This window comes from Bradyrhizobium sp. CB2312, assembly GCF_029714425.1.
In the GTDB taxonomy this organism is placed as follows: domain Bacteria; phylum Pseudomonadota; class Alphaproteobacteria; order Rhizobiales; family Xanthobacteraceae; genus Bradyrhizobium.
On the sequence record NZ_CP121668.1, the window covers coordinates 9,707,392 to 9,765,062 of the forward strand.

Consider the following 57,671-nt stretch of genomic DNA (forward strand, 5'->3'; position numbering starts at 1 on the left):
CCCTCCCGGAATGACGAGTGGAGAGATTGGCCTGCATCAGGCCTTTAAATCTCCACCCCCTCATGCCGCAGCAGCCACCTCTTCCGCTCCAGCCCGCCGCCATATTTCACCAGCGAGCCATCCGCGCCGATCAGTCGGTGGCATGGCAGCACGACGCTGATCGGGTTGGAGCCGTTGGCGTGGCCGACGGCGCGAATGGCCTTCGGCATCTCGATCCTGGCGGCCATCGCGCCGTAGCTCATCGTCGTGCCGGCGGGAATCTTCGCCAGCGCGGTCCAGACCTTCTGCTGGAACGGCGTGCCGGCGATCCGCCATGCGATGCTTGAGAGCTGGCCGAGATCACCTTCGAAATAATTCGACAGCGCCGTCCGCATCTGGGTGGGCGCAGGCCGATCGGCCAGATCCACCGCGCCGTAGCGCAGGCGCAACAGCTCGCGCATGCGGTGCTCGTAATCCTCCCAATCGAGCGCACGAAGATTGCCCTCGGCATCGGTGACGAGCAGCGCGACCCCTATCGGTGTCGGCAGGCGATCGAGGCGGAAGCTTACAGACGGTCTGGTTGATCGAGCGGGCATTGCGGCACCATGGCGTCGAAACACAGCATCGCGTTTGCCATGGCGGCCGTGCTAACGTCCACCCGAAAGCTGACGCTTTGGGGGAGCTCACCTTGATTCTAATCGCCAATATCCTGGTGGCGCTGGTCGCCGCACTGCACGCCTACTTCCTGGTCCTGGAGATGTTCCTCTGGACCAAGCCGATGGGTTTGAAGGTGTTTCGCAACACGCCTGAGAAGGCCGAGATCACGAAAGTGCTCGCCGCCAACCAGGGACTCTATAACGGCTTCCTCGTCGCCGGCCTGATCTGGGGTCTGGTCCACGGCAATCCGGCGTTCGCGTTCCAGATCAAGGTTTTCTTCCTGCTCTGCGTGATCGTGGCCGGGGCTTACGGTGCAGCGACCGTCAGCACGCGCATCCTGATCGTGCAGGCGCTGCCAGCGGCGGTCGCCTTGGCTGCATTGTTCCTGGCCCAATAGTCCTGACCTGAGACGCTACAACGCCCGCCGCGATCCTTGCGCGGCACCTCGCGTTCCTCCACACTCTCCGGCAGCGATGGCGACCGTTGCAATCAACGGGAAAAGACCGTCGGCCGGAAAATCCCGTCAGGAGGAACATCCCAACATGAAGACTCGCAGAGCCTATCTAGCTGCCACGGCGGCGCTCGCCTTTGCGTTCTCCGCCAACCAAGCCCTCGCACAGAAGAAGTACGATACCGGTGCGAGCGACACCGAGATCAAGATCGGCCAGACCGTGCCGTTCTCCGGCGCCTACTCCGTCTACGCCAATATCGGCAAGACCCAGGCCGCCTACTTCAAGATGATCAATGATCAAGGCGGCATCAACGGCCGCAAGATCAACCTGATCCAGTATGACGACGCTTATTCGCCGCCGAAGACGGTCGAGCAGGTGCGCAAGCTCGTCGAAGGCGACGAGGTGCTGTTCACCTTCCAGATCATCGGCACCGCCGCCAACGCCGCGGTGCAGAAATATCTCAACGGCAAGAAGATCCCGCAGCTGCTCGCCTCGACCGGCGCTGCGCGCTTCAACGATCCGCAAAACTATCCCTGGACCATCGCCTACAATCCCAACTACGTGTCCGAGGGACGGATCTACGCGAAGTACATTCTCAAGGAGCATCCCAACGCCAAGATCGGCGTGCTCTACCAGAACGACGACATGGGCCGCGACTATCTCGCGGGCCTCAAGAGCGGCCTCGGCGACAAGGCCGCCAGCATGATCGTCGGCGAGGTCTCCTACGAGGTCACCGATCCCACGGTGGATTCGCAGGTGGTGAAGCTGAAGTCGATGGGCGTCGATCTGTTCTATGATGCCTCGACGCCCAAATTCGCGGCGCAGGCGATCAAGAAGCTCGCCGACCTCGGCTGGACGCCGGTGCATATCCTCGACATCAATGCGAGCCCGATCTCGGCGACTTTGAAGCCGGCCGGCCTCGACATCTCCAAGGGCATCATCTCGACCCAATACGGCAAGGAGCCGGGCGATCCGCAGTGGAAGGACGATCCCGGCGTGAAGGCGTTCTTCGCCTTCATGGACAAGTATTTCCCTGAAGGAGACAAGCTCAACACCGTCAACACCTATGCCTATTCGGTGGCGGAGCTGCTGGTGCAGGTGCTGAAGCAGTGCGGCGACGACCTGTCGCGCGAGAACGTGATGAAGCAGGTCGCCAACATCAAGGACTTCACCCCGAGCTTCGCGCTGCCCGGCATCAAGATCAACACCGGGCCGAACGACTACCGCGTCAACAAGCAGATGCAGATGATGAAGTTCAACGGCGAACGCTGGGAGCTGTTCGGACCGATCATCGAGGACACGGGTCCGTCGGGTTAGTTCGTCTCTTAGGCGGCAGCGGACGCTCTCTCGCTCCCTCCCCCCTTGCGGGAGGGTTGGGGAGAGGGGCGCCACACGGCAAGGCCTGTCGATCATGCCGTGACCGCGCTCTCCTCGCATTCGACTGCTGCGTCTGCGCTTCAAAGCACTGCTCTCGCCCGCGGCGACCCGTCTCCCTAGCCCTCCCCCGCAAGGGGGGAGGGAACGCAGCGGAGTGCGGGGCTGAAGTAATGCCTCTACGAACGGCTCGCCACGCCCACCTTGCGTCGCAGCAATCGTTCCTCCACACTCCTCCTCAGCGATGGCATCGGGCGCGCAGTGCGCCCGGCAGACCGTCGGAAAAACAAGCTGAGGAAATTGCGAATGAGGAATGGAATTCTGCATCTGGCCACGGCGACGGCGCTGACCCTCGCGCTGTCGATCTCTGCGGCCAATGCCCAGAAAAAATATGATCCGGGCGCGAGCGACACCGAGATCAAGGTCGGACAGACCGTGCCGTTCTCGGGACCGGCGTCGGCCTATGCGTCGATCGGCAAGACCCAGGCCGCCTATTTCAAGATGATCAACGACCAGGGCGGCATCAACGGCCGTAAGATCAATTTGATCCAGTATGACGATGCCTATTCGCCGCCGAAGGCCGTGGAGCAGGTGCGCAAGCTCGTCGAGAGCGACGAGGTGCTGCTGACCTTCCAGATCATCGGCACGCCCTCGAACGCGGCCGTGCAGAAATATCTCAATGCCAAGAAGGTACCGCAACTGTTCGCGGCGACCGGCGCCTCGAAGTTCACGGATCCCAAGAATTTCCCGTGGACCATGGGCTACAACCCGAACTACTTCGTCGAAGGCCGCATCTACGGCCAGTACATCATAAAGGAGCATCCGAACGCCAAGATCGGCGTGCTCTATCAGAATGACGACCTCGGCAAGGACTATCTGAACGGCCTCAAGGCCGGCCTCGGCGACAAGGCCGCCAAGATGATCGTGACCGAAGCATCCTACGAGGTCTCCGATCCGACCGTGGATTCGCAGATCCTCAAGATCAAGGACGCCGGCGCCGATCTGTTCTTCAGCGCCACCACGCCGAAGCAGGCGGCACAGGCGATCAAGAAGATCGCCGAGCTCGGCTGGCATCCGGTGCAGATCGTCGACATCAACGCCACCTCGGTCGGCGCGGTGATGAAGCCGGCGGGGCTCGAGGCCGCCAAGGGCGTCATCAGCGTCAATTACGGCAAGGATCCGCTCGATCCGACCTGGAAGGACGACGCCGGCATGAAGCGCTATCTCGACTTCATGGCGAAGTATTATCCCGACGGCGACAAGGATTCGAACTTCAACACCTACGGCTACGGCACCGCCCAGCTGCTTGCCCACGTGCTCCAGCAGTGCGGCGACAACCTGACGCGCGAGAACGTCATGAAGCAGGCGGCCTCGCTGAAGGACGTCACCGGCGACATCGCTCTACCCGGCATCAAGGCCAACACCTCGGCCACCGACTACCGGGTCAACAAGCAGCTTCAGATGATGAAGTTCAACGGCGAGCGCTGGGAGCTGTTCGGCCCGATCCTGGAGGATGCGGGGCCGGCGGGTTAGTTCTCGGAAACAACTTCCTCGACGACGTCATGCCCGGGCTTGTCCCGGGCATCCACCTTCTTGGGGCGACAACGGAAGGCGTGGATGGCCGGGTCAAGCCCGGCCATGACGATGGAGAGAGATTCGCCCAATGGCATTCACTCCGGTATCTCCCCAAAATTCTTGCCCACCGGCAGCACGGCGTGGCGGATCAGGCGCGAGTCCTCCACCGCCGCCTGCCGGTGCTTCACCGCCTCGCGATAGACGGGATCGCGGATCATCTCGACGAAGGCGGCGACGCTCGGGTATTCCGCGATGAAGCAATGGTCCCAGCGCTCCTCCTGCGGGCCGATCAGCATCAGCTCGAATTTGCCCTGCCAGACGATGCGACCGCCGAGGCGTTCGAACACCGGACCGCTCTCCCGGCCATAGGCCGCATAGGCTTCCGCGCCGCTGGCCTTGCGGCCATCGGGATAGGCGGCTTCCTTCCGCAACCGGACCAGGTTGAGCATGTGGATCGGACCCGGGCGGTCGTTGTCCCGGAACTGTGCGAAAATCTCCTTGGTCGGATCGATGTGGCCCATGCGATCTCCCTCTTCTTTACGCATTCGATCCTAACTCCAACGCCCGCGAAGCGGAACTGCGGCGGGCGAAGGCCGCATCTCCTAATCGCGCGTTAACGCCGGGGTAACCGGGCCTTAAACAGCGACCGCTAGCGTGCGGCGGGGCGGTCTGACCGGGCGTTTTGCGTATGGCGTGGGGAAAGAAAAAAGGTGGGCGGAAGGAGCCGTTGTTCGGCTTGCCTGCTGCGCTCGCCGATCTGCGCCTGACCGCCGCGGACCGCATCCCCGGCGGCGACGACACGCCGAAGAAATCCGCCAAATCATCCGCCAAGCGCAAAGCCGACGAGCCCGACGAGGAGCCGCCGCGCGAGCGGAAGGCTCAGGCGAGCCGCAGCGGCGCCAAGCGCCGCTCGAAATCGCGCGGAGGGTTCCGCCTCGGCCGGCTGGTCTATTGGGGCGCGGTGCTGAGCCTGTGGGGCGTGATCGCCGTGATCGGCGTCGTGATCTATGTCGGCGCCCATCTGCCGCCGATCCAGTCGCTGGAGATTCCCAAGCGCCCGCCGACGATCCAGATCGTCGGCATCGACGGCAGCATGCTGGCGCAGCGCGGCGAGATGGCCGGCGCCAATGTCGCGCTGAAGGATCTGCCGCCCTATCTGCCGAAGGCGTTCATCGCGATCGAGGACCGCCGCTTCTATTCGCATTTCGGCATCGATCCGATCGGCATCCTGCGCGCCCTCGTCACCAACGTGCTCCATCGCGGCGTGTCGCAGGGCGGCTCCACTCTGACGCAGCAGCTCGCCAAGAACCTGTTCCTGACCCAGGAGCGGACCATGCAGCGCAAGCTGCAGGAGGCGGAGCTGGCGATCTGGCTGGAGCGCAAGCATTCCAAGAACGATATCCTGGAGCTCTATCTCAACCGCGTCTATTTCGGCTCCGGCGCCTACGGCGTCGAAGCAGCCGCGCAGAAATATTTCGGCAAGTCGGCCAAGAACGTCACGGTCGCGGAAGCCGCGATGCTGGCCGGTCTCGTCAAATCGCCCTCGCGCCTTGCGCCCAACCGCAACCCCGAAGGCGCCGAAGCGCGCGCCCAGGTCGTGCTCGCGGCGATGGCGGACGCGAAGTTCATCACCGACGCGCAGGCCCAAGCCTCGATCGGTCATCCCTCCTACAATGTGAAGCCGGCCGGCGCCGGCACGGTCAACTATGTCGCCGACTGGATCGGCGAGGTGCTGGACGATCTGGTCGGCCAGATCGACGAGAGCATCAAGGTCGAGACCACGATCGATCCGAAGCTGCAGAGCGTCGCCGAAGCCGCCATCATCGACGAGCTCGCGGCCAAGAGCGTGAAGTTCAATGTCAGCCAGGGTGCGCTGGTGGCGATGACGCCCGACGGCGCAGTGCGCGCCATGGTCGGCGGGCGGAACTATTCCGACAGCCAGTACAACCGCGCGGTCACGGCCAAGCGGCAGCCGGGCTCGTCGTTCAAGCCGTTCGTGTACCTCACCGCGCTCGAACAGGGCCTGACGCCGGATACCGTGCGCCAGGACGCGCCGATCGAGGTCAAGGGCTGGAAGCCCGAGAACTACACCCATGAATATTTCGGCGCGGTGACGCTGACCCAGGCGCTGGCGATGTCGCTCAACACGGTCGCGATCCGCCTCGGTCTCGAGGTCGGGCCGAAGAACGTGGTGCGCACCGCGCACCGGCTCGGCATCTCCTCGAAACTCGAGCCCAACGCCTCGATCGCGCTCGGCACCTCCGAGGTCTCGGTGGTCGAGCTGGTCGGCGCCTATGCGCCCTTCGCCAATGGCGGCTTGGCCGTCACCCCGCATGTGGTGACGCGGATCAGGACGCTCAGCGGCAAGCTGCTCTACATGCGCCAGCCCGACGAGCGCAATCAGGTGATCGATCCCCGCTATGTCGGCATGATGAACGCGATGATGCGGGAGACGCTGATATCGGGCACCGCGAAGAAGGCGGAGATCCCGGGCTGGCCGGCGGCCGGCAAGACCGGCACCAGCCAGGATTATCGCGACGCCTGGTTCATCGGTTACACCGCCAGCCTCGTCACCGGCGTCTGGCTCGGCAATGACGATAACTCGCCGACCAAGAAGGCGACCGGCGGCGGCCTGCCGGTCGAAGTCTGGTCGCGCTTCATGAGGACGGCACACGAAGGCGTGCCGGTGGCGAACCTACCCAACTCGCAAGCCAGCTGGGGCCTGTCGAACCTCGCGCAGGCGGCCTCGCAGGTCTCGCCGCCGACACCGGCCGCGCCTGGACCCGCACCGGCGCCGGTGAGCAATGGCGGCTATCGCCCGCCACCGCCGACGCGCGCCAATGTGCGGCCGGAAGCCGCCGCGGGCCTGGATGGCTGGCTGATGGACCGGCTGTTTGGCGGGAATCGATAGCTTTGGCTTGAGGTCATCAAGGCCTCCAAACTCAAACTGCGAAAACAACCCCATGCACAGTAGGCGGTGATATCAGGCGCTGTGCGCGGCGGATGGTACGAAGCGCTTGACGCGGCGGGGTAAATCACGCGTCTCGCGCAATCATCGCGAAGTGTGGCGAGAATCGAGCAAGACGCGCGGACGTCCCCTCCTTCACCGTTGTCATTCCCCGCCACCGGGTCTCGCCTTCGGCGAGCCCGATGACAGGCTCCGGCGGGGAATCCAGTACGCCGCGACCTCTCGACTCAATCACTGGCGCTGGTGGAATACTGGATCGCCCGCCTTCGCGGGCGATGACGGTGCTTGCTAGGCTGGTAGCTCGCGCATCTGCCGCCTCCGGTTCGGCAAGTCCTGCCTAGCGCGGCAAGATTCTCCGCGGGCCGCAGCTCCCCGAAAGCAAAAACATCAATCTCTTCAAACCCCCCGTCAACGGCCCGGGATTTGCTCTCACAGGTTGTGCGAGCACAGGAGAGCGTTCCATGATTTCAGGTGTATCCAACGGCGCGTTGCCTCAGCTGCGGCCCGCGTCAACGTCAGCTTCAAATGCGGCATCGGGTCTCCAGCCGGTGGCACCGGATGCGACTGACACGGCGACCAGCGGCTTCCGGATCGACGTCTCCCAAGTCAAGCCGCTGACTGCCAAGCCGATATCGGCGGTAGATGATCCCGTCCTGCACGACCTCATGGCAACGCACTGGCTGATCTCCCATGAGACGAATGCCCCCCAAGATGTCGTCGCCGACAATGCACCTCAGAACGTTTATGCTCAGGTCAAAGTCGACGGCAAAGTGGTGGCCACTTTGTACAATGCCGGGTCCTCGGCGATGACCAATCAAGCGGCCGCCAAGATCGGCAAGCTCGAGGATCCTCCAGGTCTGAGCGGACCGGATCTGGCGCAGTGGCGGGCCGACCAATACGCCGAGCGGCTTGGCGGCACCGTCGAAAAGGCGCCGACCGCCATCACGCAATCGCAGTGGACACCGCGTGAAAGCAGATCCACGGACTATAGCCGCGAGCAGCTCGATGCTGCGTTCCAGGCGATGCTGGCGGAGGGGCAGAGGGCGACAGCACAGCAGCAAGCGTCGTATCTGGCATCACGCGCGCAGGCGGGTACGAGCGCGGATTTCAGTGCGTGAGTGTTGGCTTGATGCCGCCCCGCTCTCCACTGTCATTCCCCGCCACCGGGTCTCGCCTTCGGCGAGCCCGATGACAGGCTCCGGCGGGGAATCCAGTACTCCGCGGCTTATCGGCTTAACAAGAACTGCCTCTGGAATACTGGATCGCCCGCTCCAGTGCGCAAGTGCGCACAAGGCGGGCGATGACAGCGTCAGATGAGGCAACAGCGAGGCTTAACTCTCAGCCGAGCCCTAATCCTCGGCCCCGTACCGGTGCAGATCGTTACCGTACGTGTCGAGCCACTTCTTGGCGCGCTCCATCGACGGGCAGATCTTGCCGCAGACGCGCCAGAACCGCGCCGAGTGATTCATCTCGACGAGATGGGCGACCTCGTGGGCGGCGAGATAGTCGAGCACGAAGGGCGGCGCGAGGATCAGGCGCCAGGAGAACGACAGCGAGCCCGCCGAGGTGCAGGAACCCCAGCGGCTGGATTGATCGCGGATCGAGAGCCGCTTGACCCTGACGCCGAGCTCGGCGGCATGGACCTCGGCCGAGCGCTGCAGATCGCGGCGCGCCTCGCGCTTGAGGAAGTCGCCGACGCGGCGATCGACATGATCGAGCCCGCCGGCGACGCAGAGAATGCGTTCGCCGCTGTCACGCATCTCGGTCCACACCGTGCCGCGCTGGCCAGCGCGATGAACGATGCGATGTGGCGTGCCGCGAAGCGGTATCACTGTGCCAGGCTGAAACGGCGCAGCCTTCGGCAAACGGCCGAGACGAGCCGCGATCCACGCGCCGTGACGCTGCGCGAAGTCTTTTGCTTCGACGAGCGTGCCGCGCGGCGGCATGGTGAGGATGGCTTCGCGGTCGCTCGGATGAATTCTGAGCGTGTAACGGCGCGCTCGGCGATGTCTGCGCAGCCGAATCGCAAAAAATTGCGATCCGTGGGTGATGACGAGGGTCTTTGGTTCGTGGGGCCGCCGATAGAGGAGCGCGCGTGTGGCCATGTCTGTGAGTCCGGGGAGCAGGAGTTCGCCCGGATTCTGCCATAACCGCCGCCAGGGAAAGCGCTCGGCGCAAAAACAAATCATTTGCCCAATATACAGGGGTCTGACGTCCGGGAGACCCTACAGACTGGGGTTGGAACCCGCTTTTTTCGCCCCCGCTGGACGCATGCGGCACCCCCAAGGGGTGAGGATGGACTCACTCCTAGAGCGCTACCTAAATACCTCGAATCTGGCGGGAACCAGGCCCTCCTGGAACCTCCGGGAGGGGCTGAAATTTCGACGGGAAAGCCGAAATCGGCGATTAGAGCCGTCCCGATGTAATCGGAACGGCTCTAGATTCTTCTTTTGACGCGTTTTCTTTACGCGAACCGGTCGCCACTTCGCTCGAAAACGCTGTTACTCGGCCGCGAGAGCCTGCAATGAGGTCGGATTCGCCGCCGAGACCATGAAGTCATGGATGCGCGGCACGATTTCCGACTTGAAGCGCGATCCGTTGAACACGCCGTAATGTCCAACGCCCTTCTGGACGTAATGAACGCGGCGATGATCGGGAATCGAACTGCACAAAGTGTGCGTCGCTTCGGTCTGACCTAGCCCTGAGATGTCGTCGTTCTCGCCTTCGACCGTCATCAATGCGACGCGAGTGACCTTGGACGGATCGACGCGCGTTCCGCGATGGGTCATCTCGCCCTTCGGCAGCGCGTGCTTCACGAACACGGTGTCGACGGTCTGGAGGTAATACTCGGCCGAGAGGTCCATCACCGCGAGATATTCGTCGTAGAAGTCGCGGTGCTTGTCGACGAGGTCGCCGTCGCCCTTCACGAGGTTGGCGAACAGGCGCTTGTGGGCGTCCATATGCCGATCGAGGTTCATGCTGATGAACCCGTTGAGCTGGAGGAAGCCCGGATAGACGTCGCGCATCATGCCCGGATGCGGGAACGGCACCTTGGTGATGACGGTGTTGCGGAACCAGTCGATGCCGCGCTCCTGCGCGAGCTTGTTCACCCCGGTCGGATTGCGGCGGGTGTCGATCGGGCCGCCCATCAGCGTCATCGAGGTCGGCACGAACGGATCGCGCCGCGCCTCCATGATCGAGACAGCCGCGACGACCGGCACGGAGGGCTGGCACACCGCCATCACGTGGGTGTTGCCGCCGAGGACGTGCAGCATCTCGATGACATAGTCGATGTAATCGTCGAGATCGAAGCGGCCTTCGCTGAGCGGCACCATGCGTGCATCGGCCCAATCGGTGATGTAGACTTCATGCGCCGGGAGGAAGGCCTCGACCGTGCCGCGCAGCAGGGTCGCATAGTGGCCGGACATCGGCGCCACGATCAGCACGCGCGGCTGCGGGCTGCGCAGCGGACGGGCGAACTTGCGATCAAAGTAGAGCAGCTTGCAGAACGGCTTTTCCCAGACCGAGCGGACCTCGACGGGGACGCGGATGCCGTTGACCTCGGTGTCGTCGAGGCCCCATTCCGGCTTGCCGTAACGGCGCGTGGTGCGCTCGAACAATTCGCAGGCGGCGGCGACGGACTTGCCGACCTCGGTGCGCGCCCATGGATTGAGGGGATTCTGAAACAGCAGCTTGGTCGCATCGGTGACCGCACGCGCCGGATTGAGAGAGGCCTGTGCCATCTCGTACATCCAGTACATCGGCGTCGTCAGGACCGGACTGCCTTCTGCAGCCAGGGGCGGCGCGCCGCCGAACTCACCAATAGGCATCGTCATATCCCTCTTCGCATCGCAGCATACTGCCGAATGCGTAATATTGCGTCAATGCATGGTCCCGTACATCTACGGAGCGAACAGGGTTAAATCAGCCTGAATCCACGGGAAAGTGACGTTATTCGCCAGCCGAGAGCAGTGAGCCGTGCTTTTTGGCGCTGCGCAAAAGGGCAAGGAATGCCCCAAAAGAGGCGACCAGAAGCACCGCGTTGATGACCAACGCATCCAGCATCAGATCGCTCCTAAAGGTGTTCTCGATCAGCAGCGCGCGCATCCCTTCGAACACGTAGGTCGGCGGCAGCGCCCAGGCGACATATTGCAGCCAGACCGGCAGCACGCTGACCGGATAATAGATGCAGGCGAGCGGCATGACCGCGAACATCAGGGTCCAGACGATGCTCTCCGCGCCGAGGCCGTTTCGTACGACCAGGCCGGAGACGAAGATCCCGACCGACCAGCTGGTGAAGATCAGATTGCAGAAGAACGCGATCAGCGGCAGGCCGAGGGCATAGACGTTGAAGTGAAACAGGAACAGCGCCAGCAACGTCATCGGGATGACGCCGATGGCGAGCCGGATCAGGCTCATGATCATCAGCGACAGCAGAAACTCGATCGGCTTGAGCGGGCTCATCATGAGATTGCCGAGGTTGCGCGCCCACATCTCTTCCAGGAAGGAGATGGAGAAGCCGAGCTGGCCACGGAACAGGATGTCCCAGAGGATGACGGCGCCGATCAGCGTGCCGCCGGCGCGCGCGAAGAAGTTGGCGTTCTGCGCGATATAGAGCTGGAGGAAGCCCCAGGTGATGACCTGCAGCGCCGGCCAGTACAGCAATTCGAGCAGCCGCGGCCAGGACGACAGCAGCAGGTACCAGTAGCGCAGGATCATCGCGCCGATGCGGTGGGCGGAGATGCCGCGGTGGAGGGTGATGTCGGTCATCGCAGCAACCCCCGGCCCGGATTAACTCCTGTCATTCCGGGGCGCGCGGAGCGCGAGCCCGGAATCCATAACCACAAGCGGCGGCTGCGGGTCGAGACTGGTAACCCCGAGTCTTCGCCAAATTCGATCCTGTGGCTATGGATCCCGGGCTCGCGACTTTGTCGCGCCCCGGGATGACAGCCTCCATCCGGGCTACGTAAAAGCCCCCTCATCTCGCCGCCTCCTTCGCGCCGTTGACGCGGCCGCGCGCGACGTCCAGGAACACCTCCTCCAGCGTGGTGCGGTTGTAGCGGGCCATGATGGCCTCCGGCGTGTCGTCGTCCTCGATGCGGCCGCGCTTCATGATGATGACGCGGTCGCAGAGCCGCTCGACCTCGAGCATGTTGTGCGAGGCCAGGAGGATGGTGGCGTTGTTTTCCTTGCGATAGCTCTCGAGATGGGCCCGCACCCAATCGGCGGTGTCCGGATCGAGCGAGGCGGTCGGCTCGTCCAGCAGCAGCAATTCGGGCTGGTTGATCAGCGCTTTCGCCAGCGCGACGCGGGTCTTCTGCCCGGCGGAGAGTTTTCCGTTGGCGCGATCGATGAAATCCGTGAGGTCGAGATCGTCGGCGAGCTTTGCGATGCGATCCGAGAGATGCTTGACTGCGTACAGCTTGCCGAAAACTGTCAGGTTCTGGCGCACCGTGAGCCGCATCGGCATGTCGACATAGGGGCTCTCGAAATTCATCCGCCCCAGCACGGCAGCGCTCTCCTCGGGCATCTCATGACCGAGCACCTGCACGCGGCCGGAGGTCGGCAGCACCAGGCCCATGATCATGGCGATGGTCGTGGTCTTGCCGGCGCCGTTGCCGCCAAGCAGCCCGGTGATGCTGCCGCGCGGCAGCGAAAACGAGATGCCGTCGACGGCGCGGGTCTGCTTGTAGACCTTGACCAGATGATCGACAGCAATCGCCGGGGAGCTGTGCTCCGCGACAGTCGGCCGACTTGAAGCCTTGCCATTCTCGGTCATGCTGGCCGTTCTTCTGCTATTGCAGCGGATAGCGCAAGGCTTGTAATCCGGTGGTTCCGCCAGCCCTGCGCTTGTGATCGAGAAGGCACCGCCACATTGGCCGATATGACCGAAATCGCCGCTTCCGGCTTCCGCCCCGCGCAGCGGCATATCCGGCTCGACACGATCCTGCGGCTGCGCTGGCTCGCGGTGCTCGGCCAGCTTGCCGCGATCTTCATCGTGGCGCAGGGGCTGGAGTTCAACGTCGAGATCGTCCCCTGCGTCAGCATCATCGCCCTGTCGGCGGCGCTCAATCTGGGACTCCAGACCGCGGCCAATCCGATGCAGCGGCTGGAGCCGATGCAGGCGGCCGGGCTGCTCGCGCTGAACATCGTGGAGCTGGCTGGGCTGTTGTTCTTCACCGGCGGACTGCAGAACCCGTTCTCGTTCCTTTTCCTCGCGCCGGTGCTGATCTCGGCGACCGCGCTGCCGGCCCGCTTCACCTTCGGCCTCGGCCTGCTGGCCGTTGCCTGCGCATCGATCCTGTTCTTCTTCCATTTTCCGCTGCCGTGGGATTCCGACGATCCCCTGGTGCTGCCGCCGATCTATCTTGTCGGCGTCTGGCTCTCGATCGTGCTCGCGATCGGCGTCACCAGTCTCTATTCCTTCCAGGTGACCGAGGAGGCGCGCAAGCTTGCGGACGCGCTGGCCGCGACCGAGCTGGTGCTGACGCGCGAGCAGCATCTGACCCAGCTCGACGGCCTCGCCGCCGCCGCCGCGCACGAGCTCGGCACGCCGCTCGCGACCATCTTCCTGATCTCGCGCGAACTGGAAAAGACCGTGAAGGATCCGGTCTTTGCCGGCGATTTGAAGACGCTGCGCGAGCAGACCCAGCGCTGCCGCGACATATTGAGCAAGATTACCCAGCTCTCCTCCACCGGCGCGCCGTTCGACCGCATGAAGCTGTCCGAGCTGATCGAGGAAGTGGTGGCCCCGCACCGCGATTTCGGCGTCGAGATCAAGGTGCGGATCGCGGTGACGGCCGCCGCCGAGCCGGTCGGCTCGCGCAATCCGGCGGTCCTTTACGGCGTCGGCAACATCGTCGAGAACGCGGTCGATTTCGCCCACACCACCGTCGAGGTGAATGCCTGGTGGAACAAGGACGCGATCGAGCTCGTGATCTCCGACGACGGCCCCGGCATTCCGCCCGATATCCTTAACAGGATCGGTGAGCCCTATCTGTCGCGGCGGCGCACCGTCGATGACGGCGGTGGCGATCAGCGCGGCCTCGGACTTGGCGTATTTATCGCGCGCACGCTGCTTGAGCGTACCGGTGCCAAGGTCTCGTTTACCAACCGGACCTTTCCGGAACACGGTGCAGTGGTCCAGGTCACGTGGCCGCGGGAGCGTTTTGAGGCTATCGAGACGCTCGAAGAAACAATAGGATAGACCGCGACCTTGCGTCGCACAGCAGGGCCGATCGACTATCGGCGGCCTTGGCACCGCCCGATTGCGACGCCATATGTAGATGCGCTGGAGAGAGGACAACACCTTGAACGCCATCGCCGAACTGAACGAACAGGCCGACCGCTCGCTGCTCATCGTGGAAGACGACAAGCCGTTCCTGGAGCGGTTGTCGCGCGCGATGGAGACACGCGGTTTTGCGGTGACCTCGTGCGATACCGTTTCGGACGGTCTTGCCCAGATCGGCAAGGCGGCGCCGGCATTCGCCGTCGTCGACTTGCGGCTTGGTGACGGCAACGGTCTCGACGTGGTCTCGGCGCTGAAGAAGAAGCGTCCCGACGCGCGCGCGATCGTGCTGACCGGCTATGGCAACATCGCCACCGCCGTGACCGCGGTGAAGATGGGCGCGATCGATTATCTCTCCAAGCCCGCGGATGCCGACGACGTCGTCGCCGCGCTGCTCTCGACCAACGCGGAGAAATCCGAGCTGCCGGCCAACCCGATGTCGGCCGACCGCGTCCGCTGGGAGCACATCCAGCGCATCTACGAGATGTGCAACCGCAACGTCTCGGAAACCGCGCGCCGGCTCAACATGCACCGCCGCACGCTGCAGCGGATTCTCGCCAAGCGCGCGCCGCGATAACGGTGTCGTAGGGTGGGCAAAGGCGCACAGCGCCGTGCCCACCATCTCTAATTGGTGGGCACGCTTTCGCTTTGCCCACCCTACGGCACCTGTGTAGCCCGGATGGAGCGCAGCGTAATCCGGGAATCTTGCGCCAGGATACAGCCGTCCCGGATTGCGCTGCGCTCCATCCGGGCTACGAAATCATTCCCAAAAATCCGCGTGGCCTTGCGGATCGACCAGGCGGTTGATCCGTAACGCCGCCGCCATGGCAAAGCGCACCGTCATCTGCTTGCGCGTCGGCGCGGGCAGCTTGTGCTCGGGGGCCTCGCACTGCATGTGCGCGCCGTAGGCGTCGGCGATGATCAGGCCGGTATCTTCAGGAAAGATCTCGCAGGGCAGATCTTGCGTGAAGGCAAAGAACAGCCGGTCGCAATGGGCGCGGTATTCGTGCCATTTCTGATCGGCGCGCAGATCCTCGACCGACGATTTGATCTCGACGATCCAGATCTCGCCGCGCTCGTTCAGCGCCACGAGATCGGCACGCCGGCCCGAGGGCAGCGGCAATTCGCTGATGCAGGAAAAGCCGAGCGAGCGCAGGAGCCGCGCGGTGCCGCGCGCGATGGCGAGCGCGGTTTCGGATTGGCGCCGGTCCGGCGGCGGAACAAGGGCAATGTTGCGGGCGGTGTTGTCCATGGCGGGAGATTAGCCGATTCCGTTGTGCCCGTCATTCCGGGGCGCGACGTAGTCGCGAGCTATGATGCGCAATTGCGCATCTGAGAATCCATAGCCACAGGGTGGAGTTGTGGAGCGAAGTGGTCACTCCTGATCTTCGCAAAACTACTCCCTGTGGTTATGGGTCCCGGGCTCGCGCGTTGCGCGCCCCGGGACGACACCGAGTGTGAGGTGACGCGCGGAACCTCCCCTCCTCCACGCACTTATCACGCAGCCGCCACACCTCGGCGGGACCATCGAGGCTGCCCGCGCATGATCGACGATCTCTGGTACAAGAACGGCGTGATCTATTGCCTGTCCGTCGGCACCTATATGGATGCGAACGGCGACGGCGTCGGCGATTTCAAGGGCCTGCTCCGCCGGCTCGACTATCTGCACGGGCTCGGCATCACCACGATCTGGCTGATGCCGTTCCAGACTTCGCCAGGCCGCGACGACGGCTACGACATCGCCGATTATTACAGCGTCGATTCCCGCTACGGCACGCTCGGCGATTTCGTCGAGTTCACCCATGGCTGCCAGCAACGCGGCATCCGCATCATCATCGACCTCGTCGTCAACCACACCTCCGACCAGCATCACTGGTTCAAGGAGGCGCGGCGCGACAAGAATTCTCCCTATCGCGACTGGTATGTGTGGTCCGACAAGAAGCCGGCCAATGCCAACAAGGGCATGGTGTTCCCCGGCGTGCAGAAATCGACCTGGACGCGCGACAAGGACTCCGGCGCCTACTACTTCCATCGCTTCTACGATTTCCAGCCCGACCTCAACACCTCGAACCCGCATGTGCAGGCCGAGATCCTGAAGATCATGGGCTTCTGGATCCAGCTCGGCGTCTCCGGCTTCCGCATGGATGCCGTGCCCTTCGTAATCTCCACCAAGGGCGCCAAGGTGAAGAAGGCGGTCGAGCAATACGACATGCTGCGCGCGTTCCGCGAATTCCTGCAATGGCGCCAGGGCGACGCCATCATCCTCGCCGAGGCCAATGTGCTGCCCGAGACCGATCTCGAATATTTCGGGCGCGACGCCGACCGCATGCACATGATGTTCAACTTCCACGTCAACCAGCATCTGTTCTACGCGCTGGCCTCCGCCGATTCCCGCCCGCTGGCCAAGGCGCTGAAAGCCACAAAACCGCGGCCGGCCACGGCGCAATGGGGCCTGTTCCTGCGCAATCACGACGAGCTCGATCTCGGTCGGCTGACGAAGGCGCAGCGCGACACGGTGTTCAAAAGCTTCGGCCCTGACAAGGACATGCAGCTCTACGATCGCGGCATCCGCCGCCGCCTTGCGCCGATGCTGGGTGGCGACCGCCGGCGGCTCGAGCTCGCCTACAGCCTGATGTGCACGCTGCCGGGAACGCCCGTGATTCGCTACGGCGACGAGATCGCGATGGGCGACGATCTCTCGCTGCCCGAGCGCAATTGCGCGCGCACGCCGATGCAATGGTCGACCGAGCCGCATGGTGGCTTCACCAAGAGCGACAAGCCGGCCTGCCCCGTGATCGACAAGGGCCCTTACGGCTATCCGCACGTCAATGTCGCCAAGCAGCGGCGCGATCCCAACTCGATGCTGAACTGGACCGAGCGCATCGTGCGCATGCGGAAAGAAGTGCCGGAGATCGGCTGGGGCGATTTCACGGTGATTCCGACGCGTGATCCCGCCATCTTCATCATGCGCTACGACTGGCGCAACAATTCCGTGCTGTTCGTGCACAATCTCGACGAGAAGCCGCGCGAGATCGCGTTCTCGGCGGGGCTGCCTGATGATGCCGGCGCGCACCTGATCAACCTGCTCGCGGAAGACCACAGCCACGCCGACAAGCGCGGCCAGCACCGCGTCGTGCTGGAGCCGTATGGCTATCGCTGGTACCGCGTCGGCGGGCTGGATTATCTCTTGAAGCGGGATGATATCGACGAGCATACGGTGCGGGGGAAGAAGCATCCGGGGTGATGTCGGATTGCCGTCGCTTGCTCCACCGTCTCAACGATCGTCATTGCGAGCGCAGCGAAGCAATCCAGACTGCCACCGCGGAAAGATTCAGGATTGCTTCGCTGCGCTCGCAATGACGAGGAGATAGTGCCGGCCACCTCTCGCTCCGTTTGTCCGGGACGACAGCTAGGGCGTCGCGACGATCACCCCCTCATTGCCGCGCAAATCGAGCACGCCTTCGAGCCTCTCGCCCTCGCGATCCAGGAACGTCGACAGCAATATCTCGCTGCCAAACCGGATCGCGCTCGTCGTCACCGCGATCGGCTCGCGGCCGAGATTGAGCGCCACGATGATCGCCTTGCCCTCGGCCGCGCGGCGATAGATCAGAAGGTCGCCTTGCGCAGCGATCGGGTGATAGTCGCCCGACACCAGCGGCGGACATGTCCTCCGGAAGACGATCAGACGTCGGTACAGGCTGAGGATCGAGCGCGGATCGGCATCGAGATTGACGACGTTCTCGCGGATGTGATCCTCGGGCAGCGGCAGCCAGGGCCTTGCTTCCGAGAAGCCGCCGTAATCAGACGAGTCCCACTGCATCGGCGTGCGGCAGCCGTCGCGCCCGACGCCAAGGCCGGGCACGTTCTTCTCGAAGGGATCCTGCACGTCCTCCGGCGCAATCGCGAGCTGATGCATGCCGATCTCGTCGCCGTAATAGAGCGTCGGCGTGCCGCGCAGGGTCAGCAGCAGCATGGCGGCGACGCGGGCCTGCTCTGCACCGACGCGGCTCGCCACGCGCGGACGGTCGTGATTGCCGAGCACCCAGTTCGGCCAGGCGCCCTTCGGCAGCGCCTTCTCGTAATCCTCGACGATGGTCTCGATCGAGCGCGCGCTCCAGAAGGTCGAGAGCAGCGCGAAGTTGAACGGCATCTGTGCGCCGGTGAGGTCGTTGCCGTAATAGGCCATCAGGCGGTGCAGCGGCAGATAGATCTCGCCGATCAGCACGCGCGCCGCATATGCATCGGTGACGCGCCGCATCTGCGCGATCACCTCATGCACCTCGTCCTGGTCGGTGGAATATTGGGTGAGAATCTTCTCGTTCGGCGGCCGGCCCTCGACGTAATGCGGGTTCGGCGGATTGTCGCGGAATTCGGCGTCCTTGATCAGGTGCCAGATCACGTCGACGCGAAAGCCGTCGACGCCCTTCTCCAGCCAGAACCGCATCACGTCGTAGATCGCGGCGCGGACATCGGGATTGCGCCAGTTGAGGTCCGGCTGCTGGGCGAGGAAGGCGTGGTAGTAGTACTGACCTGTGGTCTCGTCGAAAGCCCACGCGCTGCCGCCGAACTCGGACAGCCAGTTGTTCGGCACGCTGCCATCCGGCTTCGGGTCGCGCCAGATGTACCAGTCACGCTTGGGATTGTCGCGCGAGGACCGGCTCTCGATGAACCAGGGATGCTGATCCGAGGTATGGTTCGGCACGAGATCGAGGATCAGCTTCAAGCCATTGTCGTGCGCGGCCGCGAGCAGCGCATCGAAATCCGCCATAGTGCCGAACAGCGGCTCGATGCCGGTGTAGTCGGAGATGTCGTAACCGAAATCAGCCATCGGCGAGGGAAAGATCGGCGACAGCCAGATGGCGTCGACACCAAGCGATTTGACATAGGGCAGCCGGCGCAAAATGCCGGCCAGATCGCCGACGCCGTCTCCGTTGCTATCCTGAAACGAGCGCGGATAGATCTGATAGAAGATGCCGTCGCGCCACCAAGTCTCGCCGCGCTGTGCCATGCCGGAGGTACCACCCGATATTTCTGCCCTGCGCGACAGAACGCGGCAGGAACGCCCCGGTTCAGATTGGCGAGCCAATTGGGACGGCCGTGTGACGTTTGGTGCGACTGTTCCCCAGCCGCTCGCACGAATCTTTTGCTTGGCGGCATGGCAAAAATCGGCATTGTGGCGCCATGACCGAGCAAAATGACACCCAAGAATCCTCGCAAGAATCCTCGCAAGCCAAGGCGGGCGCGATCATCGTTCCCGTGACGCTGTTCGAGCAGAACTGCACCATCATCTGGGACGAGCCCGGCAAGAAGGCCGTGGTGATCGATCCCGGCGGCGACGTGCCGAAGATTTTGGACGCGATCAAGCAGACCGGGGTCACCGTGGAGAAGATCTGGCTGACCCACGGCCATATCGACCATGTCGGCGGCGCCGCGGAGCTGCGCGATGCGCTGAAGGTGCCGATCGAGGGCCCGCATCAGGCCGACAAGTTCCTGCTCGACAACGTCGTCGAGAGCGGCGCGCGCTTCGGCATGACCGGTGTCCGCAACTTCGCGCCGGACCGCTGGCTCGACGAGGGCGATACCGTCTCGATCGGCGGCCTTTCGTTCGAGATCTTCCACTGCCCCGGCCACTCGCCCGGCAGCGTGGTGTTCTTCAACAAGGAGCTGCGGTTTGCCCATGTCGGCGACGTCTTGTTCGCGGGCTCGGTCGGACGCACCGATCTGCCCGGCGGCAGTCACGCGACGCTGATCAATTCGATCAAGACAAAGCTGCTGCCGCTCGGCGACGATGTCGGCTTCATCTGCGGCCACGGCGCCGGCTCCAGCATCGGCCAGGAGCGGATGACCAATCCGTTCATTACCGGCGAGGTGTGAAGTTTTTTTGTTTGCGCATGATCTGATCGGAAAACCGCTCACACTTTTCCGGATCATGCGCGAAGTGACGGTGACGCCGATCGAGATGATCGACGCGACGAAGTAGCTGTCATTCCGGGGCGCGACGAAGTCGCGAGCTATGATGCGCAATTGCGCATCTGAGAATCCATAACCACAGGAAGATCTGATTACGGGGATTCGGAGTTATCCTCTCGCACTAAACTGCAGCCTGTGGTTATGGGTCCCGGGCTCGCGCTTCGCGCGCCCCGGGACGACGGCGGAGATTGTGGCGCTTTCCGAGCGGGCTACTTCATCAGCCCCGCGGCGGTGAGCGCGCGGGTGATGATCTGGCCGAGATCGAAGCTGCGGGATTTCTCGCGCTTGGGCTCGGGTTGTTCGGCGACGGCGGCGCGGATCGAGCGGGCGAGATGCGGCGCGGGGGGGAGCGCCGGTTTGGGCGTTGTGGGCTTTGCCTCCGCTTTCTTCGCGGCGTCCGGAATCCAGCCGGTCAGGCCGAAGAATTTTGCGATGTGATAGGACGAGGAGATGCCGGCCTCGATCAGGAACGCGCCTTCGATGCCGTAGCGCTGGTCGCTGTCGGCGCGCCCAAGCGGCGTGCCGTGCGCCATGTCGGTGATGGCGTAGGATTCGACCAGCGTCTCGCCGTCCTTGTTCCACCAGGCCTGGCGCGGATAGCCGTCGACATTGGTCTCGGCCATCGGCACCGCGGGCAGGTCATGCAGATCGAGCCACTGCTTGACGATCTCGTTGGCATTGCCGGGATTGACGGTGCGGTCGGCACTGCCGTGCCACACCGAGACCTTCGGCCACGGCCCGCGATGATCCGAGGCATTGCGGACGAGATCGCCGAGCGCGCGCGCGGGGCGCACCGGCGAATGAAACATGCCGTCCAACGCCTCGCGCAAATTCGAGGCGATGCCGTAGGGAAGTCCTGCGATCACAGCGCCGGCCGCAAACACCTCGGGATAGGTCGCGAGCATCACCGACGTCATGCCGCCGCCGGCGGACAGGCCCGTGATGAAGATGCGCCTCGCATCGATGCGATGCGCCTCGACCATATGCGCTATCATCTCGCGGATCGAGCGCGCCTCGCCGCTGTCCCGCGCGGTGTCTTCCGGATTGAACCAGTTGAAGCAGGTGTTGCCGTTGTTGACGCGCTGCTGCTCGGGCATCAGCAGCGCGAAGCCATAGTGCTTCGCAAGCGTCGACCAACCCGCGCCGAGATCGTAGCCGGCTGCGGTCTGGCCGCAGCCATGCAGCACGACGACCAGCGCGCGCGGCTTCTGAAGCTGCGCCGGCACGAATGCGAACATGCGCAAGTTTCCGGGATTGCCGCCGAAGTTCGTGACTTCTTCCAGCGGGCTGGACACATCCGCGCTGCGGCCGAACTCGGCAAGGCGCAGACCATCCACCTTCGGCAGATGTCTCAGCAGATCGAGATTACGGGCAAGCGACACGGCAACTCCTGGCAGGCGACGTTCAACGTTCACCCAAACCAAATAGTTGCTGCGGTGCAAAATAAAAAGGCCGTGTGCTGTCAATCACCCGAAATCACGCAAATACCCGCAGGAATCAGCACGTATTAACCGCACTGCCTCAACTTCGTGCAGATGCGCGGCGCATCCACGACAAGAATGCGACGCAGATCATGATTAACGTCACCAACAACACAAGCGAGACGAGAAATCCTGCGCGCGCTGATTGCAACGCTTCGATTGCGAAGAACACCGCGCCGATTGCGGCCACTCCGGCCGCATTTCCGATCTGCGCGGTCGTGCCGTACGCACCGGAGGCGGAGCCTGCCGCGACGGGCTTCACGCTCGCCAGCACCGCGCCTGACAGCGGCGCCATCACAAGTCCCTGACCGTAGCCGAAGACGATCATGGTGAGTGCGAGCGTGATTGCTGTCGGCGATTCGATCGAGCTCGCAACAAGCGCGAGTGCGGCGAGGCCCGCGATCTGAAGCACGCAGCCCTCGATCAACACCTTGGTGCCGCGATGCCGCGCCCGCACGCCGCTGTGACGCGAGGCAACAACGAAGGCGAGCGCGAGCGGAATGAAGGTTAGGCCGGCTTCGAGCGGCGGGATCCTGAGCCCGCGCTGCATGAACAGCGTCATGACCAGATAGAAGGAAAGATTGGCGACGAAGAAAAAGAACGCGGCGCCGAGCCCGCGCAGGAAGGCGGCATCCGCGAGCAGCGTGAGGTCAATCAGCGGCATGCCGCCGCTGCGTGCGACGGCGTGTTCGAGCTTCACGAAGGCAAGGAGGATCAGGCCGCCGCATCCCATCACCGCCCACAGCCACGGCGCCCAGCCGGCATCATGGCCGAACAGCAGCGGTCCGATCAGGCAGAGCAGCCCCGCGAACAGGACGGCGCTGCCCGTGATGTCGAGCTTCGTGCCTGATCGCCGCGGCACCGTCGGCACGATGCGCCAGGCCGCAGCCGCGATGATGAGGCCGCAGGGCACGTTGACGAAGAACACCGAGCGCCAGCCGGTGTGCGCAAGGTCGATCGTGACGAGGAGACCACCGAGCAGAAAACCCGCCGCGCCGGCAAGCCCGAGCACGATGCCGTAGATGGCGAAGGCGCGGCTGCGCGTCTCGTCGGTGAAGAGCAGATGCAGCGTCGCCAGCACTTGCGGCACCATCAGCGCCGCGGTCGCGCCCTGCGCCAGCCGCGCGATGATCAGCTCCGCGCCTGACTGTGCCAGCCCACACCACAGCGAGGTCGCCGTGAAGCCGAGCACACCGGCGAGAAACACGTTCTTGGTGCCATGGATGTCGCCGAGCCGGCCGCCGGTGACGACCAGCGTCGCATAGGCGATCAGATAGATCGCGATCACGGATTCGATCTGCGCCGGCGTCGCGTGCAGATCGACCGCGATGGTCGGGATCGCGACGTTCACGATGAAGGCGTCGACGCCAAACATGAACTGGGCGGCGACGACGATTGCCAGCACCCACCAGCGGCGGGTCGAATCGACGGGCTTTGTGACGGTTTGATGCATCGGCGCGCCAGCTCTCGGAAATTTATTTGCGCGCGATGCTCGCAGATCGGCGTCATCCGCGCGATTACCTCGGAGGTAGGACTTGTTTTCCCCTTGCCGCACTGGCCCGATTGCTGCATGTCGGTTCCCGCTGATTTTGCAGGGGTTCGGAAGTCTCCCGATGTACGACTACGACATGGTGGTGATTGGCTCGGGCCCGTCCGGGCGCCGGGCCGCTGTGCAATGTGCCAAGCTCGGCAAGGCCGTGCTGGTGGTGGAGAAGGGCCGGCGGGTCGGCGGCGTCTCGGTTCACACCGGCACGATCCCCTCCAAGACGCTGCGCGAGACCGTGCTCAATCTCTCCGGCTGGCGCGAGCGCGGCTTCTATGGCCGCTCCTACCGGGTCAAGCAGGACATCGCCGCCAGCGACCTGATGACCCGGTTGCAGAAGACGCTCGACCACGAGGTCGAGGTGCTCGAGCATCAGTTCAGCCGCAATCTCGTCCGCACCGCCAATGGCGAGGCACGCTTCGTCTCGCCGCACGAGGTCGAGATCACGAGCGCAATCGGCGAGACCAAGACGGTGTCGGCCGCCTTCATCCTGATCGCCTGCGGCACGCGCCCGTTCCGGCCCGACTATGTGCCGTTCGACGGCACGAGCGTGCTCGACAGCGATGAGATCATCGAGCTGCCAAAACTGCCGCGCAGCCTGGCCGTGATCGGCGCCGGCGTGATCGGCGTCGAATATGCCACCATCTTCAGTGCGCTCGACGTGCCCGTCACCCTGATCGAGCCGCGCCCGACCTTCCTCGACTTCATCGACAAGGAATTGATCGACGAGTTCATGCACGAGCTGCGCGACCGCAACGTCGCGCTGCGGCTCGGCTCCAAGGTGACGTCGATCGAGAAGACGGCACAGGGCGGCATCGTCACGAACCTCTCAGATGGACGGCACGTCACCACGGAAATGCTGCTGTTTGCGGCCGGCCGCGTCGGCGCGACCGACCGCCTCAATCTCGAAGCCGCCGGCATCGCCGTCGACCATCGCGGCCGCATCACGGTCGATCCGGTGAGCCTCCAGACCAGCGTGCCGCATATCTACGCCGCCGGCGATGTGATCGGCTTTCCCAGCCTTGCCTCCACCTCGATGGAGCAGGGCCGGGTCGCCGCCTGCCACGCGCTCGGCATGGAGCCCTTGGCGCCCCCGGAATTCTTCCCCTACGGCATCTATTCGGTGCCGGAGATCTCGACCGCCGGCCTCACGGAAGAAGAGGTGCGCACGCGCGGCATTCCCTACGAGGTCGGCATCGCGCGATTCCGCGAGACCTCGCGCGGCCACATCATGGGGCTGAACAGCGGCATGATGAAGATGATCTTCTCGACCAAAACCCGCCGCCTGCTTGGCGTGCACATCCTCGGCGAAGGCGCCACCGAGCTGATCCATATCGGCCAGGCCGTGCTCAACCTCAAAGGCACAATCGACTATTTCATCCAGAACACGTTCAACTATCCGACGCTGGCCGAGGCCTACAAGATCGCCGGGCTGGATGCGTGGAACAGGATGACGCGGTGATTTCTCTACCTCTCCCCGCTTGCGGGGAGAGGTCGGATCGCTCTTGCGATCCGGGTGAGGGGGAGTATCCGCGAGTCGGATCTCCGCTGGAACGACGTCCTCTCAACGCGTCATTGCGAGCGTAGCGAAGCAATCCAGAGTCTTTCCGCGGAGGGATTCTGGATTGCTTCGCTGCGCTCGCAATGACGGCGTGGGGCCACCTGGAAAATCCAACGACTTCCGTCCCCGCGGAGACTGCCCCTCACCCTGACCCTCTCCCCGCAGGCGGGGAGAGGGGAAGGAGACGCCGTCGCCTCTCAGCACATAGCTGCATTCCGCCGCGCGGGACATCACGCGATTGCGTTCGCTTCCGCCACCACATAGCCTCATCACTTCAACAAACAGAAAATTCAGCCGGAGAGAACGCCATGGCGCGCCTGAAGTTCGGAGCCTTTCTTGCCCCGCATCACCCGATCGGGGAGCATCCGATGCTCCAGTTCCGGCGCGATCTCGACCTCGTCGAGCAGCTCGACGCGCTCGGTTATGACGAGTTCTGGTGCGGCGAGCACCATTCCTCCGGCTGGGAGATGATCGCCTCGCCCGAGATGTTCCTGGCCGCAGCCGGCGAGCGCACCAAGCGGATCAAGCTCGGCACCGGCGTGGTGTCGCTGCCCTATCACCATCCCTTCAATGTCGCCCAGCGCATGGTGCAGCTCGACCACATGACCGGCGGCCGCGCCATCTTCGGCTCCGGCCCCGGCGCGCTCGCCTCCGACGCGCACACGCTCGGCATCGACCCGATGACGCAGCGCGACCGCCAGGACGAGGCGATCGGCATCATCCGCCGCCTGTTCAACGGCGAACGCGTCACCGCCAAGAGCGACTGGTTCACCATGAACGATGCCGCGCTCCAGCTCCTGCCCTTGCAGGAGGAGATGCCGTTCGTCGTGGCCTCGCAGATCTCGCCGTCAGGCATGACGCTCGCCGGCAAATACGGCATCGGCATCATCTCGCTGGGCTCGATGACGACGCAGGGATTGATGTCACTGCAGCAGCAATGGCAGTTCGCCGAGGATGCCGCCAAGAAGCACGGCACCAAGGTCAACCGCGCCGACTGGCGCGTGCTGCTCACCTTCCACATCGCCGAGAGCCGCGAGCAGGCGCGCCGGGAGGCCGGCGCCGGGCTGATGCGCTGGCACAATGAATATACTGTCGGCACGCTGCAGCGGCCGGGCCTGACCGCATTCTCCTCGCCCGACGAGGCCGTGGACAAGACCGCCTTCGTCGAGGGCGCGGCCTCCACCATCGGTACGCCCGACGATCTCGTCAAAACCATCAAGAACGTGATGCAGGTGTCCGGCGGTGTCGGCGCCATCATCGGCTTCGTGCACGACTGGGCCAATCCGGAAGCCACCCGCCGGAGCTGGGACATGGTGGCGCGCTATGTCGTGCCGGAGATCAACGGCTATATCGACGGCCTGCGCAAGTCGCAAAAATTCGTGATCGAGAACCGCGCGATCTTCGAACGCGCCGGACAAGCCGTGATGGCCAAGATCATGGAGAACGAGAAGGCCGCCGAGGCGCTGAAGGTGACCGGGCCGGGCCGCGTCGCGATTCCAGCCGTCAATGCGCCGGATCTGCAGAAGGAAGCGGCCAAGCGCTAGGCCTCGTTGGAGTTACGCTCGTAACCACGTTCACGCGCAAGACATATCGGCCTGTGCTATGCTTTCGGAAAACCGCTGCGCAGTTTTCCGGATCACGCCTTCGCGCAGGCCGCAATAATGCCGTGGTCGCCCGATGTCTGTTCGGTCCGCCAACCGGAGCAATCGTGATGTCGATGCAGAATGTGGCTACGCCTGTGCTTCAGTACACCGCGCCCAAGCGCAATGAGCTGACGCACATCCCGGGCGATGAAGGCTGGCCGATCATCGGCGTGACCTTCAAGGTGCTCGCCGACCCCAAGGGACATATCGAGCGGAACGGCGCCAAGTACGGGCCCGTCTATCGCACCCACATTTTCGGCGAGACCAACGTCGTGCTGCTCGGCCCCGAGGCCAACGAGCTGGTGCTGTTCGACCAGAGCAAGCTGTTCTCCTCGACGCACGGCTGGAACAAGGTGCTTGGCCTGTTGTTTCCGCGCGGCTTGATGATGCTCGATTTCGACGAGCACCGGCTGCATCGCAAGGCGCTGTCGGTCGCGTTCAAGTCCGGGCCGATGAAATCCTATCTGGCCGATCTCGACCGCGGCATCGAAGGCCGCGTCGCGCAGTGGAAGGCCAGACCCGGCGAGATGCAGCTCTATCCGGCGATGAAGCAGCTCACGCTCGATCTTGCCGCGGCGTCGTTCCTCGGCGCCGATATCGGGCCGGAGGTCGACGACATCAACCGCGCCTTCGTCGACATGGTCGCGGCCGCCGTGACCCCGATCCGCAAGCCGCTGCCGGGCACGCAGATGGCGCGGGGGGTGAAGGGGCGCAAGCGCATCGTCGCCTATTTCCGCAAGCAGATTCCGCTGCGACGCGGCAATCACGGCGGCGACGATCTGTTCTCGCAGCTCTGCCGCGCCACCCATGAGGACGGCGCGCTGCTGTCCGAGCAGGACATCATCGACCACATGAGCTTCCTGATGATGGCGGCGCACGACACGCTGACCTCGTCGCTGACGTCCTTTGTCGGCGAGCTCGCGGCAAACCCGGATTGGCAGGAGAAGCTGCGCGCCGAGGTTCTCGCACTCGGGCTCGCGCCGGACGTACCGAGCAGCTTCGACGATCTCGACAAGATGAAGCTGACGGAGATGGCCTTCAAGGAAGCGCTGCGGATCAGGCCGCCGGTGCCCTCGCTGCCGCGCCGGGCGATGCGCGATTTCAGCTTCAAGGGATATTGGATTCCCGCCGGCACCGCGGTCGGCGTCAATCCGCTCTATACTCACCACATGAAGGAGATCTGGCCGGAGCCCGACCGCTTCGATCCGATGCGCTTCACCGAAGAGGCCCAGCGCAACCGCCACCGCTTCGCCTTCGTGCCGTTCGGCGGCGGCGCGCATATGTGTCTCGGCCTGCACTTCGCCTACATGCAGGCAAAGTGCTTCGCGCGGCACTTCCTGCAGAACATCGAGGTGTCGCTGGAGGAGGGCTACAAGCCGGACTGGCAGATGTGGCCGATCCCGAAGCCGAAGGATGGGTTGAGGGTGCGGGTGAGAGCGGTGTGAATCAGCTCACCGTCATTGCGAGCGCAGCGAAGCAATCCAGAATCTTTCCGCGGAGGGATTCTGGATTGCTTCGTCGCTTCGCTCCTCGCAATGACGGAAATCCGGTCTCGTAGGGTGGGCAAAGGCGCGTAGCGCCGTGCCCACGATCTTTCACATAGGGACATTCGGTGGGCACGGCGCGCGAAGGGCGCGCCTTTGCTCACCCTACGGCACCGTCGCCGGAGCCGCTACGCCCCGTCATCAAACGCCTTGCGCAACGCGCTCAAGCCCTGCTGCTGCTGGCTCCAGTTGCGGCCGCCGGTCATGGCGCCGTCGATGACGAGATCGTGGCCGTTGATGAAGCTGGATTCGTCACTGGCAAGGAACACCGCGGCGTGGGCGATATCGTCGGGCAGGCCCGCACGCGGGATCGGCTGCGCGGTCTTGTAGACCTCGCGCATCACCGCCGGCGTCTTCTCGGCGGCGTCGGTCGATAACCCCAGCGCCTTGCCGAAAATGCCGGTCGCGATCGCACCGGGCGAGATCGAGTTGACGCGGACGTTGGACTCGCCGAGCTCCATCGCCACGCATTTGGTGAGATGGATCACCGCCGCCTTGGCCGCGCCATAGACGAGCGACGAGGAGAAGCCGGCGAGGCGGCCGGCGATGCTGCCATTGTTGATGATGCTGCCGGAACCCTGCTTCTTCATGTAGGGCGCGGCGTGCTTCATGCCGAGCATGACGCTGCGCACCAGGGTCGCCATCGCCGCGTCGAAGCGCTCGACCTCGAGGCCCTCAATGCCCCCGGTCTGCGCCGGGCCGCCGGCATTGTTGAAGAGACAGTCGATCCGGCCGAATTTTTCCACCGCGAGCGCGATCAGCGCCTGCACCTGCGCTTCGACCGTCACATCCGTTTGGCGGAAGATGCAGTTAGCCCCGAGCTGCTGCGCCAGCGCCTCGCCTTCCGGTATGCGCCGCCCCGCGATCACAATTTTGGCACCTTCGGCAACGAAGACTTCCGCAGTCCGCAATCCGATGCCGCTCGTCGCGCCCGTGATCACCGCCACCTTGCCATCCAGCCTGCCCATGGAATGTCCCTGTTTTCGAACGTTTTGATGCCAAATGGCGGACACCGAGCATGACGGCTCCGCGATGGTCACTATTCCTGCCGACTTTCGACAAGGCAAGCTTTGCTTGCGCTGACGACATGCGTAACATTCATGGCGAATGCACATCGCGACCGGGCCGCGCATGGAGAAGCTGATCGACGAATTCCGCAAGGGCTGGCAGGGCGCGGCACCGCCATCGCTCGGCCTGAGCCTCGCCTTTGCGGTCGCCTGCGTGCTGGTCGCGACGTTGGCGCGCTGGGGGCTCGCGCAAGTGCGGCCCGACGTCTATTTCACCCCCTACTTTCCTGCCGTATTCTTTGCCACCGCCTTCGGCGGCTTCCGGATCGGCATCTTGACGGCGATCGTCGGCGGGGTGCTCGGCGTCGTCGTGAATTTCGGTGATGCCTTTGCCGATCGCGCGCGATTTGCCCTGCTGGCGCTCTATTGGGCGGTCTGCGCGCTCACTATCTGGGGCGTCGAGCACTATCGCTCGCTTCTGGTCGAACAGCGCCGGATTTCCAGGCGCCTGATCGAGGAAGAGGACTATCGCAAGCTGCTGGTCGAGGAGCTCCAGCACCGGCTGAAGAACAAGCTGTCGACGGTGCACGCCGTGATGCACCAGGTGCTGCACGACCAGCCGCAGATCTGGGCCCGGATCGACCCGCGGCTGCGGTCGCTGGCCACGACCGACGATCTGATCTCGCGGGTCGACAAGGGTGGCTGCGACATCCGCGATCTGCTGATCGCGGAACTCGGGCCTTACGGCCATGTCCGCTTTACGCTCAACGGCGACCGGCTGTTCCTGCCGCCGAAGCTCGCGGTCACGCTGTCATTGATGTTTCACGAGCTCGCCACCAATGCGGGCAAATATGGCGCGTTCTCCTCGCCGCGCGGCTTGTTGCAGGTGTCGTGGACCGTCAACGGCGATCGCCTCACCATCACCTGGGATGAAACCGAAGGTCCGAGCGTCGGCGAGATATCGGCGCCGGGCTTCGGCACCAAATTGCTGAAGTCCGCCCTGTTCGCCTTCGAGGGCAAGACCGAGATCTCGTATCTTCAGACCGGCCTGCATTGCATCATGCAATGTCGCATCCCGAAGAACGGCTAGAACAGACGCAAGCGAAAGCAAACCGCGCACGCCGCTCGCGCTTTTGCAAGTGGCATTGACCCTCTGTTAATGACGATCGCCAGCGCGCGTCGCATCGTCGCAAGTTTCCTCGAAAACACCCCCGTATTTCTGCGGACCCCTTAACCAAACTTAAGAGGGAACCACGCAAGATCGCGCCCATTGCAAAGGCGCGCTGAAACAACAAGATTCATGACTTCTATGAACGACAACCGATATTCCGGCGCGAGTGAAGCCGAACTCGGATTTCTCAAGGAAATCGTTAGAATGCTGCCTGCCGGCCTGACCGTGCAGGACGCCGAAGGCAAGCTTCTGCTGGTTAACGATGCCGCGGCCGCCCAGCTCGGCATGGACGGCAGCCGTCCCTCGCCCGATCTTTCGCCGCGCCGCGAAGCCTGCCGCCAGGCGCTGAGCGCCGGCCAATCCGTGGTCACCGAGGAAGCGCTGCACGAGGGCGCCGCGCGCCAGGTGCTGCTCACGACCCATCGTCCCGTGCGCCTCGCCGGACGCGAGCTCCTGATCTCGGCCTCCTCCGACATCACCGAGCAGAAGAATTTCGAGGACCAGCTGTTTCGCTCGGCCTATTTCGACGAGCTGACCGGCCTGCCCTCGCGGCGCGTGATCGAGCATCGCGCCAACAGCCTCCTGGCGCGCGAGCGCGGCGGCGATCGCTTTGCGCTCGCCTTTCTCGACGTCGACAATTTCAAGCACATCAACGACTACTACGGCCACGCCGTGGGCGATGCGCTGCTGGTCGAGCTGTCGAAGCGGCTCGGACGCGATTTGCGCGATTCCGACATGCTGTCGCGCATCTCCGGCGACGAATTCCTGCTGCTGCTCGCCCCGATCCAGAGCCAGGAGGAAGTCGCCGAATTCATGCAATCGACGCTGGAGCGGCTGACCGCGCCGTTCTTCATCGACAATTCGGAAGTCTTCGCCTCGACCTCGGTCGGCATCAGCCTCTATCCCGATCACGGACGCAACTTCGAGACGCTGCGCCAGAACGCCGACATCGCGATGTACCGCATCAAGAACGACGGCAAGGGATCGGCGGCCTTCTTCGATTCCAGCATGGAGCGCGAGGCGCTGGCGCGGATGAAGATCGAGCAGTCGCTGCGGCTCGCCATCCTCGAAAAGCGGTTCTGCTGCGCCTTCCAGTCCAAGGTCGACATCCGCACCCAGGCGGTGAAGGGGATCGAGGCGCTGGTGCGCCTGCGCGACGACGAGGGCGTGATCCAGGCGCCGGGCTCGTTCATCAACCTCGCCAGCGAGCTCGGACTGATCGACGAGCTGACCCATCTGGTGCTGGCCGAGATCGTCAAGTCGATCGACCTGATCAACGACACCTTTGGCCCGGAAGCGACCATCAGCATCAACGTCGCGGCCAAGCAGGCCGGCAATCCCGAATTCATGCGCAGCTTCGCGCAGGCGCTCGACGACACCGGCTTTCCCAAGCGCTTCATGATCGAGGTGACGGAAGACGCCTTCGTCGCCAAGAATCATTTCCAGGCCGAGATCCTGCCGATGTTCCGCAAGCTCGGCGTCGGCGTCTCGATCGACGATTTCGGCACCGGCTATTCCTCGCTCTCGGCGCTGGCCGACATCACCGCCGACGAGATCAAGATCGACCGCTCCTTCATCACCGACATCCATAAGCGGCCGCGCAGCCAGGGCATCCTGCGCGCGATCGAATCCCTGAGCGAGGCGCTCGGCATGACCGTGATCGCCGAAGGCCTCGAATCCTACGAGGAGCTCGCCTATCTCCAGGCCGCGACCAAGATCCGCTACGCCCAGGGCTATTACTTCTCGCGGCCCATCTTCCTGGAGGAGCTGAAGCTCGCAACGCCCGCCTCGAGCGAGTCCCGCGCCAGCGTGTCGGCCCGGCCGATGCAGCAGAACCGCCAAGGCTATTCGCGGGCGAGCAGGTATCGGCGGTAAGCCGACAGCGAGGCAGCACATACCGCTGTCGTCCCGGGGCGCACGAAGTGCGAACCCGGGACCCATAACCACAGGGAGGAGTTGCTCGCGAGCTTCCCACTCCGAGTCTTCGCCAAACATCTCCCTGGGGGTATGGGTCCCGGATCTGCGCTGCGCTTGTCCGGGACGACGACCGAAAATGGGGGACGCCCTCTGCCACCATTTCCCCCTTTGAAATTGCTGCCCTTTTGCTAATACACAGGCGGACCTCCCCTGGGGTATGTCATGTCCGCCTCGTCCTCCATCAGCGATCCCGCCTATCTTCGCGCGCGCGCGATGGAGACGCTGTTCGAGCGGCTGGAGAAGCTCTGCGAGGGCGCGATCGCGATCGATCGCGGCGGGCGGGTGGTCTACGTCAACGAGAAATATCTTGCGGCGCTCGGCCTCAAGCAGACCTCCGAGGCGATGGGACGGCCGATCGAGGAGGTCATTCCGAACAGCCTGATGCGCAAGGTGGCCGAGACCGGCGAGCCGATCCTGCTCGACATCATGGAGCTCGGCGGCGAGCAGCTGGTCGTCACCCGCATGCCGATCGAGGACGAGAACGGCAAGGTGATCGGCGCGATCGGCTTCGTGCTCTACGACCATCTCGAAAGCCTCAAACCCCTGCTGGCCCGCGTCGCCCAGCTCGAGAGCGATCTGCGGCTGGCGCGGCGGCAATTGTCCAACGCCCGCGCGGCGCGCTTCACCTTCGCCGATTTCGTCGGCACCACGCCGGCCATCGCGCAGGCCAAGCAGCTCGCAAGCCGCGCCGCGCGGCAGAGCGTGACCGTGCTGCTCACCGGCGAGACCGGAACCGGCAAGGAGATGCTGGCGCAGGCCATTCACAATGCCTCCTTGCGCGCCGAGAAGCCGTTCGTCAGCGTCAATGTCGCGGCCGTTCCCGACACGCTGATCGAGTCGGAGTTCTTCGGCACCGCGCCGGGCGCCTACACCGGCGCCGACCGCCGTGGGCGCGAGGGAAAATTCCGCATCGCCGACGGCGGCACGCTGTTCCTCGACGAGATCGGCGAGATGCCGCTGCAATTGCAGGCCAAGCTCTTGCGCGTGCTGCAGGAGCGCGAGATCGAGCCGCTCGGCTCGGACAAGATCTCCAAAGTCGATGTGCGTGTCGTCGCCGCCACCAATGTGGATCTGCGCAAGCGCGTCAGCGACGGCGCGTTCCGGCCCGATCTCTATTACCGCCTCAACGTGCTCTCGATCGATTTGCCGCCGCTGCGGCAGTGCCTGGACGATCTCCCCGACATCTGCGCCCGGCTGCTCGAGGACATCAGCGCGTCCGGCGACTACGTCAACGCCAGGATCACGCCGAGCGCGCTCGCGGCGCTGGCGCGCTACGACTGGCCGGGCAATGTCCGCGAGCTCCGCAATATCCTGGAGCGCGCGCTGATCCTCAGCGATTCCGGGCGGCTGACCGGCGACGACGTCGCGCGCATCCTTCCCGTCGGCACCGAGGTCAGGCTTGCGGCGCCTTCACGCCCGGCCGTAGCAGTGGTGCCCTATGCCGAAGCCGAGGCCGAGTTCGAGAAGCACACGCTCGAACAGGCGCTCGCCGCCAGCAACGGCCAGATCGCCGAGGCCGCGCGGATGCTGCGGATCTCGCGCGCGACCTTCTACAAGAAGCTCGCCAAGTTCGGTCTCGCCTCGGGCCCCGCCTCCGTCTGAGTTTCGAGACTCGGAGTGTCCGGAGTCTCGGATTCCGGACAGGGCGATTTGCATCTCCATTCCGGCATGTACGCTGAAACTGCTGGATTTTCCGGCATTTTGCCCAGGCCTGCGGCATCTGGCGCGGCGCTTGCTCTTTGCTTTGCACAATGACGCATGCCGCACATGCGCATTCGCAAAACCAGGGAGGACGCCAGATGAGTGGAGCGATCACCGTCAATGAACTCGGGTCAAAGCAGCCCTCGCATGTCACGGTCGCCACTGCGAGCCTGATCGGCACGGCCATCGAGTGGTACGACTTCTTCCTCTATGGCACCGCCGCGGCGCTGATCTTCAACAAGCTGTTCTTTCCGACCTTCGACCCTATGATGGGAACGCTGCTGGCGTTCGCGACCTACGCGCTCGGCTTCATCGCGCGCCCGCTCGGCGGCGTCGTGTTCGGGCATTACGGCGACAAGATCGGCCGCAAGACCATGCTCTACCTGACGCTGCTGATCATGGGCGCGGCGACCGCGGCGATCGGCTTCCTGCCGACCTATGAGACCGCCGGCATCTGGGCCGCGATCCTGCTGGTGACGTGCCGGCTGATCCAGGGCTTTGGTCTTGGCGGCGAATGGGGCGGCGCGGTGCTGATGGCGGTCGAGCATGCGCCCGCGGACAAGAAAGGTTTCTATGGCAGCTGGCCGCAGCTCGGGGCGCCGCTCGGCCTCGTGCTCGGCACGCTGGTGTTCTCGGTAGTCTCGGCGATGCTGACCGACGCGCAGCTCTATGCCTGGGGCTGGCGCATCCCGTTCCTGTTCTCGATCGCGCTGGTGCTGGTCGGGCTGTGGATCCGCTTCACCATCGCGGAATCGCCGGAGTTCCAGAAGGTCAAGGACACCAAGCAGGAGGTGAAGATGCCGATCCTGGAAGCGATCCGGATGTACCCGAAGAACATCCTGCTCGCGATGGGCGCGCGCTTTGCCGAAAACGGCTTCTTCTACATCTACGCCACCTTCGTGCTCGCTTATGCGACGCAATCGCTCGGCATGAACAAGCAGGACATGCTCAATGGCGTGCTGATCGGCGCCGCGATCGAGACCTTCACTATCCCCGCCTTCGGCGCGCTCTCCGACCGGCTCGGGCGGCGGCCGATCTACATCTTCGGCGCGGTGTTCTCGGCGCTGATGTCGTTCCCGCTGTTCATGCTGCTGGCGACCAAGAACCCGCATTATGCCTGGATCGCGATCGTGCTAGGCCTCGCCGTCGGCCATGCCGCGATGTATGGCCCGCAGGCGAGCTTCCTGTCCGAGCTGTTCGGCACCAAGGTGCGCTATAGCGGCGTCTCGCTCGGCTACAACCTCGCCTCGATCTTCGCCGGCGCGCTGTCGCCGCTGATCGCGACGGGATTGATGACGGCCTACGCGCCGGCGACCTGGCCGATCTCGCTCTACATGATCGCACTCGCAATCATCACCGTCGTGTCGGTCTATTTCGCCACCGAAACACGCAAGATAGTGCGGTCCTGAAGGTCCCTGACGATGTCTTCGATCGCGAGGAGCAGCCTGTTCCAGGCCTGCTCCTCGCGATAGGATGAGCGCACAAGAACAACGGCATGCGGTCGAACAGATCGGGAGGAACGCCGTGAGCCAGCACCCAGCTCTGCCCTATTTGCGCAATTCCGAGAAAGGCAAGGTCGTCACGGCGACCGAGGCGGTCATGCTGATCCGCGACGGCGACACCGTGGCGACCGGCGGCTTCGTCGGCATCGGCTTTGCCGAGGAGATCGCGATCGCGCTGGAGGAGCTCTATCTCTCCAACGAGGGCGATGCGCCCTATACCCAAGGCAAGCCGCGCAATCTGACGCTGGTCTACGCGGCGGGCCAGGGCGACGGCAAGCATCGCGGCCTCAACCATTTCGCGCATGAGGGCCTGGTTCGCCGCGTGATCGGCGGCCATTGGGGCCTAGCGCCGAAACTGCAGCAGCTCGCGATCGCAAATCAGATCGAGGCCTACAACCTGCCGCAGGGCGTGATCACGCATCTGTTCCGCGACATCGCGGCCAACCGGCCCGCCCACATCACCCGCGTCGGCATGGGCACCTTCGTCGATCCCCGGCACGGCGGCGGCAAGCTCAATGCACGCACCACCGAAGAGCTGGTCGAGCTGATCCGGATCGGCGGCGAGGACTGCCTGCTCTACAAGACGTTTCCAATTCATGTCGGCATCATCCGCGCCACGACCGGCGATGCCGACGGCAATCTCACCATGGAGAAGGAGGCGCTCACGCTGGAAGCGCTCGCCATCGCCATGGCGGCGCATAATTCTGGCGGCATCGTCATCGCCCAGGTCGAACGCGTGGCGGAAGACGGCAGCCTCAATCCGCGGCAGGTCAAGATTCCCGGCATTTTGGTCGACTGCGTTGTCGTCGCAAAACCGGAGAACCATTGGCAGACCTTCGGCACGCCCTACAATCCGGCCTATTCGAGCGAGATCCGCGTCCGCGCCGCCTCGCTGCCCGTGATGCCGGTGAGCGAGCGCAAGATCATCGCGCGGCGCGCCGCCCTCGAGCTCAAGGCCAACAGCGTCGTCAATCTCGGCATCGGCATGCCGGAGGGGATCGCCTCGGTCGCCAATGAAGAGCGGATCATCGACCTGATCACGCTGACGGCGGAACCCGGCGTGATCGGCGGCATCCCGGCGAGCGGCATCGATTTCGGCGCGGCGATCAACACCCAGGCGGTGATCGACCAGCCCTATCAGTTCGATTTCTACGACGGCGGCGGTCTCGATGCAGCCTTTCTCGGCCTTGCCCAGGTCGATCGCGCCGGCAACCTCAATGTCAGCAAGTTCGGCCCGAAGCTCGCGGGCGCCGGCGGCTTCATCAACATCAGCCAGAACGCCAAGGAGGTCGTCTTCGTCGGCACCTTCGGTGCGGGCCGGCAGCGCATCGGGGTGAACGACGGCAGGCTGTCGATCCTCGAGGAAGCGAAGTCGCGCAAATTCGTCGACCATGTCGAGCACGTGACCTTCAGCGGCGCCGTCTCGGTGGCACGCAAGCAGCGCGTGCTCTATGTCACCGAGCGCTGCGTCTTCGTGCTGCGCCCCGACGGGCTCGAGCTCACGGAGGTCGCGCCGGGCATTGACATCGAGCGCGACATCTTGCGCCTGATGGATTTCAAGCCGCTGATCCCGCGCGATCCCATGCTGATGGACGAGCGCATCTTCCGCGATGGCTTCATGGAGCTGCGCGAGCGCCTGCTCACCATCCCGCTCGACCAGCGCTTCTCGCTGGACGAGCAGCAGAACCTGTTCTTCATCAATCTGGAACGTTATCCGTTGCGCAGCCGGGCCGAGATCGACACCATCGCTGATATCGTCGAGGCGAGGCTCACCCCGCTCGGCCGCCGGGTCTACGCCATCGTCAATTATGACAACTTTTCCATCCTGCCGGAGCTGATGGACGATTATTCGGCCATGGTCCGCAGCCTGGTCGATCGCTTTTATTCGGGCGTGTCGCGCTATACCACGTCGGGGTTCCTGCGCATCAAGCTCGGCGAAGCGCTGGAGCGGCGCGGCGTTGCGCCGCATATTTTCGAGAGCGCGGACGAGGCGCAGTCGGATTGGCGTCAAGTCGAGGGAGCTGCCGCCGCCGGCGCATCCCACGCCCCGCGGCAGGCTCAAAAATGATGCAGGCTCGCAGGCCGGCGCGCTTCGCCGGAAGGTGCAATTGCAATGTTCGCAAGCTTGTGCAAATCGCTGTTACCGAGAAATTTTGAATCAGGAGGGACCATCGTGCGTCGATCGCTCGTCATAACAACAACCATCCTCGCCCTCGCTGCGGGCACCTCCGCACGAGCCGACGATCTCAAGGTCGCGCTGATCTACGGCAAGACTGGTCCGCTCGAGGCCTATGCCAAGCAGACCGAGACCGGCCTGCAAATGGGTTTCGAATACGCCACCAAGGGCACCATGACGATCGACGGCCGCAAGATCGTCGTCATCACCAAGGACGACCAGGGCAAGCCGGACCTCTCCAAGGCCGCGCTCGCCGAAGCCTATCAGGACGACAAGGCCGACATCGCGATCGGCACGACCTCGTCGGCCGCCGCGCTCGCGATTCTCCCGGTCGCCGAGGAGAACAAGAAGATCCTGATCGTCGAGCCCGCTGTCGCGGACCAGATTACCGGCGAGAAGTGGAATCGCTACATTTTCCGCACGGCGCGCAACTCCTCGCAGGACGCGATCTCAAACGCGGTCGCGATCGGCAAGCAGGGCGTCACCGTCGCGACGCTGGCGCAGGACTATGCCTTCGGCCGCGACGGCGTCGCCGCCTTCAAGGAGGCGCTGGCCAAGACCGGCGCGACGCTCGCCGCGGAAGAATATGCCCCGACCTCGACCACCGACTTCACCGCGGTCGGCCAGCGCCTGTTCGACGCGCTGAAGGACAAGCCGGGCCGCAAGATCATCTGGGTGATCTGGGCCGGTGCCGGCAATCCGCTGGCCAAGCTCCAGGACATGGACCCGAAGCGCTACGGCATCGAGCTGTCCACCGGCGGCAACATCCTGCCGGCGCTCGCGGCGTATAAGGGCCTGCCCGGCATGGAAGGCGCGACCTATTATTACTACGACATCCCGAAGAACCCGGTGAACGACTGGCTGGTCGCCGAGCACCAGAAGCGCTTCAACGCGCCGCCGGACTTCTTCACCGCGGGCGGCTTCGCGGCGGCGATGTCCGTCGTCGCCGCCGTCACCAAGGCGAAATCGACCGACACCGAGAAGCTGATCACGGCGATGGAGGGCATGGAGTTCGACACGCCCAAAGGCAAGATGGTGTTCCGGAAAGAGGACCATCAGGCACTGCAGAGCATGTATCACTTCAAGGTCAAGGTCGATCCGAACGTCGCCTGGGCCGTGCTCGAGCCGGTGCGCGAGCTGAAGATCGAGGACATGGACGTTCCGGTGAAGAACAAGCGCTGAGCTTTCTTGCTTCACCTCTCCCGCTTGCGGGAGAGGCCGGATCGCATCCTTAGATGCGATCCGGGTGAGGGCCTTCTCCTCTCGGGGGTTCTCGCCTGCGGAAACACCCTCTCCCCACCCCTCCCCCGCAAGCGGGGGAGGGAGCCCACTGTGATCGCGGATAGACCTTCATCCAAATCCGATCGAAATTCCCGATGTCTCTCACCCTCGAAACCCGCGACCTCACCATCCGCTTCGGCGGCCATGTCGCGGTCAACAATGTCAGCTGCACGTTCCGCCCGGGCGAGCTCACCGCCATCGTCGGGCCGAACGGCGCCGGCAAGACCACCTATTTCAATTTGATCTCGGGCCAGCTGCGCGCCTCCAGCGGCAGCATCCTGTTCGACGGCACCGACATCACCCAGCATTCTGCGCCCTTGCGCACCCGCGCGGGTCTCGGCCGTGCCTTCCAGCTCACCAATCTTTTCCCGAACCTGTCCGTGGAAGAAAACGTCCGCCTCGCGGTGCAAGCTGCAAACGGCACCCACTACGACATGCTGCGGCCCTGGATGGTCCGCCGCGATTTGATCGCGCGCGCCGACGCCATCCTCGACCAGGTCGCGCTCGGCAATCGTCGCGGCGTCGCCGCGACCGCGCTGTCGCATGGCGACCAGCGCAAGCTCGAGGTCGCGCTGATGATCGCGCTGGAACCGAAGGTGTTCATGTTCGACGAGCCGACCGCCGGCATGAGCATCGACGAGGTGCCTGTCGTCCTCAACCTGATCGCACAACTGAAGCAGGACAAGAGCAAGATCATCCTGCTGGTCGAGCACAAGATGGACGTGGTGCGCTCGCTCGCCGACCGCATCATCGTGCTGCATAACGGCCAGCTTGTCGCCGACGGCCCGCCGGCCGAGGTGATCGCTTCGCCCATCGTGCAGGAAGCCTATCTCGGCGTCGCCCCCAAGAGCACTGCAGAGAGTGCCGCATGACCGACCTCTTAAAACTTTCCGGCGTGCACACCCATATCGGGCGCTACCACATCCTCCAGGGCATCGACCTCGCCGTCCCGCAAGGACAGGTGACGATGCTGCTCGGCCGCAACGGCGCCGGCAAGACCACGACGCTGCGCACGGTCATGGGCCTGTGGCAGGCCTCGTCCGGCGAGATCAGCCTCGCGGGCGAGCGCATCGAGAGCCGCGCGACGCCTGACATCGCCCGGCTCGGCGTCGGTTACGTGCCCGAGAGCATGGCGGTGTTCTCCGACCTCACGGTGAAGGAAAATCTCGTTCTCGCAGCCCGCGACGCGGCGATGGACGACAGGCAGCTGGAATGGATCTTTGGCTTCTTTCCGGCGCTGCGCCGGTTCTGGCTGTCGCGGGCGGGAAGCCTGTCGGGCGGACAAAAGCAAATGTTGTCCATCGCACGCGCCATCATCGAGCCGCGCAAGCTGCTGCTGATCGACGAGCCGACCAAGGGCCTCGCGCCCGCCATCGTGATGGCGCTGATCGAGTGCCTGAAGGAGATCAAGCGCAAGGGCGCGACGATCCTCCTCGTCGAGCAGAATTTCTTCGCCGCCCGCGAGCTCGGCGACAACGTGCTGGTGATGGATAACGGCACCATCGTCCACCGTGGCGAGATGGCGGCGCTCGCCGCCGACGTGCCGCTGCAGGAGCGGCTGCTCGGCCTGAGCCTGGAGGCGCATCAGTGACTGACCTTGCCGCAACCGACCCGTTGCCGAAGCCGAAGCGCGACCTCGCGCCGATCATGCTGCCGATCGCGCTCGCGCTCCTGATGATCCCGCTGATCGGATCGACCTCGTCCTGGCTGACCTTGACCGCGGCGAGCCTTGCCATGGGCATGATGATCTTCATCATGGCCTCGGGCCTCACCTTGGTGTTCGGCCTGATGGACGTGCTCAATTTCGGCCACGGCGCCTTCATCGCCGTCGGCGCTTATGTCGCAACGCTGGTGCTGGCGCCGTTCGCGGCCTCCATCCAGGCGGATTCGCTCTGGGTGAACCTGGCGGTGCTCGCCCCGGCCGCGCTGCTCTCGATGGCGGTCTCCGGCGCGCTCGGACTGATCGTCGAGCGCGTGCTGATCCTACCGGTCTACGGCCAGCACCTGAAGCAGATCCTGATGACCACGGGCGGCCTCATTGTTGCAGAACAGACGCTCTACGCGTTGTGGGGACCGCAGATCATCCCGATGCCGCTGCCAGCCTCGCTGCGTGGCTCCTTCATCCTCGGCGACGTCGCGATCGCCAAATACCGCGTGCTGGCGATGCTGATCGGCCTTGCCGTCTTCATCGCGATCCAGCTCGTGCTCAACCGCACCAAGCTTGGCCTGCTGATCCGCGCCGGCGTCGAGAATCGCGAGATGGTCGAGGCGCTCGGCTATCGCATCCGCCGCCTGTTCCTCGGCGTGTTCATGACGGGATCGGCGCTCGCCGGCCTCGGCGGCGTGATGTGGGCGCTCTACCGCGAGCAGGTGCACGCCTCCATGAGCGACGATCTCACCGTCCTCATCTTCATCGTCGTCATCATCGGCGGCTTGGGCGCGATCGGCGGCTGCTTCATCGGCGCGATTTTGGTGGCGATGGTCGCCAATTACGGCGGCTTCCTGGTGCCGAAACTCGCACTCGTCTCCAACATCCTGCTGATGGTCGCCATTCTGATGTGGCGGCCGCGCGGCCTCTATGCGGTGACCAGCCGATGATGCTTCTTTCCGGTGATCCGCCGCGCAGCCGCGCGCTCACGCTCATTCTCGTTGTCGTCATCCTGGCGCTGGCGGCGACGCCGTTCCTGTTTCCGGGCGCCAAGGCGCTGAACGTTGCGGCAAAAATCTGCGTCTTCGCCGCGCTGGTGGCGTCCTACGATCTGCTGCTCGGCTATACCGGCTCGGTGTCGTTCGCCCACACCATGTTCTACGGCATCGGCAGCTACGCCATTGCGATCGCGCTATACGGCATGGGCCCGAACTGGGCTGCGGTCGCCACCGGCATCGTCACCGGCCTGCCGCTGGCGGCGCTACTCGCGCTTGCGATCGGCCTGTTCTCGCTGCGGGTTGCCGCGATCTTCTTTGCCATGATCACGCTCGCGGTCGCCTCCGCCTTCCAGGTGCTGGCCTCGCAGCTGTCCTGGCTGACCGGCGGCGAGGACGGCCGCAGCTTCCAGCTGCCGGAGCTGCTGCGTCCCGGCACGGTGCTGATCTCGAAAAACCTGTTCGGCTTCGAGGTTAACGGCCGCATCCTGACTTTCTATCTGGTGTTCGCGATCTCGGCGCTGATGATCCTGGCGCTGCTACGCGTGGTGAACTCGCCGTTCGGCCGCGTGCTGCAGGCGATCCGCGAGAACCGTTTTCGCGCCGAGGCGCTCGGCTTCCGCACCGTCTTCCACCTCACTTATGCCAACTGCCTCGCCGCGCTCGTCGCCGCCGGCGCCGGCATTCTGAACGCGCTGTGGCTGCGCTATGCCGGCCCCGACACCTCGCTCAGCTTCTCGATCATGCTGGACATCCTGCTGATGGTCGTGATCGGCGGCATGGGCACGATCTACGGCGCGATCATCGGCGCCACGATCTTCATCCTTGCGCAGAACTATCTGCAATCGCTGATGGGCGTTGCCTCCAAGGCAGCGAGCGAAGCCGGCCTGCCGCTGCTGCCGGGGCTGCTGCATCCGGACCGCTGGCTGCTGTGGCTCGGGCTGCTGTTCATCGCCAGCGTCTATTTCTTCCCGACCGGCGTGGTCGGACGTCTCCGCAGTGGCGGCAGCGACAAGAGCACGGGCGCCTCGCATTAAGCTGTGATTAATAATGCAGCGCAGCGGTTGTTGCGCGCGTTGCACAACCGCGGCGCGATTCCCGTCCCGCTGCATGGGACCGCGTCTACGCAACCGGATTAATGGTTAGGTAACTGGCTTTCCTAAGGTTTGCGCCATTTGTGCGGTGTAATTCTGTCCCTCCAGGGAGGGGGAATGCGCCAGGTCTTTACAGGGATGGCAACCGGAATGACCCTAGCCGCTCGAAGCGGCTGGGAGGCAGCGGTTCGGCGCGGACCGGTGCTGTGGCTGACCCTGTGCGGCGTATTGCTGGTCGCGGGGATCTTCGCCGTGACGGCCATGGCCGTCGACGAATTCCGCGAGCGGACCCTCGTCAACCGCGAACGCGAGCTGGAAAACACCGTGAAGCTGATCGCGCGTCACTTCGATCAGCAGTTTGAAGATTCCGACGTCGTCGCCGCCGATCTGATCGGGCAGATGAACCTGCCGGAGATCAACTCGGCCGCCATGTTCCGCGAGCGCATGTCGGGACCGGCCGCAAACCAGATGCTGCGCAGCAAGATCAGCTCGGTCTCCTATCTCGGCGACATCGCGATCTACGACGCCGACGGCGAGCTGATCAACTGGTCGCGGAGCCAGCCGCTGCCCAAGATCAACGTCTCCTCGCGCGCCTATTTCCAGACCTTCAAGTCGGATCCGATGTCCGAGCCGGTCATCCTGGAATCGGTCCGCAGCTTCATCATCGGCAAATGGACCACGATCGTCGCCCGCCGGCTGCACGGCACCGACGGCACCTTCTTCGGCGCGATGGTCCGCCGCATCGATCCGGACACCTACCAGAGCTATTTCGCATCCGTCGCACTTGCCGAGGGCACGGCGATCTCGCTGTTCGACCGCGAAGGCAAGATGCTGGCGCGCTATCCGCATGTCGAGGAACTGATCGGCAGGAGCTTCAAGACGGCACCGCTGATGCAGAAGGTGCTGACCAGGGGCGGCCAGCAAACGCTTCGCGTCAGGAGTCCTTTCGACGGCGAGGAGCGGCTCGGCTCGGCCGCCTCGTTGAACCATTTTCCGCTGGTCATCGTCGCAACCAACACCATGAGCGCTGCGCTGGCCGACTGGCGGCAGCAGACCGGCTTCATGGTCACGACCGCGACGCTCTCGGCCGCAGTGATCGCGATGATCCTCTATCTGATCATCCGCCAGATCAACCGGCAGAATCGCGACGCACAGGCGCGGATCGAGGCGGAGCGGCAGCGGCTCGACACCGCCCTGAACAACATGTCGCAAGGACTGATCCTGTACGACGCGAACGGCTACATCGTCATCTGCAACCGCCGCTATGCCGACATGTTCGGCCTCTCTCACGACGTCATCAAGCCCGGCTGCCACATCCTCGAGGCGATGCGTCACCGCAAGGAGCGCGGCGCGTTCGATGGCGACGTCGAGGCGTTCTGCGCCGACGTGATGCGGGTCGTGGCCGAAGGCACGGTCTCCACGCGAACCCATCATTTGCCGAACGGCCGCGCCTTCCAGGTCATCAACACCCCGCTCGCGCAGGGTGGATGGGTCGCCACCATCGAGGAAATCACCGAGCGGCGCAATCTGGAGCAGGAGCGCGACCGCAACTACACGTTCCTGCGCGAGATCATCGACCATATCCCCTCGCAGATCACGGTGAAGGACGCCCGGACGCGGCAATATCTGCTGGTCAACCGAACCGCCGAGGAGCAGTTCGGCCGATCGCGCGAAGCCATCGTCGGCAGGACTCCCTTCGACGTCTACCCGGAGGAGACGGCGAGGCTCGTCACCGAGGACGACAGCGAGGCGCTGCAAGGCGCCGACACCGGATTGTTCAAGGACGAGCATCCCTGGCCGAGCCAGACCAAGGGGATGCGCCATATCACATCGACGCGGATCAGCATCCGCGACGAGTCCGGCGAGCCGCGTTACCTCATCAGCGTGGTCGAGGACGTCACCGAGCGGCGGCGCGCCCACGACAAGATCGCGCATATGGCGCATTACGATGCGCTGACCGACCTGCCGAACCGCACGCTGTTCCGCGAGCAGATCGAACGCGAGCTGGCCAAGGTCGCGGATGGCTGCCAGTTCGCGCTGCTCTATATCGACGTCGACGAATTCAAGGGCATCAACGATTCGCTCGGCCATCATGTCGGCGACGAGCTGCTCAAGGCGATCGCGACCCGCCTGCGCGGCTGTCTCAAGAAGGGCGACCTGATCGCGCGGCTCGGCGGCGACGAATTCGCGGTGATCCAGACCGGAATCCAGTCCTCTGCCGACGTGCTGTCCTTCGTGACGCGGATCTACGAGGCGATCCGGCAGCCGTATCACTGCCTCGGCCATCAGCTCTCCACCGATGCCAGCATCGGAATCGCGCTGGCGCCGCAGGACGGGGCCGATCTCGACCAGCTCATCAAGAACGCCGACCTTGCGATGTACGGCGCCAAGGCCGAGGGTCGCCGCACCCACCGCTTCTTCGAGCCGGAGATGGACGCGAGCGCCAAGGCGCGCCTCGCCATGGAGCAGGATCTGCGCTGGGCGCTGGTCAATGGCGGCTTCGAGATCCACTACCAGCCGCTGGTCGATCTGCGCTCGGGCGAGGTCTCGGGCTGCGAGGCGCTGCTGCGCTGGCGTCATCCCGAGCGCGGCATGGTCTCGCCGGCGGAGTTCATTCCGGTGGCCGAGGACACCGGCCTCATCAACGAGCTCGGCGACTGGGTGCTGCGCACCGCCTGCAACGAGGCCGCGACCTGGCCGGCGCATGTGCGCGTCGCGGTCAACGTCTCGCCGGTGCAGCTCAAATGCGACACGCTGGCGCTGCGGATCGCCGGCGCGCTCGCCGCTTCGGGGCTGGACCCAGGCCGGCTCGAGCTCGAGATCACCGAGGCCGTGCTGATCCGCGACGACGAGGCCGCGCTCTCGATCCTGCACCAGCTGCGCGCGATCGGCGTGCGCATCGCGCTCGACGATTTCGGCACCGGCTATTCCTCGCTGAGCTATCTGAAGCGCTTTCCGTTCGACAAGATCAAGATCGACCGCTGCTTCGTCGCCGACATCGCGGAGACCAGCGGCGCGCCCGTCATCGTGCAAGCGGTGGTGAACATCGCCGCCGCCAGCAGCATGACCACGGTCGCCGAGGGCGTCGAGACCGAGGCGCAGCGCGAGATGCTGCGTAACCTCGGCTGCACGGAGATGCAGGGCTATCTGTTCAGCGCGCCGAAGCCGGCCGCTGACGTGCGCAAGCTGTTCGGCCCGGGCGATGCCGCGCCCGTGGCGGCGGTGGCCTGATGGCAAGATCGCGCAAGATCGTCGATGTCGCCGACTCCTATGCCGTGCGGCTGATGCAGCACCTGGTGGTGCCGACCTTCGTGATCGACCCGAAGCGCCGCGTCGTGATCTGGAATCGCGCCTGCGAGCGCCTGACCGGCGTCGCCGCCGCCGAGGTGATCGGCACAACAAAGCACTGGCAGGCGTTCTACGAGACCAGGCGGCCCTGCCTTGCCGACCTCATCGCGCTCGACCGTCCCGAGCAGCTGCCGCAGTATTATTCGGAATATGCCGCGCGCGGCCATAACGGGCTCGGCTTCTCCGCGGAGAACTGGTGCGTGATGCCCAAGCTCGGCAGCCAGCTCTATCTCGCCATCGACGCCGGCCCGATCCATGACGAGGCCGGCCATCTGATCGCGGTGGTGGAGACGCTGCGCGACCTCACCGACCAGAAGCGCGCCGAGACGGCGCTGAAGGAGCTCGCCACCAAGGACGGGCTGACCGGCCTGTCGAACCGCCGCGCCTTCGACCAGATGCTGATGACGGAATGGGCCCGCGCCCAGCAAACGCAGAAGCCGATGGCGCTGCTGTTCGTCGACGTCGATCATTTCAAGCTGTTCAACGACCGCCACGGCCACCAGACCGGCGACGAATGCCTGCGCGCGATCGCCGCGGTCGTCAGCCGGCATGCCGTGCGCCCGCTCGATCTCGCCAGCCGTTATGGCGGGGAGGAGTTCGCGCTGATCCTGCCGGACATGGATGGCGAGGCCGCCTGCACTGTTGCGGAGGACATCCGCACCGCCGTGATGGCCTTGGCGATCGCCCATGGCGCCGATGGCGCCGGCGACCACGTCACCCTCAGCGTCGGCGTCGCCAGCCACATTCCGGGCGAAGCCGACGGCGGCCCGGACCGGCTGCTGGGTGCCGCCGACGAGGCGCTCTATGCGGCCAAACGGCTCGGCCGCAACCGCGTCATCGGCGCCGACCGCCTGCTCGCCGAATTCGCCGGGCTCCGCCGCGCGGGCGTGCCAGTTCCGGCCCCGATCCGGCGCAAAACGGCCTGACATGATGTCGGCGAGAAGCGGTTGCCCGCCCCCCGCCAATCAGCTAAATGAGGCTCGACTAGCACCCGTAGCTCAGCTGGATAGAGCGTTGCCCTCCGAAGGCAAAGGTCACACGTTCGAATCGTGTCGGGTGCGCCAGTAAAATCAAGTACTTCCGACACTTTCCCATCTTGGAGTGGCGCCGGGTAAGCAGCCGCCCCGCTCATGGCGTTCGAGCCGCATGGAACGAGCCAAAGCCGCGGACTTTGGGAGAATACTCTCTGCCATCGCCACGACACGCACCTAGTCGCAGCCTGTGATGCGCTTCACCGCCTTCGTGTACTTCAAGTGAAGTGAGCCGTCAGGCTGGTCCGACGGAGCATTGCGACCTAGGCGGCGATCTGAGTCCAGGCATGTTTGAAGGTCGAGTTGTATGTGCGAGCAGGATCCCAAGGCGTTGTTCTCGGCCTCCTCCTTCGACGCTCCGAATCCGACAAACGTCTGTACACGCCCGGCCTCGGTGTCGACCGCCGATACGAGAGTGATTTCGGAAATGTAATAGGACGAGCACGGCGCAGCGAGCACCTCGGCAGAAGCAAGCATTCCGATCCAGAGTACGCCCAGCGAAGCTGCTTTCATGCTCCATCCTTTCAAGCGATGAACATCAGCAACCATCCAGATGCTACGGCGAAGCCCACAACGACAAATGATCGGATCATTGTGCTTCTCGCTGTGGTTCAGTATTCAACAACCGGCTTCGGGACGGGTCTTGAGCGAAATCAAGGTCCACTCCGCGAACGCCGACACGCCGTGCGCCTGCTCGAAGACAAGTGATCTCCGCGGCAGCAAGCGCCGGCGCCAATTACCTCTTCGTAGCCCAGTTGCTTACGCGCTTTGATGTAGACGTTCGTTCGACGGAATGATGACGCGAGAACGGACATGTCGCCGCACTTGCCGGCGCGCCACGATTCTTTCCTCAGGTCCCTTGATTTGAATCAATACGACATCGCACTGCCGACCATTGTTGGCGTGGTGCTGGAGGCCGCTTACCCAGGAGGTCGCCGATGATGAAGATAGTAGTGATCGGAACAGCCGCGCTCCTTATTGCCGTACCGTCGATTGCCCGAGCGCAAACTCCCTCACCTGCGACGCCAGAGAAGCTCAACGCAGTGGACCGGAGTACATTGATGGACATGCGGATCGATTTGACCAAGGCCGCATTGCAACTGACACCCGAGCAGGAAAAGCTCTGGCCGCCTGTCGAGAGCGCCATTCGTGCCAGGGCGGAAGATCGGAAGGCCCGTGTTGCAAAAATCTCGGAAACAGTGGGTAGACGGGCCGACCAAAATGCCGTCGAAACCATGCGCAATCGCGATCCTATCGCCTTCTTGCAACGACGCTCGGAGGCCTTGGCTCAACGATCAGCCGATCTGGATAAACTCGCCGAGGCGTGGCAGCCACTCTACAAGACCCTCAATCCTGAACAGAGGCAGCGCATGGGGGCCCTCGCGGTCCTTGTGCTTCACGACATGAGCGATGTCGTGGAGCGACGTCGTGCGCAAGCCGAGGATGATGATTGAAGCGGGATGTTGACTGATAACCCGCCGTGACGGCCTGAACCTGCACGGCTAACCAACTCTAAGCCTGGGCGATGTCCCCTTTGGAAGGGCCGACATCCCCAGGCAGCATGCCACGACTGTCGAGGCGTCGCGTTCGGCTGAGCTACCCCTCGGACTGATCAGCAACGTCACCCAGTTTGTGGACTTCGACGCGCACGGACATGCCGAGGTAGTCCTCGGAGCTTCCCAACCATGCCCCCGCAAGAGGCACGGCCTGAGCGGGGTGCCGCGCGAGCGCGACAGGAATGAGATCGAATCCGGCGTTGATGTGATTGGTCGGATCGTAGTTCATCCAACCGGCGCCGGGCAGGAACACCTGCACCCACGCATGGGTGGCGCCCGAACCGGCCATCCCGATCTCGCCCCCATCGAGCGCCGCATCATAGATGTAACCGCTGACAAAGCGGGCCGCGAAGCCGAGCCGGCGCAAGGCCTCGATCATGAGCCACGCATAGTCCCTGCACGTTCCCGACCTCGCGTGCAAGGTTTGCGCGGGCGCAAGGGTCCCCTCCGCCTCCCGTGCCTGGTAGTTGAATCCGTCGCGGAAAGCGTCGAGCATCTGCTCCAGAGCACCGATCGTCTTGCCGTTGACGACAAAGCTCCTGGCCCACTCTGCGAGGGCAAGGTCAGGATCCTCGGTGTGCGGGCGCATGAAGCCGACGAGGTCGTTCCATTCGTCCGGCGTGTACTGCACGGGCATTCTCTCGGCCCGCCGCTCCAGCACGAACTGCTTCACGTCCTTGGCCCCGAAATGAATGCCCCGAAACTGAAACGTGAAGATCAACTCGCTGCCGGGCTCCTCGATCTCGATCTCCGCTATGTTGTTTGAAAGGCTGTCGCTAATCCACCGGATCCGCGAGCGAAGATTGGTGCCTGCGGACCAGCTTAGCAAGCGCCCGCCCGCTCCGCGCCGCGGCAGGAACATTGCGCGATGCGGGCCAAACGTCACCGGCCTGGCATAGTTGTAGGTCGTGGTGTGCTTGATCTCGAAGATAATGCCCATTGCGCCTCCGAGCATGATCGCATGATCCTCGGCCGAACGCGCCATCGGGCCGATGCCATCCTTTCGGTCCGGCGGCGCAATGATGCCATGGCTCCGTGCTCCGCGCAGTGAATGCGCTGATTGGCTCTACAGTGGGAATGAGCTGCGAGGCCTGAATGAAACGGCTGGAACCGCGGCATCGAAGCCGAGGCCCGGACGTTTCTCAGCGACACACGTAGGAACCATTCACGAGTACGCGCACACATGCTGTACCGGCAGCCGCCGCGCCGACCGCAGCTCCTCCTACGACTGCCCGTCGCGTCTGTCTGCGCGCAACGCCTGCGACGCTCATCGGTGTTGCCGGTCGTCCGACCCTGGCTTCTGCGCCTTGTACAAGCGACAGGCCGTCGCTTTCCGTCCAATTGATCGCGCCAAATCCGCATGCCAGCCCGATTGCTACCAACGCGATCTGCATTCCGCGAGACCTTTTCATCACGAGCCTCCTCGCAGTCAGTATTCCTTGGCTGCCGATACTTTCCCCGATGGCGAATGCGCCGTTTGATCTACATCAACAGGGAGAAGCCACCCTGGACGAGGGTTGCCCATTCGGAAGTTTGGCAAGCTGCCACGGCGCACGAAACGGTGTCGAGCCTTCATGCCTTTGCGGCTGGTTGCGCTACGAAGCGATGCCGACGCAGCAAAGCGCCAGCGCGGCGGGTGCGTTCTCGGCAGAAGGCGAAGCAACTGCGTGTGCCGTCCGACACATCGAGGAAGGCCTGCCATGCTCGAAGGTCTGATCTATCTGGTCATCAACATCGTTGTGGTCGGTCTCGTGATTTGGCTGTTGCGCTTCCTGATCGAGTTGAACCCCCTTGGCGGGCCGTTGCGACGAGTCGCAAACGTCGCGGTCGTGGTGATGGGTGTACTGATAATCGTCATGTTGCTCATGAACTTCGTGGGCAAACATCTCATGGCGTGACGCTCGCTTGGCCTTTGGCTCAGTCGGCACTGACACCTCAAACTTTGTGCGAGCGAACGCCCTAATCCGCCACTATCGCGAACGTTCACGTTTCGTGAGGACTTGCGGGTTTCAGGCGCACGCCATGCCTACGAACTTCAGAGGCCACGCACCAAATTGCCATCACCCATCAAGTGCGCTCGATGTTTTGACGAGTGAAAGAACCTTGACGCCGCGCTGATCGTCCTTGGGCGGGCGCAAACTGCTCTTCATCCAACCCATGACGATCGGGGACGTCAGCGGATCGAGCGAACACTCGTTTGACGCACGAGGCTTGTGGCTCGCTGTGAGCCACGCGCGCACACTGATGCGCGGGCGCTCGCCCCGCAGGGAACATAAATCTCGCCATCCCCGGATAAGCATCATTGGCGTGTACTGCCTTGGAGCGCGCCGAGCCGACCTGCGGATGGACACTTACTCGGGAGGTCGACGACTAATTTGGAGCTTGAAATTCCTGCTCGCGCCATTGTCCGAAAGGGAAGCTGCGGTAACAGGTGATGCCTGCGTACCAATATGCGTGATGGCCCCGTCCGAATGAATCCGCCCGCGTGGCATTGCCTGCGCCGATGCCCACAGCGAGTGACCCGGTCATCGTCACTCTCCTCTTCACGCAACGCAAAGTTGGAGCACCTATCAGGGCAGCGTCAGTCCGCACGGTGACTTAGAAGGGTTTGATCTGGAGGCGGCCGTTCCGACCGCCTCCTCATCGCTGCGCGTGATCGGCGTGCCGATTTGCAACCAATTCCGCTGCTCGCGCATCAGATCAGGGTGCCATGACGTCGCCGATACACCGACGCGCCGAAGCCGATGCTCGCTTCACTGGCTTTCGTCTGTGCTTTACGGACAGCGGAACGGCAAGCCGTTGGCGCCTGTGACCACAGTCCCCGATGTGCAGGCCATGCCGGCGGGAGTTATGTACCAGCCACTGCTGTCGCTGGCCGTGGACGCAGGATAGTAGGCATTAGCTCCCAAGGCCCCGCCATAGTAGGCATTAGCTCCCAAGCCTCCACCATAGTTGGAAGGCCCACCTCTGTAGGGACTCACGCCAGTAACTCCATAGTTGCCGGCGCCTGTGTAAGGGCCGCTTCCCCATCCCCATCCCCAGTTGGGGGATGTGGCCGCCACAGCAGCAGCTGTGCCCACGGCGGCCGCGCCGGCGACGCCAGCGCCGACGACCCCGGCTCCGTACCCGTATGCAGCCCGCCGGTTTTGACGGCGAGCAACGCCTGCAACGCTCATTGGGGTCAGCGGCCGTCCGACCCGCGCTTGGGCACTCTCCACTGACAAAGAGATGCCGCGTTGTTCAGACCAACTGAACGAGAACAGTGCCGCACATGCGACAGTTGAGCCCGCAATTGCAAGTTTTGCTGGATGCATGTGTCTCATGAACTTGCTCCATCACTGGCTTGCCCCATGCTGAAAGGATGCTGCCTCCCTACTGGTCGGCATTGCGCTAGATCAAAAAGAGAAGGCGACTTGCGAGCTCGGATGAGGCAGAGGCTTTGACGTTCTCAACGAGTTTTCTCGATGGTGCGCGTCAAACCAACCGAGCCCGTGGCAGCGAGAACGACCAGCGCTTTCAAATTGAAAGAGGCGGCAATTGAGCCGCCTCCTTTTGGTCCGCGTGCTTACTGGCAGACATACATGATTCCGTCAGCACCCTTGATCAATGTGCCGGGCGTGCAGCTAATGCCGTTGAGCCTCGCATAGCTATCCCAGCCGTCGTAGCAGGTATAGGAAGCAGCTCCAAAGACCCCGACGGTCGTGCCGTATCCGTATCCGGTCCTGCCACCGACCCCACACCAGGGGCCGCCCGCGTAGTAGGCCCGCACCGCGTACCAGGGGAGACCGGTCTGATTGGGTATGTAGTTATTATAGGGATACGGGCTGACATAGATTCGTCTCGCCTGGGCGCTCTCAACCGAGAGCGAAATCCCGCGCTGCTCAGACCAGCCAACGGTGAACAGTGCAGCAAAGGCGATAGTCGAAGTTGCAATCGCAAAATTTCTGAATGCCATCTGCTTCATCGTTTTGCTCCTATGCTATCGCCCCCCTTTGCATAAGAAGCCCGTCCGTTGAGACCGAATTGACAAAGATCAAGTGCCTTGTGCCCACAATCGTGCGTAAGGCGCCAGCCGAAGGATGTTGATGCGTCGCGCTCTCAGACGTGTTTGCCCGGTGCTACGATGTTGGAAGTCGCAAAGATCATGAAAAGGCAATCAGGCGAGTGACGTCGGCTCCTGATCCCGATCAGCCCGAAGTAGAGCTCCGACTGAAGCCAGCTTTTGATCCTTGAAGGGACCCGCCCTACCTCGCCAGGGCCATCGCATGCTTTCAACTTCTGATCAGATCGGCCCTGTCTTACGCTTCGGCGCTAAAGGACGCACGCGGCGGCGCAGCGCTAATGGTTCACGGGCGGGGCCTCGACTATCTCGACAAAGACCCCGCCCACGTCAGGCGCTATGTAGTTGTCGCTGTGATTGCACTTACACAGCGAACTCGTGGGCGCGATGCTTCCAATCAACTACCCGCGCGCGATCGTTCGCCGATCAATGTTTCATCTGCTCGAACACCACGATCACACCGGTCGGTTCGGGCTCGTGGGCCATCAGGCGTGTCAGGTCGGCATCGCCCCAATCGGCGAGGCTGACGACTTCGCCGCTCTCGCGTTCCGCGCCCGGCGACGGGGTGGGCTCGAGGACCTTGAGGCCCATCTCATCGACGAAGAAGGTGTGCTCGCCGAACATGCTGTTGAGCTGGGGCATGGCGGGATGCTCGTCGGGCAGCACCTGAGCGCCGAGTTGGTTGACGGTCTGCTTGACCTGTTCGGACGTTAGCTTCATCGGGCTGCTCCGTGTCTGTCGTGTCCGGTTTTGTCGACTCGAGCCGAAGTCCGGACCGGAGCAGGCGTTCCCTGCGCCGTTCTCGCCTGGCTCAGCTTCCGAACAGGCACTGGGCGCAAACGTTCCAGCGAAATGCAATTCGTGATCGCGGAGTTTCATCCGCCGCACTCGCGGCACGGAAGCGCCACACGATGTGCACGATCTGGCAGCCGATCGCGCTACTCGGCGGCTTCGACAATCCTGATGTGACCTAAAGCGCGATGGCATCAAGATGAATCGCGCTTTAGGTTATTGTTTGAGCATGATCTTTTCGGAAAACCGCTACGCACTTTTCCGGATCAGGCTCTAGTGCTCGCTGCGGTTCTCGCCGACCGACAGCGCGCAGATACGTGACAGATAGGTGTAGGGCAGGCCGGTCTCCTCGGCCCAGGCGTTGAACTGCGCCTGCACCTTGGCGAGATCGCCTTTCGACTTCACCTCTTCGGCGATGTCGAGCCCGGCATCGCGCAGGCAGGCGACGACGTCCTTTGACGTCACGAAGCCATCCCAGCCGACGAAGCGCAGCAGCATCTGGCCGGTGTTGCCGCCGAGCCGGCTGCCGCGCTTGGTCAGGAGATCGAGCAGGCCGACCTCGTTCGAGGGCGGCCACTTCGCGAGAAACTTGCCGAAGCTGCCGTGCTCCTTCGCAATCTCCTGCACGAAGGCGGCGTTGTCGCGCACCGACATGATCTTGGCGCCGTTGCGCACGATGCGCGCGTCACGCAGCAGGCCCTCCCAGTAATCCTCGGGCTGGAAGCTGAGCTTGGCCGGCGCAAAGTGCAGGAAGGCTTCTTCAAAGCCGTCCCATTTCGAATCGATCACGCTCCAGGCAAAGCCGGCGCAAAACACCCGTTTTGTCATCTCGGCGAGGATACGGTCGTCGCCGAGCTTTGCGAGGCCCTTCACGTCGGGCTTGTCGGGCATCAGCTTGTCCAGCGCCTTGGGCCCGCCCTTGCGCTTTTCCGCGCGGGCGCGAATGGTCTTGAAGGAGGTCATGCGGACACCCGCGTTGAGGTGCGCCACGACATCAGAATTCGATGATCCGGTCCAGCCCTGCGCCGATAGGCCCCTTGCGCGCCGCGGCGCGCCGCAGCATGCTCCCGCTCATTGGACTGAGAAGGAGCGGCCATGCTGGTCTGCTTCTTGCTTTATGACGTTTGGAATTCCCAGCCATTTTCAATCGCGAACGGATTTTCAATGCGCTGCCTGGTCGTGGCCGACCTGCACTACTCGCTGCCGCAGCTCGACTGGCTGGTCAGCGCGGCGCCGCAATTCGATCTCGTGATCTTCGCCGGCGATGCGCTCGACATCGGCTCGATGGTGGATTTCCGCGCGCAGATCGTGGTGGTGAAGAAATACCTCGCGCTGCTCGCGCGCCAGACCCGCGTCATCCTCTGCTCCGGCAATCACGATCTCGACGAGCGCGACGCGCTAGGTGAGAAGATCTCGCGCTGGATATCCGACGTGCGCGAGCTCGGGATTGCCTGCGACGGCGACAGCCTCACCATCGGCGGCACCCTGTTCACGGTGTGCCCGTGGTGGGACGGACCGCTGGTCAGGCAGCGCATCGCCGACCAGCTGCGCGACGCGGCCGCCGAACGCCGGCGGCGCTGGATCTGGGCCCATCATGCGCCGCCGGCGAATTCACCGACGAGCTGGGGCGGCAAGCGCTTCTTCGGCGATGTCGAGCTGGTGCAATGGATCATGCAGTATCAGCCCTCGATGGTGATCTCGGGCCACGTGCACCAGTCGCCCTTCGTCACCGATGGCTCGTGGTTCGACCGGCTGGGCCAAACCTGGGTGTTCAACGCCGGCCTGCAGCCGGGCCGGCCGCCAACGCATATCGTGCTGGACCTCGATGCGGACAAGGCATTCTGGCTGGCGGCGGGCGAGGCGCAGTGGATCGACCTCAACGCGCCGCTGAAGCGGCCAGCCAACTCGATCGAGGAGCCGCCGGACTGGCTCACATTCTTGGATCGGATTGCCGATCCGAGCCTGGCGAGACCTCGAGCGGCGGCAGGTTGATCATGCTCTGGAGCACCTCGCCGACCATGGCGAGATGGGTGCCGTGGTCGGCATATTGCCGCTTGAGATCGGCGAGATAAGTGTTGGCGACGTTGAGCCGCTGCGCCAGCATCTTTGCGATCAGCAGCGCCACCTCGGGCGTCTGCTTCAGGAACGAGGCGGCATCCTCGAACTCGTAGACCACCGCGTGGGAGCAGGCCCGCACCGTCGCGGTATGCGGCAGGCCGAGCAGCACGGACATCTCGCCGAGCACCGCGCCGGGTTCAGTGACGGTGGCAACCACCGTCTCGCCCTTGAGCACCTCGAGCTTGCCCTGCATCAGCACATAGAGATGGCCGGAGGCGCCGCCCTCGGTCACAAGGTGCGTGCCGGCCACGACCTGCCGCTCGGTCCCACCGGTGCAATAATCCAGAACTGCGCGCATCCTGCAAAACTCCCGTCAGGGGGCAGTAGAGCACGATCCGCGCCACAGGCTTGCTCAAATTTCCGGCATGGCTTGAGGCTATTGTTTGCGCATGGTCTTTTCGGAAAACGCTGCGCTCCGGATCATGCGCTATCGCGACAGGCGCTTGGCGAAGTGGATGGACTGCCAGTCGCCGAGGCCGGTGTCCGCAAAACCTGCTTTCTTCGCAAGGCCGCGCATTTCGGCGTTGGCCCGCGCGGTCTCGGCCGCGATCATCTCGTGGCCGAGATCACCAGCCCGCGTTTCCATCGCCGTCATGATCTGAAGGCCGAGGCCTCTGCGCTGAAACGCGTCGGCGACCGAGATGGCGAACTCGCCATGCCGCGCAGCCGAATCATAGGCGTAGCGCGCTTCGCCGATGATCGTGCCCTGCCCGTCCTGCCTGAGCTCGGCGAGCAAGGTGAAATGATCGGGACAAGCGGCCTTGGGCACGCATTCGGCCGCGACCACGGTAAGGTCGGCCCGCGCGCCCATGAACCGCTTGTTGCGCGACGTGGTGGAGAGACCGGTGAAATAGACCGACAGGCTCTCCACATCCGATGCACTCGCGATCCTGATGCAGACCATGCCCTTCGCTTCGGCCAACTCGATCGGCTCGATGACGGCTCCCGGAAACAGCTGTGACATGCATGATGCTTTCGGCAGGTTGCTGGGACCTGCAGACCTAGCCGAGACCATGCACGCGCCGCTTGGACATGGCTGCCAAACTTGCGGCCGAAAACGAACCGCGCGTTTGTCCTGTGCCGTGCATCACACGGCCGCATTCAAGCGGCCTCACGCCTCCCGACGCGCCGCCCCGGCCTTATCGCAGTCATCGACTGTTCCTCGGCGTCCCGTGGTGCGCGCCCCTACTTGAGGGCCCGCTTCTCGCGAATATTCCTCGCTCCGAGTGGGTCGGACCAAATCTCACTCGGGTCATATTTGCACATGAGCCATTTCAACAAATGAATTCGGTAGGGGGCGACCGATGATCGATATCACTGCGCGGCGGCAGATAGTCGTCCGGAATCCGGCTGCCGGTCGAGGGATGAGGCACGCTGATAAGAACACGCATGGACTTTCGCTCCGCGTCCGCGTCACACCCGAGAGAGCGAGGGCACTTCCTCCGGCATGATGGCCTGGAGGCCGCCGAAGCGGCGCTCGCGGCCATGGAAGGAGGCCAGCGCCGCGGCGAGATCGTCGGCGTCGAATTCGGGCCACATCCGCTCGGTGAAGTGCAGCTCGGCATAGGCGCCTTCCCACAGCAGGAAGTCCGACAGCCGCTTCTCGCCGGAGGTGCGGATGATGAGATCGACGTCGCGAAGACCGGCTTCGCCAGTGACGAGCTGCGAGAAGGCTTCGCGGGTAAGACTCGTCAGCGCCGCCGCCTTCGCGGCAGCGTTGAGGATGGCATCGCGCGCGGAATAGTCGACCGCGATGCGCAAGTGAAGCGTGGTCCCGTGGGCGGTTGCGTTCTCGGCGCGCGCGATCGCGCTCGCGATGCCGTCGGGCAGACGGTCGCGGCGGCCGATCACGGTGAGGCGCACGCCGTTCCTGACGAGGCTCTGCACCTCGTTGGCGAGATAGAAGCGCAGCAAGGTCATCAGCGCGGCGACTTCGGGCTTGGGCCTTCTCCAATTGTCGGTAGAGAAGGCGTAGAGGGTCAGCGTGCCGATGCCCTGCTTGGGCGCGGCCTCGACGATGCGGCGGATGGTCTCGACGCCGGCCTCATGGCCGCGTACGCGCGACAGGCCGCGCCGCGTCGCCCATCGGCCGTTGCCGTCCATGATGATGCCGACGTGGAGCTTCTCGCGAGACGTAAGGTCACTTTGCATTGCAAAGTCTCCGGTCAAAAAGGGGAGG

Annotated in this window: 48 protein-coding genes and 1 tRNA gene; 28 read left to right on the top strand and 21 right to left on the bottom strand. The window is 63.9% G+C overall.

All coding sequences use genetic code 11. The features are described from left to right. Positions 1 to 44: 44 nt before the first annotated feature. Positions 45 to 575, bottom strand: a complete 531-nt coding sequence (locus QA642_RS46125; protein WP_283082762.1) for a methylated-DNA--[protein]-cysteine S-methyltransferase — start codon at positions 573 to 575, stop codon at positions 45 to 47. Positions 576 to 667: 92 nt separating this feature from the next. Between QA642_RS46125 and QA642_RS46130 the strand changes: the two genes are divergently transcribed. The 3 genes from QA642_RS46130 to QA642_RS46140 all read left to right on the top strand — a co-directional run bounded on the left by QA642_RS46130 (position 668) and on the right by QA642_RS46140 (position 3,995). Beyond that, entirely contained in the window at positions 668 to 1,033 is a 366-nt protein-coding gene (locus tag QA642_RS46130) for a DUF1304 domain-containing protein (protein WP_283082763.1), read from the top strand. A 145-nt stretch (positions 1,034 to 1,178) separates the two neighbouring features. After that, positions 1,179 to 2,405, top strand: coding sequence for an ABC transporter substrate-binding protein (locus QA642_RS46135; RefSeq protein WP_283082764.1), 1,227 nt, complete (start codon positions 1,179 to 1,181; stop codon positions 2,403 to 2,405). Between the two features lie 363 nt (positions 2,406 to 2,768). Then, positions 2,769 to 3,995 (top strand): ABC transporter substrate-binding protein, encoded by a 1,227-nt coding sequence (locus tag QA642_RS46140; RefSeq protein WP_283082765.1) that lies wholly within the window; start codon positions 2,769 to 2,771, stop codon positions 3,993 to 3,995. On the opposite strand, the gene QA642_RS46145 is transcribed toward QA642_RS46140, so the two are convergent. Both QA642_RS46145 and QA642_RS46150 read right to left on the bottom strand, forming a co-directional pair. Continuing rightward, a complete protein-coding gene (locus QA642_RS46145) occupies positions 3,992 to 4,132 on the bottom strand; it encodes a hypothetical protein (protein WP_283082766.1) in 141 nt (46 codons plus the stop codon). The two genes, QA642_RS46140 and QA642_RS46145, sit on opposite strands and share 4 nt — an antisense overlap. Beyond that, positions 4,133 to 4,558 (bottom strand): DUF1330 domain-containing protein, encoded by a 426-nt coding sequence (locus QA642_RS46150; RefSeq protein WP_283087114.1) that lies wholly within the window; start codon positions 4,556 to 4,558, stop codon positions 4,133 to 4,135. It abuts the gene before it with no gap. 167 nt (positions 4,559 to 4,725) lie between these two features. On the opposite strand from QA642_RS46150, the gene QA642_RS46155 reads away from it, so the two are divergent. Both QA642_RS46155 and QA642_RS46160 read left to right on the top strand, forming a co-directional pair. Then, complete coding sequence (locus QA642_RS46155) at positions 4,726 to 6,948, top strand: penicillin-binding protein 1A (protein ID WP_283082767.1); 2,223 nt, start codon at positions 4,726 to 4,728, stop codon at positions 6,946 to 6,948. A gap of 518 nt (positions 6,949 to 7,466) precedes the next feature. Further along, positions 7,467 to 8,123 carry a hypothetical protein gene (locus QA642_RS46160; RefSeq protein ID WP_283082768.1) on the top strand — a complete coding sequence of 219 codons (657 nt, stop codon included), beginning with the start codon at positions 7,467 to 7,469 and terminating at the stop codon, positions 8,121 to 8,123. Between the two features lie 231 nt (positions 8,124 to 8,354). Here QA642_RS46160 and QA642_RS46165 read toward each other — a convergent pair whose 3' ends face one another. The 4 genes from QA642_RS46165 to QA642_RS46180 form a co-directional block, all read right to left on the bottom strand. Next, a complete protein-coding gene (locus QA642_RS46165; protein ID WP_283082769.1) occupies positions 8,355 to 9,194 on the bottom strand; it encodes a SprT family zinc-dependent metalloprotease in 840 nt (279 codons plus the stop codon). A gap of 312 nt (positions 9,195 to 9,506) precedes the next feature. Further along, complete coding sequence (phaZ, locus tag QA642_RS46170) at positions 9,507 to 10,835, bottom strand: polyhydroxyalkanoate depolymerase (protein ID WP_283087115.1); 1,329 nt, start codon at positions 10,833 to 10,835, stop codon at positions 9,507 to 9,509. Positions 10,836 to 10,956: 121 nt separating this feature from the next. Next, on the bottom strand, positions 10,957 to 11,775 hold the full coding sequence (locus tag QA642_RS46175) for an ABC transporter permease (RefSeq protein WP_283082770.1): 819 nt from the start codon (positions 11,773 to 11,775) through the stop codon (positions 10,957 to 10,959). A 208-nt stretch (positions 11,776 to 11,983) separates the two neighbouring features. Further along, a complete protein-coding gene (locus tag QA642_RS46180) occupies positions 11,984 to 12,784 on the bottom strand; it encodes an ABC transporter ATP-binding protein (RefSeq protein ID WP_283082771.1) in 801 nt (266 codons plus the stop codon). 105 nt (positions 12,785 to 12,889) lie between these two features. Here QA642_RS46180 and QA642_RS46185 point away from each other — a divergent pair, with 105 nt between their 5' ends. Both QA642_RS46185 and QA642_RS46190 read left to right on the top strand, forming a co-directional pair. Further along, positions 12,890 to 14,212: an ActS/PrrB/RegB family redox-sensitive histidine kinase gene (locus tag QA642_RS46185; protein ID WP_283087116.1), complete on the top strand. Its 1,323-nt coding sequence runs from the start codon at positions 12,890 to 12,892 to the stop codon at positions 14,210 to 14,212. Between the two features lie 103 nt (positions 14,213 to 14,315). Then, complete coding sequence (locus tag QA642_RS46190; RefSeq protein ID WP_283082772.1) at positions 14,316 to 14,870, top strand: ActR/PrrA/RegA family redox response regulator transcription factor; 555 nt, start codon at positions 14,316 to 14,318, stop codon at positions 14,868 to 14,870. A 183-nt stretch (positions 14,871 to 15,053) separates the two neighbouring features. Here the strand turns inward: QA642_RS46190 and QA642_RS46195 are convergent, their stop codons facing one another. Then, on the bottom strand, positions 15,054 to 15,545 hold the full coding sequence (locus QA642_RS46195; RefSeq protein WP_283082773.1) for an MmcB family DNA repair protein: 492 nt from the start codon (positions 15,543 to 15,545) through the stop codon (positions 15,054 to 15,056). A 291-nt stretch (positions 15,546 to 15,836) separates the two neighbouring features. On the opposite strand from QA642_RS46195, the gene QA642_RS46200 reads away from it, so the two are divergent. Further along, entirely contained in the window at positions 15,837 to 17,537 is a 1,701-nt protein-coding gene (locus QA642_RS46200) for an alpha-amylase family protein (RefSeq protein WP_283082774.1), read from the top strand. A 165-nt stretch (positions 17,538 to 17,702) separates the two neighbouring features. Here the strand turns inward: QA642_RS46200 and QA642_RS46205 are convergent, their stop codons facing one another. Further along, the gene (locus QA642_RS46205; RefSeq protein ID WP_283082775.1) at positions 17,703 to 19,301 is read right to left on the bottom strand and encodes an alpha-amylase family glycosyl hydrolase; all 1,599 of its coding nucleotides are present in this window, start codon (positions 19,299 to 19,301) and stop codon (positions 17,703 to 17,705) included. Between the two features lie 173 nt (positions 19,302 to 19,474). On the opposite strand from QA642_RS46205, the gene QA642_RS46210 reads away from it, so the two are divergent. After that, positions 19,475 to 20,167: an MBL fold metallo-hydrolase gene (locus QA642_RS46210; RefSeq protein ID WP_283082776.1), complete on the top strand. Its 693-nt coding sequence runs from the start codon at positions 19,475 to 19,477 to the stop codon at positions 20,165 to 20,167. A gap of 305 nt (positions 20,168 to 20,472) precedes the next feature. Here QA642_RS46210 and QA642_RS46215 read toward each other — a convergent pair whose 3' ends face one another. Both QA642_RS46215 and QA642_RS46220 read right to left on the bottom strand, forming a co-directional pair. After that, positions 20,473 to 21,645: a PHB depolymerase family esterase gene (locus QA642_RS46215; RefSeq protein ID WP_283082777.1), complete on the bottom strand. Its 1,173-nt coding sequence runs from the start codon at positions 21,643 to 21,645 to the stop codon at positions 20,473 to 20,475. 139 nt (positions 21,646 to 21,784) lie between these two features. Beyond that, positions 21,785 to 23,197, bottom strand: a complete 1,413-nt coding sequence (locus QA642_RS46220) for an MFS transporter (RefSeq protein WP_283082778.1) — start codon at positions 23,195 to 23,197, stop codon at positions 21,785 to 21,787. A gap of 160 nt (positions 23,198 to 23,357) precedes the next feature. Here QA642_RS46220 and sthA point away from each other — a divergent pair, with 160 nt between their 5' ends. From sthA to QA642_RS46235, 3 genes are all read left to right on the top strand, one after another. Further along, positions 23,358 to 24,749: a Si-specific NAD(P)(+) transhydrogenase gene (gene sthA / locus QA642_RS46225; RefSeq protein ID WP_283082779.1), complete on the top strand. Its 1,392-nt coding sequence runs from the start codon at positions 23,358 to 23,360 to the stop codon at positions 24,747 to 24,749. A gap of 407 nt (positions 24,750 to 25,156) precedes the next feature. Further along, positions 25,157 to 26,392, top strand: coding sequence for an LLM class flavin-dependent oxidoreductase (locus QA642_RS46230; protein ID WP_283082780.1), 1,236 nt, complete (start codon positions 25,157 to 25,159; stop codon positions 26,390 to 26,392). A 167-nt stretch (positions 26,393 to 26,559) separates the two neighbouring features. After that, on the top strand, positions 26,560 to 27,936 hold the full coding sequence (locus QA642_RS46235) for a cytochrome P450 (RefSeq protein WP_283082781.1): 1,377 nt from the start codon (positions 26,560 to 26,562) through the stop codon (positions 27,934 to 27,936). A gap of 227 nt (positions 27,937 to 28,163) precedes the next feature. Here the strand turns inward: QA642_RS46235 and QA642_RS46240 are convergent, their stop codons facing one another. Continuing rightward, positions 28,164 to 29,003, bottom strand: coding sequence for a glucose 1-dehydrogenase (locus QA642_RS46240; RefSeq protein WP_283082782.1), 840 nt, complete (start codon positions 29,001 to 29,003; stop codon positions 28,164 to 28,166). Between the two features lie 163 nt (positions 29,004 to 29,166). On the opposite strand from QA642_RS46240, the gene QA642_RS46245 reads away from it, so the two are divergent. From QA642_RS46245 to QA642_RS46305, 13 genes are all read left to right on the top strand, one after another. Further along, positions 29,167 to 30,132, top strand: a complete 966-nt coding sequence (locus tag QA642_RS46245; RefSeq protein WP_283087117.1) for an HWE histidine kinase domain-containing protein — start codon at positions 29,167 to 29,169, stop codon at positions 30,130 to 30,132. 219 nt (positions 30,133 to 30,351) lie between these two features. Then, positions 30,352 to 32,088 (top strand): EAL domain-containing protein, encoded by a 1,737-nt coding sequence (locus QA642_RS46250; RefSeq protein WP_283082783.1) that lies wholly within the window; start codon positions 30,352 to 30,354, stop codon positions 32,086 to 32,088. A gap of 264 nt (positions 32,089 to 32,352) precedes the next feature. Next, complete coding sequence (locus tag QA642_RS46255) at positions 32,353 to 33,792, top strand: sigma 54-interacting transcriptional regulator (protein WP_283082784.1); 1,440 nt, start codon at positions 32,353 to 32,355, stop codon at positions 33,790 to 33,792. A 197-nt stretch (positions 33,793 to 33,989) separates the two neighbouring features. Beyond that, positions 33,990 to 35,300: an MFS transporter gene (locus QA642_RS46260; protein ID WP_283082785.1), complete on the top strand. Its 1,311-nt coding sequence runs from the start codon at positions 33,990 to 33,992 to the stop codon at positions 35,298 to 35,300. A 115-nt stretch (positions 35,301 to 35,415) separates the two neighbouring features. Beyond that, on the top strand, positions 35,416 to 37,461 hold the full coding sequence (locus QA642_RS46265; protein WP_283082786.1) for an acyl CoA:acetate/3-ketoacid CoA transferase: 2,046 nt from the start codon (positions 35,416 to 35,418) through the stop codon (positions 37,459 to 37,461). A gap of 105 nt (positions 37,462 to 37,566) precedes the next feature. After that, positions 37,567 to 38,751 carry a substrate-binding domain-containing protein gene (locus QA642_RS46270; protein WP_283082787.1) on the top strand — a complete coding sequence of 395 codons (1,185 nt, stop codon included), beginning with the start codon at positions 37,567 to 37,569 and terminating at the stop codon, positions 38,749 to 38,751. A 194-nt stretch (positions 38,752 to 38,945) separates the two neighbouring features. Continuing rightward, on the top strand, positions 38,946 to 39,722 hold the full coding sequence (locus QA642_RS46275; protein ID WP_283082788.1) for an ABC transporter ATP-binding protein: 777 nt from the start codon (positions 38,946 to 38,948) through the stop codon (positions 39,720 to 39,722). Beyond that, the gene (locus QA642_RS46280; RefSeq protein WP_283082789.1) at positions 39,719 to 40,441 is read left to right on the top strand and encodes an ABC transporter ATP-binding protein; all 723 of its coding nucleotides are present in this window, start codon (positions 39,719 to 39,721) and stop codon (positions 40,439 to 40,441) included. The genes QA642_RS46275 and QA642_RS46280 overlap by 4 nt, the downstream gene beginning before the upstream one ends. Next, the gene (locus QA642_RS46285) at positions 40,438 to 41,448 is read left to right on the top strand and encodes a branched-chain amino acid ABC transporter permease (protein ID WP_283082790.1); all 1,011 of its coding nucleotides are present in this window, start codon (positions 40,438 to 40,440) and stop codon (positions 41,446 to 41,448) included. Before QA642_RS46280 ends, QA642_RS46285 begins: the two co-directional genes overlap by 4 nt. Then, a complete protein-coding gene (locus QA642_RS46290) occupies positions 41,445 to 42,530 on the top strand; it encodes a branched-chain amino acid ABC transporter permease (protein WP_283082791.1) in 1,086 nt (361 codons plus the stop codon). The genes QA642_RS46285 and QA642_RS46290 overlap by 4 nt, the downstream gene beginning before the upstream one ends. A 174-nt stretch (positions 42,531 to 42,704) precedes the next feature. Continuing rightward, a complete protein-coding gene (locus QA642_RS46295; protein WP_283082792.1) occupies positions 42,705 to 45,818 on the top strand; it encodes an EAL domain-containing protein in 3,114 nt (1,037 codons plus the stop codon). After that, positions 45,818 to 46,861 (top strand): diguanylate cyclase, encoded by a 1,044-nt coding sequence (locus tag QA642_RS46300; RefSeq protein ID WP_283082793.1) that lies wholly within the window; start codon positions 45,818 to 45,820, stop codon positions 46,859 to 46,861. Before QA642_RS46295 ends, QA642_RS46300 begins: the two co-directional genes overlap by 1 nt. Positions 46,862 to 46,922: 61 nt before the next feature. Next, positions 46,923 to 46,999 (top strand) — tRNA-Arg (locus tag QA642_RS46305). A gap of 144 nt (positions 47,000 to 47,143) precedes the next feature. Here QA642_RS46305 and QA642_RS46310 read toward each other — a convergent pair. Continuing rightward, complete coding sequence (locus QA642_RS46310; protein ID WP_283082794.1) at positions 47,144 to 47,479, bottom strand: hypothetical protein; 336 nt, start codon at positions 47,477 to 47,479, stop codon at positions 47,144 to 47,146. Positions 47,480 to 47,904: 425 nt separating this feature from the next. Here QA642_RS46310 and QA642_RS46315 point away from each other — a divergent pair, with 425 nt between their 5' ends. Beyond that, positions 47,905 to 48,420 (top strand): Spy/CpxP family protein refolding chaperone, encoded by a 516-nt coding sequence (locus QA642_RS46315; protein ID WP_283082795.1) that lies wholly within the window; start codon positions 47,905 to 47,907, stop codon positions 48,418 to 48,420. Between the two features lie 142 nt (positions 48,421 to 48,562). Here QA642_RS46315 and QA642_RS46320 read toward each other — a convergent pair whose 3' ends face one another. Next, complete coding sequence (locus QA642_RS46320) at positions 48,563 to 49,507, bottom strand: transglutaminase family protein (protein ID WP_283082796.1); 945 nt, start codon at positions 49,505 to 49,507, stop codon at positions 48,563 to 48,565. A 157-nt stretch (positions 49,508 to 49,664) separates the two neighbouring features. Next, positions 49,665 to 49,934, bottom strand: a complete 270-nt coding sequence (locus QA642_RS46325; protein ID WP_283082797.1) for a hypothetical protein — start codon at positions 49,932 to 49,934, stop codon at positions 49,665 to 49,667. 288 nt (positions 49,935 to 50,222) lie between these two features. On the opposite strand from QA642_RS46325, the gene QA642_RS46330 reads away from it, so the two are divergent. Continuing rightward, positions 50,223 to 50,420 carry a hypothetical protein gene (locus QA642_RS46330; RefSeq protein WP_283082798.1) on the top strand — a complete coding sequence of 66 codons (198 nt, stop codon included), beginning with the start codon at positions 50,223 to 50,225 and terminating at the stop codon, positions 50,418 to 50,420. A gap of 1,667 nt (positions 50,421 to 52,087) precedes the next feature. On the opposite strand, the gene QA642_RS46340 is transcribed toward QA642_RS46330, so the two are convergent. From QA642_RS46340 to QA642_RS46350, 3 genes are all read right to left on the bottom strand, one after another. Continuing rightward, on the bottom strand, positions 52,088 to 52,486 hold the full coding sequence (locus QA642_RS46340) for a hypothetical protein (RefSeq protein WP_283082799.1): 399 nt from the start codon (positions 52,484 to 52,486) through the stop codon (positions 52,088 to 52,090). 522 nt (positions 52,487 to 53,008) lie between these two features. Then, positions 53,009 to 53,302 (bottom strand): hypothetical protein, encoded by a 294-nt coding sequence (locus tag QA642_RS46345; RefSeq protein ID WP_283082800.1) that lies wholly within the window; start codon positions 53,300 to 53,302, stop codon positions 53,009 to 53,011. Between the two features lie 345 nt (positions 53,303 to 53,647). Then, positions 53,648 to 54,337, bottom strand: coding sequence for a DNA-3-methyladenine glycosylase I (locus QA642_RS46350; protein WP_283082801.1), 690 nt, complete (start codon positions 54,335 to 54,337; stop codon positions 53,648 to 53,650). Positions 54,338 to 54,538: 201 nt separating this feature from the next. On the opposite strand from QA642_RS46350, the gene QA642_RS46355 reads away from it, so the two are divergent. Next, positions 54,539 to 55,366 (top strand): metallophosphoesterase family protein, encoded by an 828-nt coding sequence (locus QA642_RS46355; protein WP_283082802.1) that lies wholly within the window; start codon positions 54,539 to 54,541, stop codon positions 55,364 to 55,366. Here the strand turns inward: QA642_RS46355 and QA642_RS46360 are convergent. From QA642_RS46360 to QA642_RS46370, 3 genes are all read right to left on the bottom strand, one after another. After that, positions 55,305 to 55,790, bottom strand: coding sequence for a cyclic nucleotide-binding domain-containing protein (locus QA642_RS46360; protein WP_283082803.1), 486 nt, complete (start codon positions 55,788 to 55,790; stop codon positions 55,305 to 55,307). The genes QA642_RS46355 and QA642_RS46360 overlap by 62 nt on opposite strands. Positions 55,791 to 55,919: 129 nt before the next feature. Further along, a complete protein-coding gene (locus QA642_RS46365; RefSeq protein ID WP_283082804.1) occupies positions 55,920 to 56,456 on the bottom strand; it encodes a GNAT family N-acetyltransferase in 537 nt (178 codons plus the stop codon). Between the two features lie 449 nt (positions 56,457 to 56,905). Beyond that, positions 56,906 to 57,643 carry a di-trans,poly-cis-decaprenylcistransferase gene (locus QA642_RS46370; protein WP_283082805.1) on the bottom strand — a complete coding sequence of 246 codons (738 nt, stop codon included), beginning with the start codon at positions 57,641 to 57,643 and terminating at the stop codon, positions 56,906 to 56,908. Positions 57,644 to 57,671 lie beyond the last annotated feature (28 nt).

What these genes read in the sequence shown, in the direction of transcription:
- QA642_RS46245 (WP_283087117.1), top strand. Translation starts at nt 29,167, where the DNA reads ATGGAGAAGCTGATCGACGAATTCCGCAAGGGCTGGCAGGGCGCGGCA.
- QA642_RS46175 (WP_283082770.1), bottom strand. Translation starts at nt 11,775, where the DNA reads ATGACCGACATCACCCTCCACCGCGGCATCTCCGCCCACCGCATCGGC.
- QA642_RS46195 (WP_283082773.1), bottom strand. Translation starts at nt 15,545, where the DNA reads ATGGACAACACCGCCCGCAACATTGCCCTTGTTCCGCCGCCGGACCGG.
- QA642_RS46150 (WP_283087114.1), bottom strand. Translation starts at nt 4,558, where the DNA reads ATGGGCCACATCGATCCGACCAAGGAGATTTTCGCACAGTTCCGGGAC.
- QA642_RS46155 (WP_283082767.1), top strand. Translation starts at nt 4,726, where the DNA reads ATGGCGTGGGGAAAGAAAAAAGGTGGGCGGAAGGAGCCGTTGTTCGGC.
- phaZ (WP_283087115.1), bottom strand. Translation starts at nt 10,835, where the DNA reads ATGCCTATTGGTGAGTTCGGCGGCGCGCCGCCCCTGGCTGCAGAAGGC.
- sthA (WP_283082779.1), top strand. Translation starts at nt 23,358, where the DNA reads ATGTACGACTACGACATGGTGGTGATTGGCTCGGGCCCGTCCGGGCGC.
- QA642_RS46365 (WP_283082804.1), bottom strand. Translation starts at nt 56,456, where the DNA reads ATGTCACAGCTGTTTCCGGGAGCCGTCATCGAGCCGATCGAGTTGGCC.
- QA642_RS46325 (WP_283082797.1), bottom strand. Translation starts at nt 49,934, where the DNA reads ATGAAAAGGTCTCGCGGAATGCAGATCGCGTTGGTAGCAATCGGGCTG.
- QA642_RS46290 (WP_283082791.1), top strand. Translation starts at nt 41,445, where the DNA reads ATGATGCTTCTTTCCGGTGATCCGCCGCGCAGCCGCGCGCTCACGCTC.
- QA642_RS46340 (WP_283082799.1), bottom strand. Translation starts at nt 52,486, where the DNA reads ATGAAGCAGATGGCATTCAGAAATTTTGCGATTGCAACTTCGACTATC.
- QA642_RS46200 (WP_283082774.1), top strand. Translation starts at nt 15,837, where the DNA reads ATGATCGACGATCTCTGGTACAAGAACGGCGTGATCTATTGCCTGTCC.
- QA642_RS46295 (WP_283082792.1), top strand. Translation starts at nt 42,705, where the DNA reads ATGCGCCAGGTCTTTACAGGGATGGCAACCGGAATGACCCTAGCCGCT.
- QA642_RS46310 (WP_283082794.1), bottom strand. Translation starts at nt 47,479, where the DNA reads ATGAAAGCAGCTTCGCTGGGCGTACTCTGGATCGGAATGCTTGCTTCT.
- QA642_RS46205 (WP_283082775.1), bottom strand. Translation starts at nt 19,301, where the DNA reads ATGGCACAGCGCGGCGAGACTTGGTGGCGCGACGGCATCTTCTATCAG.
- QA642_RS46230 (WP_283082780.1), top strand. Translation starts at nt 25,157, where the DNA reads ATGGCGCGCCTGAAGTTCGGAGCCTTTCTTGCCCCGCATCACCCGATC.
- QA642_RS46145 (WP_283082766.1), bottom strand. Translation starts at nt 4,132, where the DNA reads ATGCCATTGGGCGAATCTCTCTCCATCGTCATGGCCGGGCTTGACCCG.
- QA642_RS46355 (WP_283082802.1), top strand. Translation starts at nt 54,539, where the DNA reads ATGCGCTGCCTGGTCGTGGCCGACCTGCACTACTCGCTGCCGCAGCTC.
- QA642_RS46165 (WP_283082769.1), bottom strand. Translation starts at nt 9,194, where the DNA reads ATGATTTGTTTTTGCGCCGAGCGCTTTCCCTGGCGGCGGTTATGGCAG.
- QA642_RS46210 (WP_283082776.1), top strand. Translation starts at nt 19,475, where the DNA reads ATGACCGAGCAAAATGACACCCAAGAATCCTCGCAAGAATCCTCGCAA.
- QA642_RS46350 (WP_283082801.1), bottom strand. Translation starts at nt 54,337, where the DNA reads ATGACCTCCTTCAAGACCATTCGCGCCCGCGCGGAAAAGCGCAAGGGC.
- QA642_RS46160 (WP_283082768.1), top strand. Translation starts at nt 7,467, where the DNA reads ATGATTTCAGGTGTATCCAACGGCGCGTTGCCTCAGCTGCGGCCCGCG.
- QA642_RS46180 (WP_283082771.1), bottom strand. Translation starts at nt 12,784, where the DNA reads ATGACCGAGAATGGCAAGGCTTCAAGTCGGCCGACTGTCGCGGAGCAC.
- QA642_RS46320 (WP_283082796.1), bottom strand. Translation starts at nt 49,507, where the DNA reads ATGGCGCGTTCGGCCGAGGATCATGCGATCATGCTCGGAGGCGCAATG.
- QA642_RS46370 (WP_283082805.1), bottom strand. Translation starts at nt 57,643, where the DNA reads ATGCAAAGTGACCTTACGTCTCGCGAGAAGCTCCACGTCGGCATCATC.
- QA642_RS46280 (WP_283082789.1), top strand. Translation starts at nt 39,719, where the DNA reads ATGACCGACCTCTTAAAACTTTCCGGCGTGCACACCCATATCGGGCGC.
- QA642_RS46300 (WP_283082793.1), top strand. Translation starts at nt 45,818, where the DNA reads ATGGCAAGATCGCGCAAGATCGTCGATGTCGCCGACTCCTATGCCGTG.
- QA642_RS46315 (WP_283082795.1), top strand. Translation starts at nt 47,905, where the DNA reads ATGATGAAGATAGTAGTGATCGGAACAGCCGCGCTCCTTATTGCCGTA.
- QA642_RS46235 (WP_283082781.1), top strand. Translation starts at nt 26,560, where the DNA reads ATGTCGATGCAGAATGTGGCTACGCCTGTGCTTCAGTACACCGCGCCC.
- QA642_RS46220 (WP_283082778.1), bottom strand. Translation starts at nt 23,197, where the DNA reads ATGCATCAAACCGTCACAAAGCCCGTCGATTCGACCCGCCGCTGGTGG.
- QA642_RS46125 (WP_283082762.1), bottom strand. Translation starts at nt 575, where the DNA reads ATGCCCGCTCGATCAACCAGACCGTCTGTAAGCTTCCGCCTCGATCGC.
- QA642_RS46240 (WP_283082782.1), bottom strand. Translation starts at nt 29,003, where the DNA reads ATGGGCAGGCTGGATGGCAAGGTGGCGGTGATCACGGGCGCGACGAGC.
- QA642_RS46140 (WP_283082765.1), top strand. Translation starts at nt 2,769, where the DNA reads ATGAGGAATGGAATTCTGCATCTGGCCACGGCGACGGCGCTGACCCTC.
- QA642_RS46255 (WP_283082784.1), top strand. Translation starts at nt 32,353, where the DNA reads ATGTCCGCCTCGTCCTCCATCAGCGATCCCGCCTATCTTCGCGCGCGC.
- QA642_RS46330 (WP_283082798.1), top strand. Translation starts at nt 50,223, where the DNA reads ATGCTCGAAGGTCTGATCTATCTGGTCATCAACATCGTTGTGGTCGGT.
- QA642_RS46345 (WP_283082800.1), bottom strand. Translation starts at nt 53,302, where the DNA reads ATGAAGCTAACGTCCGAACAGGTCAAGCAGACCGTCAACCAACTCGGC.
- QA642_RS46185 (WP_283087116.1), top strand. Translation starts at nt 12,890, where the DNA reads ATGACCGAAATCGCCGCTTCCGGCTTCCGCCCCGCGCAGCGGCATATC.
- QA642_RS46250 (WP_283082783.1), top strand. Translation starts at nt 30,352, where the DNA reads ATGAACGACAACCGATATTCCGGCGCGAGTGAAGCCGAACTCGGATTT.
- QA642_RS46260 (WP_283082785.1), top strand. Translation starts at nt 33,990, where the DNA reads ATGAGTGGAGCGATCACCGTCAATGAACTCGGGTCAAAGCAGCCCTCG.
- QA642_RS46360 (WP_283082803.1), bottom strand. Translation starts at nt 55,790, where the DNA reads ATGCGCGCAGTTCTGGATTATTGCACCGGTGGGACCGAGCGGCAGGTC.
- QA642_RS46135 (WP_283082764.1), top strand. Translation starts at nt 1,179, where the DNA reads ATGAAGACTCGCAGAGCCTATCTAGCTGCCACGGCGGCGCTCGCCTTT.
- QA642_RS46275 (WP_283082788.1), top strand. Translation starts at nt 38,946, where the DNA reads ATGTCTCTCACCCTCGAAACCCGCGACCTCACCATCCGCTTCGGCGGC.